Source organism: Yoonia vestfoldensis DSM 16212, assembly GCF_000382265.1.
Taxonomy (GTDB): domain Bacteria; phylum Pseudomonadota; class Alphaproteobacteria; order Rhodobacterales; family Rhodobacteraceae; genus Yoonia; species Yoonia vestfoldensis.
The window spans coordinates 1-55,312 of record NZ_KB907983.1; the positions used below are offsets into that span (position 1 = coordinate 1).

At 62.6% G+C, this 55,312-nt stretch carries 54 protein-coding genes and 2 tRNA genes (1 of these 56 cut by a window edge); 34 read left to right on the forward strand and 22 right to left on the reverse strand.

Annotation, left to right across the window (positions count from 1 at the left end):
• Positions 1–220, forward strand: a 220-nt coding sequence (locus H147_RS19670) for an ATP-binding protein (protein ID WP_019955610.1), incomplete at its 5' end; no start/stop codon positions are given.
• A 110-nt stretch (positions 221–330) separates the two neighbouring features.
• Here H147_RS19670 and H147_RS0111990 read toward each other — a convergent pair.
• The 5 genes from H147_RS0111990 to H147_RS0112010 all read right to left on the reverse strand — a co-directional run bounded on the left by H147_RS0111990 (position 331) and on the right by H147_RS0112010 (position 4,939).
• Positions 331–405, reverse strand: a tRNA-Glu gene (locus H147_RS0111990).
• Positions 406–480: 75 nt separating this feature from the next.
• Positions 481–2,241: a single-stranded-DNA-specific exonuclease RecJ gene (gene recJ, locus H147_RS0111995; protein ID WP_019955611.1), complete on the reverse strand. Its 1,761-nt coding sequence runs from the start codon at positions 2,239–2,241 to the stop codon at positions 481–483.
• A gap of 90 nt (positions 2,242–2,331) precedes the next feature.
• The gene (glpX, locus tag H147_RS0112000) at positions 2,332–3,297 is read right to left on the reverse strand and encodes a class II fructose-bisphosphatase (protein WP_019955612.1); all 966 of its coding nucleotides are present in this window, start codon (positions 3,295–3,297) and stop codon (positions 2,332–2,334) included.
• A 69-nt stretch (positions 3,298–3,366) separates the two neighbouring features.
• Positions 3,367–4,653, reverse strand: coding sequence for a homoserine dehydrogenase (locus H147_RS0112005; protein ID WP_026352462.1), 1,287 nt, complete (start codon positions 4,651–4,653; stop codon positions 3,367–3,369).
• Positions 4,654–4,708: 55 nt separating this feature from the next.
• The gene (locus H147_RS0112010; RefSeq protein WP_019955614.1) at positions 4,709–4,939 is read right to left on the reverse strand and encodes a hypothetical protein; all 231 of its coding nucleotides are present in this window, start codon (positions 4,937–4,939) and stop codon (positions 4,709–4,711) included.
• Between the two features lie 79 nt (positions 4,940–5,018).
• Here H147_RS0112010 and H147_RS0112015 point away from each other — a divergent pair, with 79 nt between their 5' ends.
• Both H147_RS0112015 and H147_RS0112020 read left to right on the forward strand, forming a co-directional pair.
• Positions 5,019–5,606 (forward strand): TetR/AcrR family transcriptional regulator, encoded by a 588-nt coding sequence (locus H147_RS0112015; protein ID WP_019955615.1) that lies wholly within the window; start codon positions 5,019–5,021, stop codon positions 5,604–5,606.
• A 15-nt stretch (positions 5,607–5,621) separates the two neighbouring features.
• Positions 5,622–6,107 carry a hypothetical protein gene (locus tag H147_RS0112020; RefSeq protein ID WP_019955616.1) on the forward strand — a complete coding sequence of 162 codons (486 nt, stop codon included), beginning with the start codon at positions 5,622–5,624 and terminating at the stop codon, positions 6,105–6,107.
• On the opposite strand, the gene H147_RS0112025 is transcribed toward H147_RS0112020, so the two are convergent.
• From H147_RS0112025 to H147_RS0112035, 3 genes are read right to left on the reverse strand one after another with little or no spacing between them, the layout of a single operon-like run.
• Positions 6,108–6,713, reverse strand: a complete 606-nt coding sequence (locus H147_RS0112025; RefSeq protein WP_019955617.1) for a TadE/TadG family type IV pilus assembly protein — start codon at positions 6,711–6,713, stop codon at positions 6,108–6,110.
• 5 nt (positions 6,714–6,718) lie between these two features.
• Positions 6,719–7,279 (reverse strand): TadE/TadG family type IV pilus assembly protein, encoded by a 561-nt coding sequence (locus tag H147_RS0112030; RefSeq protein ID WP_019955618.1) that lies wholly within the window; start codon positions 7,277–7,279, stop codon positions 6,719–6,721.
• On the reverse strand, positions 7,276–8,760 hold the full coding sequence (locus H147_RS0112035; RefSeq protein ID WP_019955619.1) for a TadE/TadG family type IV pilus assembly protein: 1,485 nt from the start codon (positions 8,758–8,760) through the stop codon (positions 7,276–7,278). Before H147_RS0112035 ends, H147_RS0112030 begins: the two co-directional genes overlap by 4 nt.
• 346 nt (positions 8,761–9,106) lie before the next feature.
• Here H147_RS0112035 and H147_RS0112045 point away from each other — a divergent pair, with 346 nt between their 5' ends.
• The 7 genes from H147_RS0112045 to rpoD all read left to right on the forward strand — a co-directional run bounded on the left by H147_RS0112045 (position 9,107) and on the right by rpoD (position 19,980).
• Positions 9,107–10,546: a Glu/Leu/Phe/Val family dehydrogenase gene (locus tag H147_RS0112045; protein WP_026352463.1), complete on the forward strand. Its 1,440-nt coding sequence runs from the start codon at positions 9,107–9,109 to the stop codon at positions 10,544–10,546.
• Positions 10,547–10,650: 104 nt separating this feature from the next.
• On the forward strand, positions 10,651–11,904 hold the full coding sequence (locus H147_RS0112050) for a sarcosine oxidase subunit beta family protein (protein WP_019955622.1): 1,254 nt from the start codon (positions 10,651–10,653) through the stop codon (positions 11,902–11,904).
• 44 nt (positions 11,905–11,948) lie between these two features.
• Positions 11,949–12,212, forward strand: coding sequence for a sarcosine oxidase subunit delta (locus H147_RS0112055; protein ID WP_019955623.1), 264 nt, complete (start codon positions 11,949–11,951; stop codon positions 12,210–12,212).
• On the forward strand, positions 12,209–15,106 hold the full coding sequence (locus H147_RS0112060) for a sarcosine oxidase subunit alpha family protein (protein WP_019955624.1): 2,898 nt from the start codon (positions 12,209–12,211) through the stop codon (positions 15,104–15,106). Before H147_RS0112055 ends, H147_RS0112060 begins: the two co-directional genes overlap by 4 nt.
• Positions 15,099–15,641, forward strand: coding sequence for a sarcosine oxidase subunit gamma (locus H147_RS0112065; protein ID WP_019955625.1), 543 nt, complete (start codon positions 15,099–15,101; stop codon positions 15,639–15,641). The genes H147_RS0112060 and H147_RS0112065 overlap by 8 nt, the downstream gene beginning before the upstream one ends.
• 141 nt (positions 15,642–15,782) lie before the next feature.
• Positions 15,783–17,732, forward strand: a complete 1,950-nt coding sequence (gene dnaG / locus H147_RS0112070) for a DNA primase (RefSeq protein WP_019955626.1) — start codon at positions 15,783–15,785, stop codon at positions 17,730–17,732.
• A gap of 268 nt (positions 17,733–18,000) precedes the next feature.
• On the forward strand, positions 18,001–19,980 hold the full coding sequence (gene rpoD / locus H147_RS0112080) for an RNA polymerase sigma factor RpoD (RefSeq protein ID WP_019955627.1): 1,980 nt from the start codon (positions 18,001–18,003) through the stop codon (positions 19,978–19,980).
• A gap of 39 nt (positions 19,981–20,019) precedes the next feature.
• Here the strand turns inward: rpoD and H147_RS0112085 are convergent, their stop codons facing one another.
• Positions 20,020–20,691: an SDR family oxidoreductase gene (locus H147_RS0112085; RefSeq protein WP_019955628.1), complete on the reverse strand. Its 672-nt coding sequence runs from the start codon at positions 20,689–20,691 to the stop codon at positions 20,020–20,022.
• A 201-nt stretch (positions 20,692–20,892) separates the two neighbouring features.
• Here H147_RS0112085 and nrdR point away from each other — a divergent pair, with 201 nt between their 5' ends.
• Positions 20,893–21,363 carry a transcriptional regulator NrdR gene (gene nrdR / locus H147_RS0112090; protein WP_019955629.1) on the forward strand — a complete coding sequence of 157 codons (471 nt, stop codon included), beginning with the start codon at positions 20,893–20,895 and terminating at the stop codon, positions 21,361–21,363.
• Entirely contained in the window at positions 21,360–22,439 is a 1,080-nt protein-coding gene (gene ribD / locus H147_RS0112095; protein WP_019955630.1) for a bifunctional diaminohydroxyphosphoribosylaminopyrimidine deaminase/5-amino-6-(5-phosphoribosylamino)uracil reductase RibD, read from the forward strand. The genes nrdR and ribD overlap by 4 nt, the downstream gene beginning before the upstream one ends.
• Before the next feature lie 51 nt (positions 22,440–22,490).
• Here the strand turns inward: ribD and H147_RS0112100 are convergent, their stop codons facing one another.
• Positions 22,491–24,485 carry a capsule polysaccharide biogenesis protein gene (locus H147_RS0112100; protein WP_019955631.1) on the reverse strand — a complete coding sequence of 665 codons (1,995 nt, stop codon included), beginning with the start codon at positions 24,483–24,485 and terminating at the stop codon, positions 22,491–22,493.
• Between the two features lie 40 nt (positions 24,486–24,525).
• A complete protein-coding gene (locus H147_RS0112105; RefSeq protein WP_019955632.1) occupies positions 24,526–25,800 on the reverse strand; it encodes a capsule polysaccharide biogenesis protein in 1,275 nt (424 codons plus the stop codon).
• A 136-nt stretch (positions 25,801–25,936) separates the two neighbouring features.
• Here H147_RS0112105 and H147_RS0112110 point away from each other — a divergent pair, with 136 nt between their 5' ends.
• The 6 genes from H147_RS0112110 to H147_RS0112135 all read left to right on the forward strand — a co-directional run bounded on the left by H147_RS0112110 (position 25,937) and on the right by H147_RS0112135 (position 29,718).
• The gene (locus H147_RS0112110) at positions 25,937–26,533 is read left to right on the forward strand and encodes a riboflavin synthase (RefSeq protein ID WP_026352464.1); all 597 of its coding nucleotides are present in this window, start codon (positions 25,937–25,939) and stop codon (positions 26,531–26,533) included.
• Positions 26,533–27,087, forward strand: a complete 555-nt coding sequence (locus tag H147_RS0112115; protein ID WP_019955634.1) for a hypothetical protein — start codon at positions 26,533–26,535, stop codon at positions 27,085–27,087. Before H147_RS0112110 ends, H147_RS0112115 begins: the two co-directional genes overlap by 1 nt.
• Positions 27,088–27,165: 78 nt before the next feature.
• Positions 27,166–28,296 (forward strand): 3,4-dihydroxy-2-butanone-4-phosphate synthase, encoded by a 1,131-nt coding sequence (gene ribB, locus H147_RS0112120; protein ID WP_026352465.1) that lies wholly within the window; start codon positions 27,166–27,168, stop codon positions 28,294–28,296.
• Positions 28,296–28,823, forward strand: a complete 528-nt coding sequence (locus H147_RS0112125) for a 6,7-dimethyl-8-ribityllumazine synthase (protein WP_019955636.1) — start codon at positions 28,296–28,298, stop codon at positions 28,821–28,823. The genes ribB and H147_RS0112125 overlap by 1 nt, the downstream gene beginning before the upstream one ends.
• Complete coding sequence (gene nusB / locus H147_RS0112130; RefSeq protein ID WP_019955637.1) at positions 28,820–29,287, forward strand: transcription antitermination factor NusB; 468 nt, start codon at positions 28,820–28,822, stop codon at positions 29,285–29,287. Before H147_RS0112125 ends, nusB begins: the two co-directional genes overlap by 4 nt.
• 122 nt (positions 29,288–29,409) lie before the next feature.
• The gene (locus H147_RS0112135; protein WP_019955638.1) at positions 29,410–29,718 is read left to right on the forward strand and encodes a hypothetical protein; all 309 of its coding nucleotides are present in this window, start codon (positions 29,410–29,412) and stop codon (positions 29,716–29,718) included.
• Positions 29,719–29,930: 212 nt separating this feature from the next.
• Here H147_RS0112135 and H147_RS21185 read toward each other — a convergent pair whose 3' ends face one another.
• On the reverse strand, positions 29,931–30,077 hold the full coding sequence (locus H147_RS21185) for a hypothetical protein (protein ID WP_169379863.1): 147 nt from the start codon (positions 30,075–30,077) through the stop codon (positions 29,931–29,933).
• A gap of 315 nt (positions 30,078–30,392) precedes the next feature.
• Between H147_RS21185 and H147_RS0112145 the strand changes: the two genes are divergently transcribed.
• Positions 30,393–30,851: an MmcB family DNA repair protein gene (locus tag H147_RS0112145; protein ID WP_019955640.1), complete on the forward strand. Its 459-nt coding sequence runs from the start codon at positions 30,393–30,395 to the stop codon at positions 30,849–30,851.
• On the opposite strand, the gene H147_RS0112150 is transcribed toward H147_RS0112145, so the two are convergent.
• Positions 30,838–31,029, reverse strand: a complete 192-nt coding sequence (locus H147_RS0112150) for a DUF6324 family protein (RefSeq protein WP_019955641.1) — start codon at positions 31,027–31,029, stop codon at positions 30,838–30,840. The genes H147_RS0112145 and H147_RS0112150 overlap by 14 nt on opposite strands.
• 124 nt (positions 31,030–31,153) lie before the next feature.
• Between H147_RS0112150 and H147_RS0112155 the strand changes: the two genes are divergently transcribed.
• The 4 genes from H147_RS0112155 (at position 31,154) to H147_RS0112170 (ending at position 34,464) form a co-directional block, all read left to right on the forward strand.
• Positions 31,154–31,230 (forward strand) — tRNA-His (locus tag H147_RS0112155).
• A 19-nt stretch (positions 31,231–31,249) separates the two neighbouring features.
• Positions 31,250–32,299, forward strand: coding sequence for an RluA family pseudouridine synthase (locus H147_RS0112160; RefSeq protein ID WP_019955642.1), 1,050 nt, complete (start codon positions 31,250–31,252; stop codon positions 32,297–32,299).
• A gap of 161 nt (positions 32,300–32,460) precedes the next feature.
• Positions 32,461–33,357 carry an RNA polymerase sigma factor RpoH gene (gene rpoH / locus H147_RS0112165; protein WP_019955643.1) on the forward strand — a complete coding sequence of 299 codons (897 nt, stop codon included), beginning with the start codon at positions 32,461–32,463 and terminating at the stop codon, positions 33,355–33,357.
• A 132-nt stretch (positions 33,358–33,489) separates the two neighbouring features.
• The gene (locus tag H147_RS0112170) at positions 33,490–34,464 is read left to right on the forward strand and encodes a Gfo/Idh/MocA family protein (protein WP_019955644.1); all 975 of its coding nucleotides are present in this window, start codon (positions 33,490–33,492) and stop codon (positions 34,462–34,464) included.
• Between the two features lie 58 nt (positions 34,465–34,522).
• On the opposite strand, the gene H147_RS0112175 is transcribed toward H147_RS0112170, so the two are convergent.
• From H147_RS0112175 to H147_RS0112195, 5 genes are all read right to left on the reverse strand, one after another.
• Positions 34,523–36,328: a M3 family oligoendopeptidase gene (locus H147_RS0112175; protein ID WP_026352467.1), complete on the reverse strand. Its 1,806-nt coding sequence runs from the start codon at positions 36,326–36,328 to the stop codon at positions 34,523–34,525.
• A gap of 63 nt (positions 36,329–36,391) precedes the next feature.
• Positions 36,392–37,981: an ATP-dependent DNA ligase gene (locus tag H147_RS0112180; RefSeq protein WP_019955646.1), complete on the reverse strand. Its 1,590-nt coding sequence runs from the start codon at positions 37,979–37,981 to the stop codon at positions 36,392–36,394.
• The gene (locus tag H147_RS0112185) at positions 37,978–38,988 is read right to left on the reverse strand and encodes a ligase-associated DNA damage response exonuclease (protein ID WP_019955647.1); all 1,011 of its coding nucleotides are present in this window, start codon (positions 38,986–38,988) and stop codon (positions 37,978–37,980) included. Before H147_RS0112185 ends, H147_RS0112180 begins: the two co-directional genes overlap by 4 nt.
• Positions 38,989–39,102: 114 nt before the next feature.
• The gene (locus H147_RS0112190) at positions 39,103–40,041 is read right to left on the reverse strand and encodes an alpha/beta hydrolase (protein ID WP_019955648.1); all 939 of its coding nucleotides are present in this window, start codon (positions 40,039–40,041) and stop codon (positions 39,103–39,105) included.
• Positions 40,041–40,331: an SCP2 sterol-binding domain-containing protein gene (locus H147_RS0112195; RefSeq protein WP_019955649.1), complete on the reverse strand. Its 291-nt coding sequence runs from the start codon at positions 40,329–40,331 to the stop codon at positions 40,041–40,043. The genes H147_RS0112190 and H147_RS0112195 overlap by 1 nt, the downstream gene beginning before the upstream one ends.
• A gap of 74 nt (positions 40,332–40,405) precedes the next feature.
• On the opposite strand from H147_RS0112195, the gene H147_RS0112200 reads away from it, so the two are divergent.
• The 5 genes from H147_RS0112200 to H147_RS0112225 all read left to right on the forward strand — a co-directional run bounded on the left by H147_RS0112200 (position 40,406) and on the right by H147_RS0112225 (position 45,222).
• The gene (locus tag H147_RS0112200; protein ID WP_019955650.1) at positions 40,406–40,966 is read left to right on the forward strand and encodes a tetratricopeptide repeat protein; all 561 of its coding nucleotides are present in this window, start codon (positions 40,406–40,408) and stop codon (positions 40,964–40,966) included.
• A 25-nt stretch (positions 40,967–40,991) separates the two neighbouring features.
• A complete protein-coding gene (locus tag H147_RS0112205) occupies positions 40,992–43,754 on the forward strand; it encodes a helicase-related protein (RefSeq protein WP_019955651.1) in 2,763 nt (920 codons plus the stop codon).
• A complete protein-coding gene (locus H147_RS0112210; RefSeq protein WP_019955652.1) occupies positions 43,751–44,140 on the forward strand; it encodes an Hsp15 family ribosome-associated heat shock protein in 390 nt (129 codons plus the stop codon). Before H147_RS0112205 ends, H147_RS0112210 begins: the two co-directional genes overlap by 4 nt.
• Before the next feature lie 47 nt (positions 44,141–44,187).
• Positions 44,188–44,523 carry a ferredoxin FdxA gene (gene fdxA, locus H147_RS0112215; protein WP_019955653.1) on the forward strand — a complete coding sequence of 112 codons (336 nt, stop codon included), beginning with the start codon at positions 44,188–44,190 and terminating at the stop codon, positions 44,521–44,523.
• A gap of 192 nt (positions 44,524–44,715) precedes the next feature.
• Positions 44,716–45,222, forward strand: a complete 507-nt coding sequence (locus tag H147_RS0112225; protein WP_019955655.1) for a CarD family transcriptional regulator — start codon at positions 44,716–44,718, stop codon at positions 45,220–45,222.
• Positions 45,223–45,466: 244 nt separating this feature from the next.
• Here H147_RS0112225 and H147_RS0112230 read toward each other — a convergent pair whose 3' ends face one another.
• Positions 45,467–46,009, reverse strand: a complete 543-nt coding sequence (locus H147_RS0112230) for a winged helix-turn-helix transcriptional regulator (RefSeq protein ID WP_019955656.1) — start codon at positions 46,007–46,009, stop codon at positions 45,467–45,469.
• Between the two features lie 39 nt (positions 46,010–46,048).
• On the opposite strand from H147_RS0112230, the gene H147_RS0112235 reads away from it, so the two are divergent.
• Positions 46,049–46,426 (forward strand): VOC family protein, encoded by a 378-nt coding sequence (locus tag H147_RS0112235; protein ID WP_019955657.1) that lies wholly within the window; start codon positions 46,049–46,051, stop codon positions 46,424–46,426.
• 204 nt (positions 46,427–46,630) lie between these two features.
• Here H147_RS0112235 and purD read toward each other — a convergent pair whose 3' ends face one another.
• Entirely contained in the window at positions 46,631–47,893 is a 1,263-nt protein-coding gene (gene purD, locus H147_RS0112240; protein ID WP_019955658.1) for a phosphoribosylamine--glycine ligase, read from the reverse strand.
• A gap of 126 nt (positions 47,894–48,019) precedes the next feature.
• Between purD and xseA the strand changes: the two genes are divergently transcribed.
• Positions 48,020–49,507 carry an exodeoxyribonuclease VII large subunit gene (gene xseA / locus H147_RS0112245; RefSeq protein ID WP_019955659.1) on the forward strand — a complete coding sequence of 496 codons (1,488 nt, stop codon included), beginning with the start codon at positions 48,020–48,022 and terminating at the stop codon, positions 49,505–49,507.
• On the opposite strand, the gene H147_RS0112250 is transcribed toward xseA, so the two are convergent.
• Both H147_RS0112250 and H147_RS0112255 read right to left on the reverse strand, forming a co-directional pair.
• Positions 49,496–49,879, reverse strand: a complete 384-nt coding sequence (locus tag H147_RS0112250) for a hypothetical protein (RefSeq protein ID WP_019955660.1) — start codon at positions 49,877–49,879, stop codon at positions 49,496–49,498. The genes xseA and H147_RS0112250 overlap by 12 nt on opposite strands.
• Positions 49,872–50,885, reverse strand: coding sequence for an alkane 1-monooxygenase (locus H147_RS0112255; protein WP_019955661.1), 1,014 nt, complete (start codon positions 50,883–50,885; stop codon positions 49,872–49,874). The genes H147_RS0112250 and H147_RS0112255 overlap by 8 nt, the downstream gene beginning before the upstream one ends.
• Positions 50,886–51,023: 138 nt before the next feature.
• Between H147_RS0112255 and H147_RS0112260 the strand changes: the two genes are divergently transcribed.
• The 4 genes from H147_RS0112260 to H147_RS0112275 all read left to right on the forward strand — a co-directional run.
• Positions 51,024–52,709 (forward strand): NAD(P)H-dependent oxidoreductase subunit E, encoded by a 1,686-nt coding sequence (locus tag H147_RS0112260; RefSeq protein WP_019955662.1) that lies wholly within the window; start codon positions 51,024–51,026, stop codon positions 52,707–52,709.
• A gap of 135 nt (positions 52,710–52,844) precedes the next feature.
• A complete protein-coding gene (ftsY, locus tag H147_RS0112265) occupies positions 52,845–53,816 on the forward strand; it encodes a signal recognition particle-docking protein FtsY (RefSeq protein WP_019955663.1) in 972 nt (323 codons plus the stop codon).
• A 6-nt stretch (positions 53,817–53,822) separates the two neighbouring features.
• Entirely contained in the window at positions 53,823–54,734 is a 912-nt protein-coding gene (locus H147_RS0112270; protein WP_019955664.1) for an EamA family transporter, read from the forward strand.
• A gap of 11 nt (positions 54,735–54,745) precedes the next feature.
• Positions 54,746–55,312, forward strand: the 5' portion of a protein-coding gene (locus H147_RS0112275) for an inner membrane-spanning protein YciB (RefSeq protein WP_019955665.1). It continues 45 nt past the right edge of the window; only the first 567 of its 612 coding nucleotides appear in the window; its start codon is at positions 54,746–54,748; the stop codon falls past the right edge of the window.

The following is a 55,312-nucleotide window of genomic DNA, read 5'->3' on the forward strand; positions in this document are numbered from 1 at the left end:
CAAGCTGTATGAACGCACCAGCGTCATCATCACCACCAACCTGAGCTTCAGCGAATGGGCCAGCGTCTTTGGCGATGCCAAAATGACCACGGCACTGCTCGACCGTCTCACCCATCGCTGCCACATCCTCGAAACCGGCAATGACAGCTACCGCTTCAAGGCCAGCTCCGAAACAGCCAAGAAAAAGCGAAAGGAGACACCACCATTGACGCCATCATAATACGCAGATCATAACGACTGGGTGGGTCAGATCTCGATGAAAATGCCGGGTCAGTTCTCAGTGACAATCAACACCGCAAGGGCTTGATAACAATGACGGTAAATAACCAATGGCAGTCCCTAGGGGAATCGAACCCCTCTTTCCAGGTTGAAAACCTGGCGTCCTAACCGATAGACGAAGGGACCGCAGTTGGTGTCGCGCTTTTAGGCAAAGCCCGCAGCGCGCGCAAGGGGGAATTTGCGCTTTTTTCGGACTTCATCTCAATGCGCCGGTGCCGCATCCTCAAGCCGCAATTGCACTGATTGGCGACCTTGCCAGACATGCACTTCGATGCGTCCGGCCAGGTGAAAACGGGTGCCGTTATGGTGCAACAGGGCGGGTCCCAAAGGGCCGTCCATTGCACCGAAACAGATCGAATCGACCCGCGCACCCAACCCGTCGCCAAAGCTGATTTTGAGGTGGTTCTCGCCCACCTGCTTGGCGAAAAGAATCTGGCAGTCGGGAAAGGCGAAACGCGGCGCAGGCGCACCCGCCCCGAACGGCCCCGCGTCATCCAGCAAGGTCACCAGATCGACCGTCGCCGCCCCCGGCATCAGGATCCCGTCCAGCCGCAGATCGGCAGGCCCCAGCGTACCCGCCCCCTGTTTGTCGAGCAATTCCGCCAGCCGCGCCATCGCAGGTTCCAGCTTGTCCTGCGCAACGCTCAGCCCTGCCGCCATCTTGTGCCCGCCACCCTTGAGCAACAGCCCCTCGCTGGCCAGCCTTTGGATTGCGGCTCCCAGATCGATACCCGACACAGACCGGCCCGATCCCTTGCCGACACCATCCTCGAAGCCGATCACGATGGCGGGGCGGTTCGTGGCCTCTTTCAGTCGCGCCGCGACGATGCCCACGACACCGGGATGCCAGCCGTCGCCCGCCGCCCAGGCCAGCGGGCCATCCGTGCCCCGCGCCTTGGCCTGTGCGATGGCCACATCGCGCACCGCCTGTTCCACGGCGCGCCGGTCGGTGTTCAGCTGGTCGAGCATATCGGCCAGATCGCGCGCCTCTGCCGGATCATCGGTGGCCAGCAACCGCGCCCCCAGATCAGCCTTGCCGATCCGCCCGCCCGCATTGACCCGTGGCCCCAGGAGAAACCCCAGATGATAGGATGTCGGTGCCGCATCCAGCCCCGCCACATCCGCCAGCGCCGTCAGACCCACGCGCGCACGCCGCGCCATCACCGTCAGCCCCTGCCGCACAAAGGCGCGGTTGACCCCAACGAGCGGCGCCACATCCGCAACCGTGGCCAGCGCGACAAGGTCCAGCATCGCCATCAGGTCAGGCCCTGCGGTGCCCGCGTCCCGCAACTGCCGGTTCGCCTCGACCAGCATCAGGAACACGACGCCCGCCGCACAGAGATGCGCCAGATCGCCGCTTTCGTCCTGCCGGTTCGGGTTCACGACGGCCAGAGCATCGGGCAGCGTTTCCCCGCCAAGGTGATGGTCCAGCACGATCACATCCGCACCGACAGCCGCCGCGATGGGGCCGTGTGACAGCGTCCCGCAATCCACGCAGACAATCAGGTCATGTGCTGCGGCCAGTTCGGCCATGGCGGGCTCATTAGGACCATAACCTTCGTCGATGCGGTCGGGGATATAAAGCGTCGCGCGCAGTCCCATCTGCCGCAGCCACACGATCAGCAGTGCAGCCGAAGCCCCGCCATCCACGTCATAATCGGCAAAAATCGCAATGCGCTCGCGCCCTGCCACGGCCTGCAAAAACCGTGCCGCCGCCTTTTCCATGTCGCGCAGGCTACGCGGATCAGGCAGCAGGTCGCGCAGGGTTGGGGCCAGAAACAGTGCCGCCTCCTGCGACGGCACACCGCGCCGCGCAAGCGTCCGACACAGCGCGGGCGGCAGGTTGGTGGCCTGCCCCATGGCTTCGGCCGCGCGATCCTCCTGCACCGAAGGGCCGACCCAGCGGCGCCCCGTCAGCGACGCAGTCACTCCCAGAAACGCATGATCTTGTGGTTTGTTCATACGCCCATACTAGCAGGGCCGCTGCCCCCGCGCCACGCCCTGACTTCTTATTTCCAAAAATACTCCCGCCGGAGGCGGCGCGCCAGCGCCTCAGCGCACGGGATTGCGATAGATCATCCGCCGGACCGATCCGGTCTTGGACCGCATCAGGATCGTCTCGGCCGTCACGAACCCGACTTCGCGCTTGATGCCGGGGACCAGCGATCCGTCCGTGACACCTGTCGCGGCGAAAATCACATCGCCCGTCACCATATCGTCGCGGGTATAGACGCGGTCGAAATTGGTGATGCCAGCCTTTGTCGCACGCCCGCGTTCATCATCGTTGCGAAACAAAAGCCGTCCGAAAATCTGCCCGCCCATGCATTTGAGCGCCGCCGCCGCCAGCACCCCTTCGGGCGCGCCGCCGGATCCCATATACATGTCGATGCCCGTCAGATCGGGCTCTGCGCAATGCATGACACCGGCCACATCGCCATCGGTAATGAGCCGGATCGCGGCCCCCGTGCTGCGGATTTCGGCAATCATGTCTTCGTGGCGGGGGCGTTCCAGCACGCAGACGGTGATGTCCTTGGTCGAACAGCCTTTGGCGGCGGCCAGCGCCGACACCCGTTCGGCAGGCGACATATCCAGCGTCACGACGCCTGTGCGAAACCCCGGACCGATGGCCAGCTTGTCCATATAGACATCGGGCGCATGCAGCATCGACCCGCGCGGCCCCATCGCGATCACGGCCAGCGCATTGGGCATGTCCTTGGCGGTCAGCGTCGTGCCTTCCAGCGGATCAAGCGCGATATCGACGCCCGGTCCATTGCCGGTGCCGACCTCTTCGCCGATGAACAGCATCGGCGCCTCGTCCCGTTCGCCTTCGCCGATCACCACGACGCCCGCGATATCAAGCTTGTTCAGCTGGGTGCGCATCGCATCCACCGCCGCCTGATCGGCGGCCTTTTCGTCACCGCGCCCGATCAGGGACGCACAGGCGATGGCGGCCGCCTCGGACACGCGGGCCAGACCCAGCGACAGGTTGCGGTCGTTGAAATCGGCGGGCAGGGGCATTGGCTTTTCCTTCGGGTGGGTGCGCTCCCCGTAAACCCTGCTTGTGTCACAGTCGCAAGACTGTTTGCGCTAAACTGCCTCGATCCGGATCGCGACAGGGTCGCCCGACACGACACCGGTGTCCTTGAACGCGGCCAAAGCCTCGTCCAGTGCGGTGCGGGTCGTCTTGTGGGTGACGATCAGCACGGGTGCTGTGGTGTCGGCGTGGTCGTATTGGCGCATCCTGTCGATGGAAATGCCCGCATCGCCCAAGGCGCGCGCGACTTTCGCCAGCGCGCCGGGTTTATCCAGCAACTTCATCCGCAGATAATAGGGGGCGGGTATCGCCGCGAGAGCCGGGCGGGCGCGCCGCAGGCTGGTTGCGGGTTGGCCAAAGGTGGAAATCCGCACGCCGCGTGCGATATCCATCACATCGCCCATCACCGCGCTGGCGGTCGGACCTTCGCCCGCGCCGGGACCGCGCAGCACGATCTGGCCCACGGAATCGCCTTCGAGAACGACCATATTGGTGCCGCCCTGCAACTGGCCCAAAGGCGAGGTGTCGGGAACAAGGCACGGCGACATGCGCTGTTCCAGCCCGCGCCCGGTCATCTGTGCGACACCCAAAAGCTTGATCTTGAACCCCATGTCAGCGGCCTGCCGGATATCTTCGATGCTGACCGCACCGATCCCTTCCAGCTGGACGGCGTCGAAATCGACCTGCGTGCCAAAAGCGATGGCCGACAACAGCGCGAGCTTGTGCCCCGCATCAATCCCGCCGACGTCCAGTTCGGGGTCGGCTTCCAGATAGCCAAGGGCGTTCGCCTCGTCGAACACCTCCTGATAGGTCAGGCCCGCGCTTTCCATGCGGGTCAGGATATAATTGCAGCTGCCGTTCATCACGCCCATGATCCGCGTGATGTCATTGGCGGCCAGCCCTTCGGTCAGTGCCTTGACGACGGGGATACCACCCGCGACCGCCGCTTCGAACCGGACCACGCGGCCTGCGGCCTCGGCGGCTTCGGCGATGGCCTGGCCATGCACGGCCAGCAGCGCCTTGTTGGCTGAAACGACATCCTTGCCAGCGGCGATCGCCGCTTCGGTCGCGTGTTTGGCGGGGCCGTCATGGCCGCCCATCACCTCGATGAACAGGTCCACATCGTCGCGGCGGGCAAGGGCTGCGGGATCGTCCTCCCAGGCGTAGCCCGACAGATCGACGCCGCGATCCTTGTCGCGGCTGCGCGCCGAGACCGCGCTGATCGTGATCGCGCGGCCTGACCGCGCCTGCAACAGGTCGGCATGTTTCTGCACGATCCGCACGATCCCCACGCCAACGGTGCCCAGTCCCGCAATGCCGAGCCTTAAGGGGTGTGTCATGCTGTCAAATCCATATCTGTCGCGGTTTCGGGTGCGGTGTAGCGAATAGAGGCCATTACTGCAACGCGCCCGGATCAATCGCGCGCAGGGCGGCAGCGCGGCGTTGCAACGCCGCAATCCGGTCGTCCATGCCATCCGTTTCGGTGGTGATCAGGGCGGGCTGATCCGCCAGCGGTGCCAGACGCGGATAGGGTGCGCTCCGCGCGGCCTCGGTCACGGTGCCCTCCAGTGCGGGAATATCCGCGCAGGCGGCAAGGATCAGCAGAAAGGGCAGGGTGTGGCGCATGTGGCAGACAATAGACAGGTGCGGGACTTCGCGGCAAGTCGGGCTTTTCATTTGAAAGGCTGTTCAGTTACATGGCGGCATGGCGCGCAAGCAAGGGTCTCATTCCGATATCACCGGCCCACGGGTGCAGGACACGGCCCTGCGGCTGATCGCGCGGCATGGCTATGCGGCTGTGTCGATGCGCCAGATCGCGGCCGAGGTCGGGGTGCAGGCGGGGGCGCTGTATAACTACACCCCCGACAAGCAGACCCTGCTGTTCGACCTGATGCGCGCGCATATGCAGGACGTGCTGGATGCGCTGGCCGCCGCCGATCTGCAGGGCGATCCGCCTGCGCGGCTGGACGGGTTCACGCGATTTCACATCCGGTTCCATCTGCCGCGATCCGATCAGGTGTTCGTCTCCTATATGGAGCTGCGCAACCTCGCGCCCGAAAACTTTGCCATCCTTGAAAAGATGCGCCGCGACTATGAAACCGCGCTCGAGGATATCTTGCGCGACGGGGTGGCGGCGGGCGTCTTTGCCGTGCCGGATACACGGATCGCGACGATGGCGATCATTGCCATGCTGACCGGGCTCAGCCATTGGTACCGCGAAGGCGGACGGCTGGGCATGGATGCGATCGAAGAAATATACTGCAATCTTGTCCAGAACTCGGTCAGGCGCTGACGCGAAAGGTCATCCATGTTCCATCCTGATCACACCGGCGGTCATGCCACGGTCCATGCCTCCGAGGGGCGGCGCTATTTTGCCTGCGGGGTGATCTATGGCCTGGGTGGATTGCTGATCTATACCGCGCTGGCCCGCCCGCCGGATTTGTTCTGGCTGATCTTCCTGCTGGGGTTCGGTGGCGCGATGCTGTGGCTGGGCGAAAGATTGCGCCGCGCGACCCGGCTTGGCATCGTGCTGACCGAAACCGACCTGCGCGACACGGACGGCACCGTGCTGGCGCGGATGGAGGATATCGTGCTGGTGGATCGCGGCGCGCTGGCGATGAAACCCGCCAACGGCTTTACGCTGGTGCTGAAAACGCGTCAGCCGCGGGGCTGGTCGCCCGGCATGTGGTGGCGGATCGGCAAACGCGTCGGCGTTGGCGGTGTGACGGCAGCAGGCCCGGCCAAGTTTATGGCCGAACAGATCGCGTTGCGGATCAAGGCGCGGGACGGCTGATCAGCACAATTCGTCGCCGCTGGTCGGGTTGGCGAGTGTCGGATCGTAGCAAACCGCTGGCATGAACCGTGGCGAAATGACTGTAAACGTGCGCAACGCAATCGGGTTGAGGTTGGTATCCGAGAACGGCCCGATCCCCATCGAGAATGGCGCGACATAGTCGACTTCTGTTTCAACCAGGATCGACCGCGCACCGTCTGCCATGATCGGGAGTTGGTTTACCAAAGGCAACAATTTCGCGGTGTCCAGATTGTCGCCAAAGCCGCGATTATGGGACCAGCGCACGACGTAACGCCCGCCTGGCTGATCCCAGCTATACGCCGTCACACGGATGCGCGGCATGGTGCTGGTTTCGGACAGAACCCGCAGCAAGGATTGCATGGCGGTGATATATGTCGCGTCGACGGAGGACTTTTCGCGGCTGATCATGTCAGCCACGGTCAGACCTGCGCGGTTGCTTTTCGCTTCGGCGCGATAGGCGTCGAAATACACGAACGTAGACAAGAGCGCCCAAATCATGATCGGAACCACCAGGCACAATTCGATCGGGCCGTTGCCGCTTTGGTTCGTCTTGAAATTGCGTAGGGCTGACAGAAGCTGTTTCATGTTATTTACCGGAAAGGCTCGACAACAAAGGCCGACGTCGCAACAAGAGCATACGACCCGCCAGCGGCGGCACTCGTGTTTCTTTCGACGACCGCTTTGCCGATACCCGATGTTGGGATCACAGGATCGAAGCGCGCGCACGCGCGCAGGAAGAGCAGCCTGTTGTTGTTCGTGTTTGTGAACGCCACAGGGGGCTGCACGGCCGCACCGCGGTCAACGCAGGCGACTGTCGGGCTAGGGTCGACCCATGCGCGCGGGTCCAATTGGACCATTTCGATCTGCAGCTGATTTTCGCAGTCTGGGATCAGCCCGGCAGACGCGCAGATGCGCGTGCGCAGTGTGTCCGGCGTCGGCGTCGGCATCATTCCGATCCGCACATCTCGCACGGCCAAATCGACACCGCGTTCAAGAGCAAAGTGCCGCAAGGACACCATCCCGCTCTCGAACGCCATCAGAAAGATGAACATGAAGACAGGGAAGGCGATCACGAACCCGACCGTCACAGCACCTTCCTCGTTTCCAAGGAAGTCCCTGACATTGTTCCGCGCGGCCTGCAAAAGCGTCATTGCAGCAGTCTCAGCTCGGACACCCGCTGCGCGATGGTTTGGAACGCGGCATTCATCCCGGCAGCGTTCGTCCTAAAGTACATCGACGGATTGGATGCGCAGTCTCTGACATCGGTGTTGTTGATTTCAACCGCGACCGTCCACACTTCAACCTCGCGGCTTGAAGCCTTGGCACGGTTGCAAATGTTTTCGAAGCGGGTCTCGTTGGTCGACTGCGACGACAACAGGTACCGTCGGGACGAATGTGCCTGGATATGTCCATTGCTGGTATTGAGGTTGCGAAGATCGATCGGGTTATTAGGTCGTTCTTGGATCGTCATGTTCCCATCGGTCATCAGGACGATGATCTTGCGCGTGTCCGCCTCTTTCCAGGCAGAAGGCCGGTTGCTGAATGCAGACGGCACGACGTTCAGCGCGCTCAGCGCCTGAAACGCTGGCTGTGACGAAGGATCGAGCAAAGCGAGCGCCCACTTCATTCCGTAATGCGTGCCGGTTCCGTCATGCATCCGAATATTGTTAAGGAAAGTACGAGCTACTGCAGGATCGGCAACAGCATATCGGATCGACGACCTGTCCTGCGGGCACCAGCCAAAATCCATATCGTTTTGATACGCATAATACATGAAGTGCGGGATTTGTGCGCGGCCTGTGCCTGGCAATCCAGCAGTCGTCCAGTCGCTGTTAGACATCTCGATGCAGGACGACACTTGCGGGAAACGCTCATCATCGGGTGAAGGCACAATTCCGTCGGGGCCAGGGCCGAGGAAAGTATTGATCCTGACGGCGTTCAGGTGGTTGAACATTTCAGGACCCGGATTTACCGCACCGGCGTAGGGGATAATATTCAGAGATACGATAGGGTCCTTGCCGACGTACAACAGGCCGGTCGCTGGATCGATATTTGGCGCCAGCACGGTTTCAGCGAAGCCGATGGCGGCCTCTTGCATCAATTCGAAACGGCTTCTGCCGCCCACACGTTCACGCATCGAACCTGAAATGTCGAGTACGAGCGATATTTCGGCCTGTGACACACCTTCGGCTGCTGCCGACGCGGCAGGCGCCTGAAGCTGGTCGATCCCGATCAGCCGCAAGTAAAATGTATTCACGTCTAAAGCGGATTCGACCGTGACCGAACGTGTGCTCGCGGTTGTTCTGACAACTGGCGCGCCGACGATTGCCCCATCGAAACCCGCCTTCCGGAAGTAATCAATCACGACCGTGGCCGGGTCGGCCCGCTGTTCGCGGTCGGAGGCGGCCAGCACCGCCCGGTCCGATACAGACTGCAATTGTGCGCGCCGCGATTCGAACCGCATAAAGTCAACGGCCATCCCGGCCATGACGAGCATTGTGATCAAAAGCACGAGCGCCAGGATGAGAATACTGCCATCTTCATCACGACCGAACGCGCGCAGGCATCTGACCCGCCAACCCAGCTTGTCTGTTTTGTTTCCGGCATCCGCATGTGTCTGTGGCATATCCATCCTCGCGGCAGGCGACCGTCGTCGCGCCTTGGTAAGTATTCGTTCACCCTGCATTTAACACATCCCCCTGCCGTCTGTGACAAAAAATTGCAAGATCACGGCATCGGCACCGTTATTTGCAATGAGTATCTGCATATTGTAGCAAAATAATGGCAATTGTTTTCAGCAGCGAAACAAAGTTCAGCAGTCATTTGGCCGGAGGAGGTGGCGAATTGTGGGCGAATCGCCTCAATTTGACGGACCGCCTCTTTTTTCATCCCTATTTGTCGAATCATACCTATGCTGGCCTCGGGCCGTGACGCGCCCGATCAGACCCGGCGCAGGACCGGGCAAGGAAGGAAAGACAATGAACGCCCAAGACCCCGCGCAGGAACCCAGTTTCCGCGAATCCGTCGACCTGATGTTCAACCGTGCCGTCGCCCTAATGGACCTCAGCCCCGGGCTGGAGGAAAAGATCAGGGTCTGCAACGCAACCTATACGGTGCGTTTCGGTGTGCGCCTGCGTGGTGCGCTGCATACGTTCACCGGCTATCGGTCTGTCCATTCCGAACATATGGAACCCGTCAAAGGCGGCATCCGCTTTGCCCCCAACGTCCATCAGGACGAGGTCGAGGCGCTGGCGGCACTGATGACCTACAAATGCGCATTGGTCGAGGCGCCGTTCGGCGGCTCCAAGGGTGGTTTGCGGATCAATCCGGCCGACTGGAACGAACATGAACTCGAACTGATCACCCGCCGTTTCGCCTATGAGCTGATCAAGCGCGACCTGATCAACCCCGCCCAGAACGTGCCCGCCCCCGACATGGGCACGGGCGAGCGGGAAATGGCGTGGATTGCCGACCAGTACCGCCGCATGAACACCACCGATATCAACGCCGCCGCCTGTGTGACAGGCAAACCCACGAATGCGGGCGGTATTGCGGGAAGGGTCGAGGCGACAGGGCGCGGCGTGCAATACGCCTTGCGCGAATTCTTCCGCTACCCCGAGGATGTGGCCAAGGCGAACCTGACCGGGACCCTGGAAGGCAAGCGCGTCATCGTGCAGGGGCTGGGCAACGTGGGCTATCACGCGGCGAAGTTCCTGTCCGAGGAAGACGGCGCGCTGATCACCGCGATCATCGAACGCGACGGCGCCCTGCATGACGAAAAAGGGCTGAACGTCGAAACCGTTCGCGCCTGGATTTCCAAGAACGGCGGTGTCGCCAATTACCCGCATGCCAAACACATCGCTGACGGGGGCAAAATGCTCGAGGCGGAATGTGACATCCTGATTCCGGCCGCACTCGAAGCGGTGATCAACCTGTCGAACGCAGACCGCATCCAGGCACCCTTGATCATCGAGGCGGCGAACGGACCTGTCACCGCCGGCGCTGACGAGATCCTGCGCGACAAGGGCTGCGTCATCATCCCCGATATGTATGCCAATGCGGGCGGTGTGACGGTGTCCTATTTCGAATGGGTCAAGAACCTGTCGCATATTCGTTTCGGCCGTATGCAGCGCCGTCAGGAAGAATCGCGCCACCAGCTTGTCGTCGATGAGTTGGAACGGCTGTCGGCGGACAAGGGCCTCGGCTGGACCTTGTCGCCCGATTTCAAGGACAAATACCTGCGCGGCGCGGACGAGCTGGAACTGGTGCGCTCGGGGCTCGATGACACGATGCGCGCGGCCTATCAGGCGATGCGCGCGGTCTGGCACGGCCGCGATGACGTGCACGACCTGCGCACGGCGGCCTATCTGGTGTCGATCCGCAAGGTCGCCGACAGCTATCGCGCCAAGGGGTTGTAAGGGCTGCGGTGTCAGGTGGATCATGATCCACCTTACACCCGCATTTGCCCTTTCGGTCCGCCGCCAATACGCTAGACTTTGCGTATCGCGGCAAGGGGCAGGGCATGGGCTATTCGGGCTTTGGCATCATCAAGGAAGGGTTGTTCGGCCAGAAAGGCTGGAAACCGCTCTGGCGTGATCCAGCACCCAAGGCGCGCTATGACGCGATCATCATCGGCGGTGGCGGCCACGGGCTTGCCACGGCCTATTACCTTGCCCGCGAACACGGGCTGACCAATATCGCCGTGCTCGAAAAGGGCCATATCGGCAGCGGCAACATCGGGCGCAACACGACGATCGTGCGCGCCAATTACTTTCTGCCGGGCAACCAGGAATTCTATTCCCACTCGCTCAAGCTTTGGGAAGGGATGGAGCGCGAGTTGAACTACAACGTGATGCATTCGCAGCGCGGGCTGATCAACCTGTTCCATTCCGACGGCCAGCGCGACGCCTTCGTGCGGCGCGGCAATGCGATGATCAATCAGGGCGATGATGCGATCCTGCTGGACCGCGACGGCGTGCGCAGCCATCTGCCCTATCTCGATTTCGACAACGCGCGCTTCCCGATCTACGGCGGCCTGTATCACCCGCGCGGCGGCACGGCGCGGCATGATGCGGTGGCCTGGGGCTATGCGCGCGGGGCCGATCAGCGCGGCGTCGATCTGATCCAGAATTGCGAAGTCACCGGAATCGACATTGAAAATGGTGTCGTCACAGGCGTCCAGACCACGCGGGGCCCGATCAAGGCGCGCAAGGTCGGCATCGTCACGGCAGGCCGGTCGGGGCAGGTGGCGGCGATGGCGGGGATGCGCCTGCCCATCGAAAGCCATGTCTTGCAGGCTTTTGTCACCGAAGGGCTGAAGCCTGTGATCGACCATGTCGTCAGTTTCGGCATGGGGCATTTCTATATCAGCCAGTCCGACAAGGGCGGGCTGGTGTTCGGCGGTGATTTGGATTTCTACGCCTCTTACGCCGCGCGCGGCAACCTACCGATGAAAGAACACGTGATGGAGGCCGCGATGACCCTGATGCCGATGATCGGCAAGGCCCGCGTGTTGCGGTCATGGGGCGGGATCATGGACATGACGCCCGACGGCAGCCCGATCATCGACACGACACCCACCAAGGGTTTGTTCATCGATTGCGGCTGGTGCTATGGCGGATTCAAGGCCGTACCCGCGTCGGGCTTTGCTTTTGCGCATCTGATGGCGACTGGCCAACCCCATGCGACGGCTGCGAAATTCCGGCTGGACCGGTTCCGCACCGGCGTGGGGCTGATGGACGAAGAAGGCACCGGATCGCAGCACAACCTGCATTGAGCGTGGGATACGAGTATTTGAAGAAATGAGAATGAAGGCGGATCATGCGGATTGAATGCCCCCATTGCGGCGAACGCGACCGGCGCGAGTTCTATTATGTCGGCGATGCTGTCGCGCTCGCCCGGCCCGCACCCGATGCGGGGCCTGACGCCTGGGACGATTATCTGCACAACCGCGACAACCCCGCAGGCGACACAAACGATCTGTGGTATCACGAAGGCGGTTGCGGCGCGTGGATCGTGGTTTCGCGCAACACCGTGACCCATGCGGTCCACCGCACCAAACTTGCGCAAAAGGCCGCATCATGAGGCTGCGCAACCCCGGCCAGACCGTGACCTTCACCTTCGACGGCAAACCCGTGCAGGGCGTGCCCGGCGAACCTGTGGCTGCCGCTTTGCTGGCCAACGGGATCAGGCTGATGGGCCGGTCGTTCAAATACCACCGCCCGCGCGGCGTGATGACCGCAGGGTCAGAGGAACCCAACGCGCTGGTCACCGTGGGGCGCGGTGCGGCGCAGGACCCCAATATCCGCGCCACCGTGCTGGAGGTGTCCGACGGGCTGGAGGTTTTCAGCCAGAACGCCTGGCCCAGCCTGCGCCATGATGCGCTGGCGGTGAACGACCTGTTGTCGCCGTTTCTGGGCGCAGGGTTCTATTACAAGACCTTCATGTGGCCCGCATCGTTCTGGGAAAAGCTCTATGAGCCGGTGATCCGCCGCGCGGCCGGTCTGGGCCGGTTGAGCGGGCAGGCCAGCGCCGACTGCTATGAAAAGGCCTTTGCCTTTTGTGATCTTCTGGTGATCGGGGCGGGGCCTGCGGGGCTGATGGCCGCACTGACCGCAGGGCGGGCAGGTGTGGACGTGATCCTTGCCGATGAGGACAGCGCCATGGGCGGCCGTCTCTTGCGCGAGGTCGAGGATGTGGATGGCCGGCCCGCCGCGGCCTGGGTCGCGGACGTGCTGGCGCAATTGCGCGCCTTGCCCAATGTGCGGCTGATGCCGCGCACCACGGTGACCGGCGCATATGACCAAGGCACTTACGGCGCGCTGGAACGGGTTGCGGCGGCGGGAGCGCCGGTTGAGTGTTTCTGGCGGATCGTGGCCAAACGGTCGGTACTTTGCGCAGGCGCGCTGGAGCGGCCCATCGCGTTTCCTGACAACGACCGGCCCGGCATCATGCTGGCGGGGGCGGTGCGGGCTTATGTCAACCGTTGGGGTGTGGCACCCGGCCGGTCTGTCACGGTCTTTGGAAACAACGACGACGCGCACCGGACCGCGCGCGATCTCGCGGCGGCAGGGATCAAGATCGCGGGGTTGATCGATGCCCGCCCCGATGTGCAGGTGACGGCGGATTATCCCGTTTTCACCGGCGGCAGCGTGACAGCGACCGCCGGACGGCGCGGGCTGTCCAGCATCACGGTCGCGCATCAGGGCGGCACGCGGGTGATCCAGACGGATTGTCTGGCGATCTCGGGCGGCTGGAACCCGTCCGTTCATCTGACCTGTCACATGAACGGGCGGCCCCGGTGGCGCGACGATATCGCGGCCTTTGTGCCGACCCCTGATGCCATCCCCGGCATGGCGGTCGCGGGGGCCTGCAACGGCGTTTTCGAGACCGCCGGCTGTCTGCGCGAAGGGGCCGAGGTGGCCGCCGCCATCGCCCGCGACCTCGGGTTCACAGCCGAAGTGACGCTGCCCGTCGCCGAGGCCCGCGCCTATGCCATCGCGCCGCTGTGGGAAATCCCCGGAAAGGGGCGCAAATGGGTCGATTTCCAGAATGACGTGACGACCAAGGATATCGCGTTGTCGGCGCAGGAAAACATGCGCAGCGTCGAACATATGAAACGCTACACGACCCAAGGCATGGCCCCCGATCAGGGCAAATCGTCCAACGTGCTGGCGCTGGCGGTGCTGGCTGACCTTACGGGGCGCGGCATCCCCGAGACGGGGACGACGACGTTCCGCCCGCCTTTCGTGCCGGTCGGCATCGCCGCGATGGGGGCAGGCGGGCAGGGCAAGGGGTTCGCCCCCACCCGCCTGATGACCTCGCATCACGCGACCGTCGCTGCCCGCGCGCCGATGATCGAGGCGGGGCTCTGGTATCGCCCCAGCTATTTCCCGCTGGAGGGCGAGGTCAGCTGGCGGCAATCCTGCGACCGCGAAGTGGGCTATGCGCGCAACGCGGTCGGTGTCTGCGACGTGTCCACTTTGGGCAAGATCGACGTGCAGGGGCCGGATGCGGCTGCACTATTGGATTTTGTCTATACCAACCGCATGTCCACGCTGAAGATGGGCCGGGTGCGTTACGGGCTGATGCTGCGTGAGGACGGGTTCGTCATGGATGACGGCACCGCTGCGCGTCTGGGGCCGGATCATTTCGTCATCACCACCACCACGGCGGCGGCGGGGCAAGTGATGCGGCATATGGAATTCGCAAGCCAAGTGCTGCGCCCCGATCTGGATGCGCGCGTCCTGTCTGTCACCGACCATTGGGCGCAATTCGCCGTGGCGGGGCCGCGTGCGCAGGTCCTGCTCAACACCGTGCTCGATGACCAGATCAGCAACGAGGATTGGCCTTTCATGGCCTGCGGGACCGTGGGCATCGGCGGTGTCACTGGGCGGTTGTTCCGGATTTCGTTTTCGGGCGAGACCGCGTTCGAGATCGCGGTGCCCGCGCGGTACGGCGAAAGCCTGTTTCGGCAATTGGTGGCGCAGGCACGCACTTTGGGCGGTGGCCCCTACGGGATGGAGGCGCTGAACGTGCTACGGATCGAAAAGGGCCTCTTGACCCACGCCGAACTGCATGGGCGCACCACGGCCTTTGATCTGGGGCTGGCAGGGATGGTCAGCGCCCAGAAGGATTGCATCGGGCAGGCTGCTGCCAGCCGTCCCGGCCTGGTTGATCCCGCCCGCGAACGGCTGGTGGGCTTGCGCGCAGTGGAAGAGGGGCGGCGCCTGACCGCAGGCGCGCATCTGTTTGCCAAGGACGCCAAGGCCGTGACCGCCAATGATCAGGGCTATGTCACATCCGCGTGCTATTCGCCGACGCTGGATTGCTATCTGGGTCTGGCCTTTCTGAAGAACGGCCCCGACCGGCATGGCGAGGTGATCCGCATGGTCGACCATTTGCGCGGTGTGGATACATTGGCCGAGGTCTGCCATCCGGTGTTTTTCGACCCCGAAGGAGGACGCGCCCGTGGCTAGACTGATCGCACTAGGCGCTTTTGGCGATCTGTTGCCTCTGCAGGTGGGCGATGTGACCTGCACGGAAGTGGTGCGCGAGACGCTGTTTTCGGTCGCGCCCTATCGCGGCCAGCAAAAGGCGGTGTCGGCCGGGTTGAAAACGCAGCTTGGCCTGACCCTGCCTGCCGTCGGGCGGCGCAGGGCCGCGGGTGACGTGATCTGCCAGTGGATCGGGCATGACGCGTGGATCGTCAGTGCGCCAGTGACGCTCGACGGGTTGGCGGCAGTCACGGATCAATCCGACGGTTATGCCACGCTGGAGATCACGGGGGCATCGGTCGAGGCGGTGCTGGCGCGGCTCGTCCCGCTTGATCTGCGCAGCGCGACGTTCAAGGTCAATCACACCGCCCGCAGCCTGCTGGGCCATCTGCCGGTCAGCATCACCCGCACAGGGCCGCAGGCCTTCGAGGTGATGGTGATGCGGTCCATGGCGGCGTCTTTGGTGCATGATCTGCAAGAGGCGATGACAGGCGTGGCGGCGCGCGGATCGGCCTGACGCTGCGCGCCAGACCGAGGCCTCCGGCGGGGATTACGTCAAATCGCGTTTCACGCGAATTGACGGGCTCGGAAGATGCAAAGGCCTTTTCGGTTGATAGTAGCCCTTGGAAAGCAGGGGCAAAAGGCGGATACTGCGCGCATGAGCCTGCCACCCGGATTTCTGGACGAATTGCGCAACCGGCTGTCACTTGGACAGGTCGTCGGGCGCAAAGTCATGTGGGATACCCGCAAATCGAACCCCGGCAAAGGCGATCTCTGGGCGCCGTGCCCGTTCCATCAGGAGAAAAGCGCCAGTTTCCACGTCGATGACCGCAAGGGGTTCTATTATTGCTTTGGCTGCCACGCCAAAGGTGATGCGATTTCCTTTGTCCGTGAAACCGAGAACGTCGATTTCATGGGGGCGGTGAAGATTCTGGCGGGCGAAGCGGGCATGCCGATGCCCGAACGCGACCCGCAGGCGCAGCAAAAGGCTGATCTGCGCGGCCAGCTGGTCGAGGTGATGGAAAAGGTCATTAAATGGCACCGCCTGCAATTGCAGACGGGGGCTGCGGCCGAGGCGCGCGATTACCTTGCCCGACGTGGTCTATCGCCCGAAGCGCAGGCGCGCTGGGATATCGGATTCGCGCCCGCACATGGCGGCGCGCTGGCGTATCTGACCGCACAGGGGGTGGACCCCAAGCTAGTGATTGCAGCAGGGATCGCCGCCGAAAGCGACCGGGGTGGCGCGCCTTACGACAGATTCCGCGGGCGGATCATCTTTCCGATCCGTGATGCGCGGGGGCGGGCCATCGGCATGGGGGGCCGCGCGATGGACCCCAACGCGCCTGCGAAATACTACAATTCACCCGAAACGCCGCTGTTCGACAAAGGCCGCAGCCTGTTCAACCACGGCCCTGCGCGCGAGGCGGCGGGAAAGGGCAAGCCATTGGTCGTGGCCGAAGGCTATATGGATGTGATCGCTTTGTCCGAGGCGGGGTTCACCGCCACGGTGGCCCCCCTTGGCACCGCGATCACCGAGGATCAGCTGCGCCTCTTGTGGCGGATCGCACCCGAGCCGATCATCGCCCTTGATGGTGATACCGCCGGTCTGCGCGCGGCGATGCGGTTGATCGACATCGCGCTGCCGCTGCTTGAGGCGGGGCAGAGTTTGCGTTTCGCGCTGATGCCGCCAGGGCTGGACCCTGACGACGTGATAAAGACGCAAGGCGCGGGGGCGATGCAGAAACTGCTGGATGCCGCGATCCCGATGGTGCGTATGCTCTGGGAGCGCGAACTTAAGGCAGCGCCGACCGAGACGCCAGAGCAGAAGGCGGCCTTGAACCAACGGATCAGGGCGTCAATCAGCAAAATAAAGGATAAGGAACTTCGCCACTACTATGGCGAGGCAATGAAAGAGTTTCGACGCATCACGTTTCAGACAAACTGGGCGCCGGAGTACAGGCCAAAGGGCAAGAGGCTTGGCGGTGGTGCTACAGTTGAAGCGAAGAGATCGGTACTTGCTGCTGATCTTGATCGTCGGGGCCTGGAGAGGATCAGGGAAAGGATTGTCCTGGCAGTTTGCATCAAGAAGACGGAAATGATTGCCGTTTTCGAGCAGGGCTTGGATACATTTGAATTTCTGGAAGGAAGACACCAGGAACTCGCCCTTGCTCTCGTCAGTTTGGGTCTATCCAACAATGATGTCGATGTTCTGTTGTCGTTGGGAGCAATGGGCTTCGCCGACGAAGTGGCCAACATACTTGCCGATCCGATGGTAAGGATTAACCCGTCTATGAAGGCAAACTGCAAAGCAGAGGTCGCCAAGATGACGGTTGCAGAGCAGTTGGCGATCTTGAGCGCGGATCGAGGGCATCGCCGTGAAATGCGCGATGCGGAGGAGGATATGGATGGTCTGGTCGATGAGGGGCTTACTTGGCGGCTTATGCAGGCGAATCGTGCTAGATTTGACGCTTCGGGCGTGTCGCTGGACGAGTCTGTCGAATTTGAGAGAGGTTCAAACGGTCTAGCACTCAGCAAAGATGAGCGCAGCAACCTTGAAAATCTAATCGCAGCTATCAACTTCAGTCCTATAAAGAAGCGGAACCCATGACACGGTCGAGCAATTCAGCTGCATTTAAGCGCGAGCTGAAAGCAACGGGGCACGGATGAAAAAGGACGAGCGCAGTGCATTCGATCAATTGCTCGACCAGATCAATTTTGCCAAGGGGCAGGGCCGGCCTAGGTCATGACATGGCAACAGAACTGAAAAACACGCGGTCGACTGCTTGCGGTTCACGCCGATGCAGGGTTGATTCGGATCAGACCGAATCAGCCGAATCACCCTGGCTGCGTAACGACGACTTGGAAGGGTCCCTTTGATGGCTGCGAAAGACACCGATGATCGCAAGGACAACGACCAGGATGGGGATATCAGCCTTGATATGAGCCAGGCCGCGGTCAAGAAGATGATCGCGGATGCGCGTGAACGGGGCTACATCACTTATGACCAGCTGAACGCGGTCCTGCCGCCGGAACAGGTGTCCTCTGACCAGATCGAAGACGTGATGTCGATGCTGTCCGAAATGGGCATCCAGGTCACCGAGGAAGAAGAATCAGAAGAAAGCGACGATGGCACCGGCGGCACCGATATCGCCACCGTGTCGGGATCGCGCGATGTGGCCATCGGCGGGGCCGAGGCTGAAAAGCTGGACCGCACCGATGACCCTGTCCGCATGTATCTGCGCGAAATGGGATCGGTCGAGCTGTTGTCCCGCGAAGGCGAGATCGCCATCGCCAAGCGGATTGAGGCCGGACGCAACACGATGATTCTGGGGCTGTGCGAAAGCCCGCTGACATTCCAGGCGATCACGATCTGGCGCGACGAATTGCTGTCAGAGGACATCCTGCTGCGCGACGTGATCGACCTCGAAACTACCTTTGGCAACCAGTTGGGCGAAGAAGGCGATGTCGAACCTGTCGTGGGCGCCGCCCCTGTGTCCGAGGACAAGGGCGACAGCGGCACCGAACTGGACGCCGACGGCAACCCGATCAGCAAGGACGACGACGACGAGGACGACGATCAGGTCAACATGTCGCTTGCTGCGATGGAAGCCGCGCTGAAACCGCGCGTGCTGGAAACGCTTGAAATCATCGCACGCGGCTTTGCCGAACTGTCCGACATGCAGGATGCGCGGATGTCCGCGACACTGAACGAGGATTCGTCGTTTTCGACCCGTGACGAGGAACGCTATCAGACATTGCGGTCCGAAATCGTGGTGCTGGTGAATTCGCTGCACCTGCACAACAACCGGATCGAAGCCTTGATCGACCAGTTGTACGGCATCAACCGCCGGATCATGTCGATCGACAGCGCGATGGTGAAACTTGCCGATCAGGCCCGGATCAACCGCCGTGAATTCATCGACGAATATCGCGGGCGCGAGCTTGACCCCAACTGGCTGGAACAGATGGCCGACAAATCGGGGCGTGGCTGGCAGGCGCTGGTCGAAAAATCCACCGACAAGATCGAGGAATTGCGCAACGATATGGCGCAGGTCGGTCAGTATGTCGGGGTCGACATCACCGAATTCCGTCGCATCGTCCAGCAGGTGCAAAAGGGCGAAAAAGAAGCGCGGCAGGCGAAGAAGGAAATGGTCGAGGCGAACCTGCGTCTGGTCATCTCGATCGCCAAGAAATACACCAACCGGGGCCTTCAATTCCTTGATCTTATTCAGGAAGGCAACATCGGCCTGATGAAGGCCGTCGACAAATTCGAATACCGCCGCGGGTATAAATTCTCGACCTACGCGACATGGTGGATCCGCCAGGCGATCACACGGTCCATCGCGGATCAGGCGCGCACGATCCGTATTCCGGTCCATATGATCGAGACGATCAACAAACTCGTGCGCACCGGCCGCCAGATGCTGCATGAAATCGGCCGCGAACCCACGCCAGAGGAATTGGCCGAAAAGCTGCAAATGCCGCTGGAAAAGGTCCGCAAGGTGATGAAGATCGCCAAGGAACCTATTTCGCTCGAAACGCCGATCGGCGACGAGGAAGACAGCCAGCTTGGCGATTTCATCGAGGACAAGAACGCGATCCTGCCGCTGGACAGCGCCATTCAGGAAAACCTGAAAGAAACCACGACCCGCGTGCTGGCCTCCCTGACCCCGCGTGAAGAACGCGTGCTGCGGATGCGGTTCGGGATCGGGATGAACACCGACCACACGCTGGAAGAGGTCGGCCAGCAGTTCAGCGTGACCCGCGAACGCATCCGCCAGATCGAGGCCAAGGCGCTGCGGAAGTTGAAGCATCCCAGCCGCAGCAGGAAATTGCGGTCGTTCCTGGATCAGTAAAACAAAAACCCCCGGACCAAGGTCCGGGGGGTTTTTCTTTCAGTTCCGCGGCATCAGGAAAATCTCGCGCACGGCGGCCTGTTCCGATGCGGTCAGCGCGTGCATCACGGCGGCGGCCACATCCTCGGGCTGGAGCTTGTCGGGTTTTTCCTCGTCAAAAAACGGCGTGTTGACCATGCCGGGGGCAACCACGGTGCAGCGGCCACCCCAGTCCTTCATCTCCTCGGCCAGATTGCCGGCAAAACCGTGGACGAACCATTTGGTCGCGCCGTAAACCGACCCCGGCAAATGCACGCGGCCTGCCGCGGAACCCGTCAGAACCATATGCCCCTTGCTGGCGTGCAGATGCGGCAGTGCCGCCTTGACTGTGCGCAACAGGCCTTTGATATTCAGATCGACGATGGCATCCCATTCATCCAGATCGCCGTCTTCGGCCCCGAAAGTGCTCGTGCCGCGCCCGGCATTGGCAAAGGCCGCGTCAAGCCCGCCGAACCGGTCGATCAGCGCGGCGATGGCCTTGGTCTGGGCGTCGATGTCCAGCACATCGCCGGGCAGGGCCATGGCCTGATCGCCGATTTCGGCGGCCAGTGCGTCAAGCTTGTCCGCGCTGCGGGCAAAGAGGCCCACATTCCAGCCGCTTGCGGCGGCGGCGCGGGCGGTTGCGGCGCCGATCCCGCTCGAGGCGCCAGTGATGAAAACTGTCTTTGGCATTGGGTTTCCTTTCTATTGCTGCTGGCCCAACGCCCGAGACAGCAATTCGTTGCCGACCTGCGCAGGCCGCGACGGCATTGTCGCAAGATGGCTACTGTATCTGGGGGGATGAAATCCCCCCTACCCAAAACCAAGGCGGGTTCTTATAGTGGCTGTGGATAAGTGGGGTCAGGCCCCAACAGATAGCCCAAAGGACCTCATATGCGCTGCCCTTTTTGCGGAAACGTCGATACTCAGGTCAAGGATTCCCGCCCCGCAGAAGACCATGTCGCGATCCGGCGCAGGCGGTTCTGTCCGGCCTGCGGCGGGCGGTTCACCACCTATGAGCGCGTGCAATTGCGTGATCTGGTCGTGATCAAATCCAATGGCCGGCGCGAGGATTTCGACCGCCAGAAGCTCGAACGCTCCATCCGTATCGCGCTGCAAAAGCGCCCGGTGGAACCCGAACGCATGGACCAGATGATCAGCGGCATCGTGCGCCGGCTGGAAAGTCTGGGCGATACCGATATTCCGTCAGGCACCATCGGCGAGATCGTGATGGAAAGCCTGGCAAGGATCGACACGGTCGCCTATGTGCGGTTCGCCAGCGTCTACAAGAACTTTCAGGCGGCGGATGATTTCGACAAATTCGTCAGCGAATTGCGCCCGATCGCAGCCAAAGAAGACGAGTGACCGACGCCCGTTACATGGCTCTTGCGCTGCAACTGGGGCGGCGCGGGATGGGGCGTGTCTGGCCCAATCCGGCGGTGGGTTGCGTGATCGTCAACCATGGCCGGATCGTCGGGCGCGGCTGGACACAGGATGGCGGACGCCCTCATGCCGAGGCCGTGGCACTGGCACAAGCCGGTGCGGAGTCGCGGGGGGCGACGGTTTATGTCACGCTGGAACCCTGCGCCCATCATGGCAAGACCCCGCCCTGCACCGAGGCGCTGATCGCCGCTGGTGTGGCGCGTGTGGTGATTGCGGTCGGTGATCCTGATCCGCGCGTCGCGGGGCGTGGGATCGCGATGCTGCAACAGGCCGGGATGGCGGTGGATGTCGGGCTGCTGGCTGATCAGGCCCGCGCGGATCATGCTGGCTTTCTGTCGCGCATCATGGGGGGGCGTCCTTTTGTGACGCTCAAGCTGGCAGGCACGCTCGATGGCCGGATCGCCACGGCAAGCGGCGAAAGCCAGTGGATCACAGGACCAGAGGCGCGCCGTGCTGTGCATATGATGCGTGCACGCCATGACGCCGTGATGGTCGGTGCAGGCACGGTGCGTGCGGATGATCCGGCGCTGACGGTGCGCGGCCTTGGCAGCCTGCGCCAGCCCGTGCGCGTCGTCGTCTCGCGCGCGATGAAGCTGCCGGTGACCAGCCAATTGGCGCAAACGGCGACACAATCCCCGGTCTGGTTCTGCCATGGGGCCGAGGCGGATGTGGCGGCCTGGGTGGACCTTGGGGCGGTCAGCCTGCCCTGTGCGGTACGCGCGGGCCAGGTCGACCCCGAGGCGATGATGCAGGCGCTGGCGGGCGCCGGGATCACGCGGGTGTTCTGCGAGGGGGGCGGTATGCTCGCGGCCTCCTTGCTCAATGCGGGGCTGGTCGATGATCTGGTGGTGATGACCGCAGGCCGCGCGATCGGCGCCGAGGGTACGCCCGCGCTAGCGGCGATGGGGATCGGGCGGTTGGCGGACGCGCCGCGCTTTGTGCTGGCGGATCTGGCGCGTCTGGGCGAGGATGTCATGACGCGCTGGCGGCGGGTCTAGGGTTTCACGGGGCGCAGCCCCGTACCCCGGAGTATTTTTGGAAAAAAGAAGTCAACGCCACAAGGGGGCGAAGCTGGCGAAGAGGCCCTGCAGTTTCGCCGCTGCGCGGTTGAAGCGCGGGGCGGGCGGGATGTCGTCATGTTCGAGCCGGTCGACGATCACTTCGACCGGGCAGGGCAGGCCGCTGACCGGATCGCGGTAGCGCGGATAGGCGATCAGCGCGGCATGGACGAGGGCGGTCAGGTCCACTGCCGCATTGCGCCGTGCCAGCGGCATCGCGCGGTCATCGGTCAGCCCCCAGCCTGCGTAGAATGGCATGCCCAGACAGGTGACGGGACGGTCGTGCAGCAATGCCTCGAACCCCAGAAGCGATGTCATGGTCCAGACTTCATCGCAGGCCCTGATGGCGGCGATCGGATCGGCATCGTCCAGCACCAGATCGGCCCAGTCGCGCGGGTTGGGGACATGGCCGGGGCGCAGTTTCGCGCGCACGTCGGGGTGCGGTTTGTAGAGGATGACGGCGGCGGGGTTGGCGGCGCGCACCGCTTGCAAGAGCGCCGCGTTGGTGCGCACCTCGCCTGCGCCAAGCCGGATGCTGGCGTCATCCTCGACCTGGCCGGGGACGAGGATGCGTCGCCCTTTGGGCAGGTCGGGCAGCGGGGAGCTTTGCAGGTTGTATTTCGACAGGCCCGCCGTGGTGATCCGCGCGATCAGCGCCTGTGCCCGGTCGCGCGCAGCAGGGTCGAGCGTGTCCGACCCTGCGATCAGCGCCTCAAGCCCGCTGGGGCGGGTCGCGTCGTAGTAGATCCCCAGATCGTCCAGCACCAGGGACAGCGGGGCAATCAGATCCGCGCCCAGACCGCGCGAGCGCAGGAAGCCATCCTCGACCAGCGCGGCGTCGCCGCCAGCCTTGCTGGCCCAGCGCATCAGGCGGCGGTTTGACTGTTTGGCCAGCGTCACGGCCTTGGTGCCGCGCGCGAACCGCACCCTTTCGGGCTGGCCGAAGAAGTGCTGCAATGGCTTGCGTTTCCACAGCCGCATGTCGGCGGCGACCCAGCCGCGATGATCGTCCCGCCAGGCGCGGGTCAGCGCGGACAGGGTGGCGGTCGCTTCCTCGAAGCTGCACAGCCGGTCGTTATAGGGGTCGTACCATGTGGGATAGAGGATCATCGCGCCTGCGAACAATTGCGCCCGGGTCAGACGGCGCTGCCGGCGCTGGACCGGCTTGCGGTCGTCTGTCAGCCCCCAGCCCACATAGAAAGGCTGGCCGAAGACGACGGGTTTGTGACCGGCAAGGACCGCCTCGAACCCCAGTTGCGATGTGACTGTATAGACCGCAACCGCCCCCGCCAACAGCGCCCAAGGCGAGACGGGTCCGTCACACAGGCTGATCCGGTCGCTGGCATCGGCGGCGGTGAAATAGCCCGCCTTGTCGCCTGCCATCGTTTCGGGATGGGTTTTGATCACGATCCGCTGGCCGGGGTGTTCGGTCTGGGCGAAGAACAGCATCTCGCGGAAGGTGTTGCTGTCCGCACCGCTCGCGGTGATGCTGGCATCCTTGCGGGTCTGGTCGACGACCAGCACATAGCCTGCCTCTGGCACGGGGGCGGTGGGATCGAAACAGGTGTATTTCGACAGATCGTCCGCCTGAAGTGCTGCAATCCCGGCCTTGGCGCGGTTCAGCAGGGCGGTGTCATCAAGCGGATCCTCGGTGAGGATCGTTTCCAGATCGGACACGGTCGTTGGGTCGAAATGCACACCGCGCCGGTCGATGTTCAGCCCGATGGGCAGATCACCCGACCGCCCCGGCCGGACAGAGCGCAGGAAACTGTCCTCGACCCGGACAAGGCCCGCGCCTTTGTGGCGTGCCACAGCCTCGCCCCGCGGGGCGGTGGGGCTGTGGCCCCAGACGCCGATCAGGTCGTCCGGTCCGGGCGCGCCGAGCCGGATGTCATAGCCCGCCAGCGTCAGGATGCGCCGGATTCGGGGCTGGGTCAGGAAACCGCCCGAATAGACATAGAGGTTCTGACGCTTTTCAACCGGCATTGCGGCACGTTATGCCAGCGGCGACCCCTTGACCAGCGCGCTAGGAGGCGAGGCGCAGGTCGTGAACGTCGTCATCGTGTTGCTTGCCAGCATATGGATCGCTCTCCGCCAGCATCAGGGGGACAAGCTTTGTGATCAGGTTGCGGCGGCCTTTGGTGGAATAGAATCCGCCCGGCACTTGGCTTGTTTCAAGCAGAAACTGCCGGAAATCGCGGTACGCCCGCGTGTCTGGTCTGCGCGCGGCAGTGAAAAACGCAGGGAGTGGCTGGTCGGACACGAAGTCCGGCTTGTCGTAGACGGCCGTCCCGAAAATCCGCAAAGGGATGCCGCGCCAAAGCACCTGCTGGCCAGCGGTCGAATTGATCGTGACCGCCGAACGCGCGGAATCGAGCAGATGCGCCAGCTTTCCACCGCGCACGTAATGCACGCGGTCAGCAATACCGCGGGCGATTGCGGCCTGCCGGATCAGGCGGCGCAGGGGTTTGCGCCCGTTTTCCAGCGGATGCGCCTTGAGCACGAGGTGATGCGCGCGGGGTGCGCCTTTGGCGAACCCCGCGACAACGACGTCGATGAATGTCTCCATGTCGCGGAACGGCGAATGCATCTGAAAGCTCGAATCATGTTCGAGTTGCAGCAGCGCCAGATGATAGGGGCGGCCGCGCACCTTGATCCGCAGCGTGGCCAAACCCCGCAGCAACGCGTGAAACGGCATCATCATCAGGCGGCGGGAATAAAGCCGCGCCTCTGTCCGCACGGGCAGGGCGCGGTGTGGGCGGAACTGCGGATAGCGCGCGTTACGGAACATCACGAACCAATGATACAGAGCGCCGTAAAAGATATGCTGGCGCATGTCGCCCCAATGGGCGGGTGGCGTCGGCATGTCGCGCCCATCCCGGGCCAGATGTGCGCGCATGTCCGCAACGGTCAGATCGCGCAAGCGGGAATGGCCGTTGCTGCCGTCGCGTTCATAGGTGATCCAGTAGGGGCGCAGATAGCCTTCCTCGAAGACATGGATGCGCAGGCCTGCGGCGCGGGCCTGGCGGACCGCCTCGGCATGGACGGGGCGGGTGTCGCCGTAAAGCACGATGTCGGTGATTCCTTTGTCGCGCAGGATCGTGGCAAGTGTTGCGGGCCATGCTGCAAGGCTATCGCGGAACGGCAGATATCCCGGTGCCCCCCACCAGAAGGCCGCGTCGCCAGCATTGAACCCCACGCGCCACACTTCCGCACCAGATTTGCGCAAGGCCGCAGCCATCTGGCGAAAGAATGGCCCATGCGGCCCTTGCAGGAAAAGAAAGCGGCGCTGGATACTCATACCATCCTACTGACACACGAAAAACAACCACGTGTTAACACCGCAATCTGACTGGAATGCGGCATCGCGGCAAGCGGCTTGTCTTGCCTGCCCTGCGACAAGCCGCTACGTCAGGACCAAGCGGAAAGGAAAGCCCATGTTTACAGGAATTGTCACCGATATCGGCCACGTGCTGGAACTCGAACAGCGCGGTGATCTGCGCGCGCGGATCGGTACGGGCTATGATGTGGCGGGCATCGATATCGGCGCGTCAATCGCCTGCAACGGGGTGTGCCTGACGGTGATCGCGCTGGGGCGCGACCCGCAAAACTGGTTCGACGTGCAGATTTCGGCGGAAACCGTGGGGGCCACGAATGTCGGCGGCTGGACAGTCGGCAAACGGCTGAACCTTGAACGCGCGCTGAAGGTCGGGGACGAGTTGGGCGGACATATCGTGTCGGGCCATGTCGATGGCGTGGCCGAGGTGGTGGCCATGCGCGATGAGGGCGACAGCACCCGCGTGACGTTTCGCGCGCCCGAACCGCTGGCAAAGTTCATCGCGCCCAAGGGGTCGGTCGCGCTGGACGGCACGTCGTTGACCGTGAACGAGGTCGCGGGCCGCGATTTCGGGATCAATTTCATCCCCCATACCAAAACCGCCACGACGTGGGGCGAGGTTGCGGTGGGTGATCTGATCAATATCGAGATCGACACGATGGCCCGCTATGTCGCGCGGTTGCAGGACTACGCCTGATGGCGGGGATCGGGCATAACTCCGGCCTCTCGCAGGAGCCGGGGCACAGCTGGCGCAAATTCGCATGGACCAAGGCACGGCAGGATTTGCTGCCTGTTCTGCCGATCGAGGTGGTGCGCCTGCGCGTCAAACGCGCCGCCGAACTGGGCCTGCCATACAAGACTTATGCCGGGATCCGCGCCAGCAACGGCCATGACCTGATCGGGTTTTTGTTTTCTAGCAATGCCTTGCGGGTGCCTAGCTGTGGGCAGGCAATGCCGGGGGACCGCGCGGCGCGGCTGGAAACGTTGGTCAATACCGCCCGCCACGGCCTTGCACACCGGCCTGTCACACCCACGCATCTGGCGGGGCTGGCGGGCATCGACCGCGCCTTTGCCGCCCCACGCTTTGCCGACAGCTCGTCTGCCATGCGCCGCGATCTGGATCAGGTGACAGGCACGCTGCGCCAGCCTGCCGACCGTTTTGTGCTGGTGGGCGATACCGATTTCGAGCGGGAATGGGTCGCGGCGGCCCGTCTGGCAGGCTATGTCAGCGCCGAGGCTTTCTTTCCTTAAGCCACCCTGCGCCCTGCGCCCCTTTTCAAACGGTGGATGCTGGGCTATCTGGCAGGCAACCAAGCTGCGGGGTCGCCTATGTCCATCACTTTCGAAACGCCGGGTCCGGTCGAACTGGACTGGTCCGATGCGATCAGCAAGATCGAGGACATCATCGACGATGCCCGCAACGGGCGGATGTTCATCCTTGTCGATCACGAGGACCGCGAGAACGAAGGCGATCTGGTCATCCCCGCCCAGATGGCGACCCCCGACGCGATCAACTTCATGGCCAAACACGGGCGCGGGCTGATCTGTCTGTCGCTGCCCGGCAGCCGCATCGACGCGCTGGGCCTGCCGCTGATGGCGTCCAACAATTCCTCGCGCCACGAAACCGCGTTCACCGTCAGCATCGAGGCGCGCGAAGGCGTGAGCACTGGTATTTCCGCCGCCGACCGCGCGCGCACCGTATCGGTGGCGATTGACGCGTCCAAGGGTGCTGCCGATATCGCGACACCGGGCCATGTGTTCCCGCTGCGCGCGCGCGAAGGTGGCGTGCTGGTCCGCGCGGGCCATACCGAGGCTGCGGTCGATATCGCGCGGCTGGCGGGGCTGAACCCGTCGGGCGTGATCTGCGAGATCATGAAGGAAGACGGCGAAATGGCGCGTTTGCCGGACCTGATCGCCTTTGCGCAGATGCATGGGCTGAAGATCGGCACGATCAGCGACCTGATCGCCTATCGCCGCCGCCACGACAATCTGGTCGTGCTGCGCGACAGCCAGACCATCACGTCGGAATTCGGCGGCGACTGGGAAATGCGGATTTTCGTCGATGAAACCCAAGGGGCCGAACATATCGCGCTGATCAAGGGTGATATCACCACGCCGGATCCGGTGCTGGTGCGGATGCATGCGATGGACCCGATGCTGGACGTCGTCGGTGTCGGTCCCAAGGGGCGGCGCAACGAATTCGGCGATGCGATGCAACTGATCGCCGACGAAGGGCGCGGCGCGCTGGTGCTGCTTCGTGACCTGCATATGAAACTGGACGCGAGCGAAGAAGCCTCGCCCCACACCCTGCGGCAATACGGGCTGGGCGCGCAGATCCTGTCGGCGCTGGGCCTGCATGCAATCACCCTGCTGACCAATTCGCCCAAGCCAAAGGTCGTCGGCCTCGACGCTTACGGTCTTGAGATCGTCGGCACGCGCAAAATCTCGGAGATTGGCTGATGGCCGGACCCACACACCATATCCTGCCGCTGCCGGAATTCGACAAGCCGGTGAAAATCCTGATCGTCGCCTCGCCCTATTACAAGGACATCAGCGACCACCAGATCGCCGGTGCCGTGGCCGAGATCGAAAAGGCCGGTGCCACGCACGAGATTGTGCATGTGCCGGGCGCGCTGGAAATCCCCACCGCCATCGGGATTGCCGCGCGGATGAGCAATTTTGACGGCTATGTCGCCCTTGGCTGCGTGATCCGGGGCGAGACGACGCATTACGATACCGTCTGCAACGACAGTAGCCGCGCGCTGCAACTTTTGGGGTTGCAGGGGCTGTGCATCGGCAACGGTATCCTGACCGTGGAAAACCACGCGCAGGCGGCGGTGCGTGCAGACCCCGCGCAGATGAACAAAGGCGGCGGGGCGGCGGCGGCGGCGCTGCATCTGGTGGCGCTGGCGCGCAAATGGGGCCGCGCTGAAAAAGGCGTGGGCTTTACCCGCGACATCCTGATGGCAGGTAATACAACCGCATGACGATCTCCAACAACCAGCGCCGCAAGATGAAATCAGCCGCACGGTTTTATGCCGTGCAGGCCCTGTTCCAGATGGAAGCCACCGGACAGACCGTCGAAGGGATCGTGCGCGAATTCGAGGATCACCGCTTTGGCGAGATCATCGACGATGTCGAACTGGTGGAAGGCGATGTCGATACCTTCCGGCGTATGATGGACCGCGCTGTCGATCTGCAGGCCAGCATCGACCAGATGACCGACCGTGCGCTGGTCGCCAAATGGCCCATCGCGCGGATCGACCCCACATGGCGCGCGCTGTTCCGCGCCGCTGGGGCCGAACTTTTGGACAAGGACACGCCGCCCAAGGTCGTGATCAGCGAATTCGTGGCCGTGGCCGAGGCGTTTTCGCATGACGGCAAAGAGCCGAAATTCGTCAATGCCGTGCTGGACCATATGGCGCGCGAGGCGCAGCCAGAGGCGTTCTGATCCGCAGCGAGCGTCGCGCTAAAAAGGTCGGGGCCTCCGGCGGGGATAACTGGGCTCGGAAGATGGTGGCACTTGTTTTCCCTGATGCATGGCTTAGCTCTTGTTCATAGGGAGACGCTGCCATGACACATGATCACGAACCGGACCTGATGCGGCTTTACCTGCGCCATTGCGCCGTGGGCTTTGTGATCGCGGCGGGGTTTGTCGCGATGCTGCTCTGGTACGATGTGGCGCGGCTGGGCAGTCTGGTGGCCAATTCCGATATCGGCTGGCTTGCCGTATTCCTGCTGTGGTTCTTTCACGGAACCGTCTTTGGCGGCGTGCAATTTGCCATTTCAATCATGCTGAATGCCGAGGATGATGACGACGACCAGTCCGGTGGGCAACTGATCCCGATCCGTGTGACCGCGCAGTCGCGGCGCGGGCGTTAAGCGACGGGCACCACATCTGCCGTAGCGGTAGCTAATCCCGAGGACCTGTTTTTACAGGTGGGCGCCAGATAGACTGACCAGGGCCAGAACAGAGCCAGCTCCCTCGGAGTTGCTTAAGGCCACTGGATTTGTACCGATGGTATACATGCAGCGCAGAAACCCGTCTGACCCACAGTTAGGGCGCGGCGCGCGGTTGCACAAGTGGGGCGAAATTATTCTTCGATTTCACCGCGGATCAGCCAACCATTGCGACCGACCATTGTGGCTGGCGCGTAGCCCAGCAGGATCCGTTCGGCCAGTCCGATGGTGAGCAGCGCCATGCAGACTTCGAAAAATGAGATACCGACAATCAGCGACATTTTCTGCATTCCTTCCGTAACGCGATCTGTATCGCAACCAAACCAGACCAAAACGTGACGTTGGCAAGGTATTCGGCGGACAAAGACCGCCTTGCTGACCCAATCACGCCACAATCCCCCTGTGCACCTGACCGGTGTTCGACAGGCAGGTTTCTGAAAATAAAAGAAAAACTGTGGTCCATTCCAGAGCGTGCGGCGTTGGTACGCAAAATGCGCCGCATTTGATGAAAGCTTTTTTCACAGCGGGAAGAATCACATCCCCCTCGCCACCTCACCGGGATTGCAATGTGTTCACCTATTGTTCAGTATGTCGCCATGCCATCCGTGTCGACATCCCCCGCATTGCAGCCCGGTCAAAGTCTGGCCCGTGGCGTCTGCCGCCATCTGCGCGGCCACAATTTCGTCAGTGTCGAGGAATTGGTGCCAGCCCCCGGTTTGCGCGTCGATGTCATGGCGCTGGGGCCGAAAGGCGAAATCTGGGTGATCGAGTGTAAATCAAGTCGCGCCGATTTCCAGACCGACCGCAAATGGCAGGGCTATCTGGATTGGTGCGACCGTTTTTTCTGGGCGGTGGGCAGCGATTTTCCGTTGGACCTGCTGCCCGACGACACCGGGCTGATCATGGCCGACAGCTATGATGCTGAAATCCTGCGGATCGGGCCGGACCGGCCTTTGCCCCCCGCGCGGCGCAAGATGGTGACGCGGAAATTCGCGCGCCATGCCGCAATCCGTGCGCAGATGGCGCGTGATCCGGGGTTTGTCAGCGCTTTTTGACGGCGCGCGCGGCCTGGGCTGCGGCGCGGATCTCGTCGGCGATTTCTTCGGCTTCCTCGGGTTCGAAATCCATCGGAATCTCTATGTCGCCCGCCTCGACGAAGATGCGCACCATGCCCAGTTCGGTTGGGCCGATCTGCATGTTGGCCTCGATATCGCGTTCGTTGTTGATACCCATGATCTGTTCCTTGATGACTTTCGCCTGCCTACAGCGCCGCGTAATCGCTTGGCAAGGGCCGCGCGCGAAAAGCCGCGACTAGCCCTTGCAATCACACGGTCATGCCGCTAAATCCGGCGCCAGTGCCGCCTTAGCTCAGTTGGTTAGAGCGCTTGATTGTGGATCAAGAGGTCGCTGGTTCGAGACCAGCAGGTGGTACCACCCCCTTTTCAGGCCGCAGATGTCGACGGAGAACCAGATGGGGCCGACCCTGATCACCTTTACCATCGCTGCCAACCCGCCGCCGCGGCTGGACAAGGCGCTTGGCCGGGATGTACCGGATGATGCCGCCCTCAGCCGGTCGCGTCTGGCGCGGCTGATCGCGGATGGCGCTGTGGCGGTGGATGGTGTGGTCGTGACCGACCCGCGTTTCCGCATCAGCGAAGGCGCGCAGGTCGCCGTCACCATCGAGCAAGCGGTTGAAAGCCATATCGGGGCGGAGGATATCACGCTCGAGGTGGTGTTCGAGGACGAGGACCTGATCGTCATCAACAAACCCGCCGGTATGGTCGTGCATCCCGCCCCCGGCACACCCGAAGGCACGCTGGTCAATGCGCTGATCCACCATTGCGGTGACAGCCTGTCGGGTGTGGGCGGCCTCAAACGCCCCGGCATCGTGCACCGGATCGACAAGGACACATCCGGCCTGCTGGTCGTCGCGAAATCCGACCGCGCGCATCATCATCTGGCCGACCAATTCGCCGACCATACGGTCGAACGCCGCTATATCGCGGTCTGCTATGGCGTCCCCGAAGCGAACGATCCGCGCCTGCGCGGGATCAAGGGCACCAGTTTCGAGCCCGGCAATATCCTGAAAATCCAGACCCGGCTGGGGCGGCACCGCACGGACCGCCAGCGGCAGGCGGTGTCCTTTACCGCCGGACGCCATGCCGTGACGCGCACGCGAATCCTCGCCCCTTTGGGCACGCCGCCGGTTGCGGCCCTGATCGAATGCTGGCTCGAGACAGGCCGCACCCACCAGATCCGCGTGCATCTGGCCCATTGCGGCCATGCGCTGATCGGCGATCCGACCTACGGCAGCCGGCGCAAGATGTCGCCCAAAGCACTGGGCGAGGCAGGGGTGGATGCCGTTGCCGCTTTTCCGCGTCAGGCGCTGCATGCGGCGACCTTGGGTTTCGTGCATCCGGTGACCGAGGAATTCCTTGAATTCGAGGCCCCTTTGCCCGCCGATATGCAGGCTCTGCTGACCGCGATGAGTGCTGCGGTCTGAAATACCGGATCGCATGTGCGTGAGCGCACCGAAAGATGGCTCGCAAAAGTGAACTGATTGGTTCATATTGAGTTGACCACAAGTAAAGACCGACACTTGAAAATTGGCCGCAGCGCGACCACATCCATGTTAAGCCTTTATACATAACGGAGGGCACGACAGTGAGCGACTATAAAAATCTTCCCGCACCAACCCCGGAAGGCGGCCTGAACCGCTATATGCAGGAAATCCGCAAGTTCCCGATGCTGGAACCCGAAGAAGAATACATGCTGGCCAAACGCTGGGTGGACCACGAAGACACAGAAGCCGCGCATAAGATGGTCACATCGCACCTGCGTCTGGCTGCAAAGATCGCCATGGGCTATCGCGGCTATGGCCTGCCGCAGGCCGAGGTGATTTCCGAGGCGAACGTGGGCCTGATGCAGGCGGTCAAACGGTTTGACCCCGAAAAAGGGTTTCGCCTTGCGACCTATGCGATGTGGTGGATTCGCGCCTCGATCCAGGAATATATCCTGCGGTCCTGGTCGCTGGTGAAGATGGGTACAACATCGGCCCAGAAAAAGCTGTTCTTCAACCTGCGCAAGGCGAAAAACCGCATCGGTGCGCTGGAAGAAGGCGATTTGCGCCCAGAGAACGTCAAACAGATCGCGAACGATCTGGGCGTGACCGAGGATGAGGTGATCTCGATGAACCGGCGCCTGTCGGGGGGCGACGCCTCGCTCAACGCGCAGATCGGGTCGGATGGTGAAGGGTCGATGCAATGGCAGGACTGGCTCGAAGACGACAGCGCCAATACCGCCGCCGATTACGAGGAACATGACGAACTTGACGCGCGTCGCGCCTTGCTGGCCGAAGCAATGACCGTGCTGAATGACCGCGAAAAGGACATTCTGGTGCAGCGCCGCCTTGCCGACGAAACTGTCACGCTCGAAGATCTCAGCGCGCGCTATGACGTCAGCCGCGAACGGATCCGCCAGATCGAAGTGCGGGCGTTTGAAAAGCTGCAGTCGCGCATGACGCAGCTTGCGCGCGAAAAAGGCATGCTGGAAAGCGCCTGAGCTTTCCCGCGACCTGTCGTCCGTATGATCCCCGTCGGAGCCTCCGGCGGGGATATTTTTTGCTCGGAAGATGGGAAAGGGGCGTGGCACCAGCCGGATGATAGCGCTACCATTCCCAAAAGGGAGACTGATATGACACCAATCCGCTGGGGCATCCTGGGTGCCGCCGATTTCGCCCGCCGTTTCATGGGCCCCGCCATCCATGCCGCCAAAGGGGCCGAGCTGTCCGCGCTGGCCACATCCAGCCCCGACAAGGCGGCGGGTTTCGCCGCCTTCGCCCCCGGCATCACGGTGCATGACAGCTATGACGCGCTCTTGGCCGATCCGGCGGTGGATGCGGTCTATATCCCGCTGCCCAACCACCTGCATGTGGACTGGTCGCTCAAGGCGCTGGCGGCGGGCAAACACGTCTTGTGCGAAAAACCCATGGGGCTGGCGGCGGCTGATTATGACCGGCTGATCGCCGCGCGCGATGCGGCCGGGCTGCTGGCGGCCGAGGCTTTCATGATCGTGCATCATCCCCAATTCATCCGCGCGCGCGACCTTTACGCCCAGGGGGCGATCGGCAAGCTGATGCATGTCGACGCGACCTTTACCTATAACAACGCGGGTGATATGACCAATATCCGCAACCGCCCCGAAACCGGCGGTGGCGCGCTGCGCGATATCGGCGTCTATACCTTCGGGGCGGCGCGGTTCGTCAGCGGGCAGGAACCCGATGCCATCACCCACGCCGAGCTACGGCTGGAAAACGACGTCGACGTCTTCGCCCAAGTCGCCGTGACATTCCCCGACTTCGCCTATTCCGCGCTCGTCTCGATGCGGATGCACCCGCGTCAGCAGGTCACCTTTCACGGCGACAAGGGCGTCATGCGCCTGACCTGTCCGTTCAACGCCAATGTCTTCGATATCGCACAACTGACGCTGGAAACTGATGGCAGCAGCATCATCACCGAACGCTGGCCGGGGGTGAACCATTACATCCTGCAAGTCGAAAACTTCGGAAATGCGCTGCGCGGCGAGGCGGATTACCCGTGCCCGCTGGAATTCTCACGTGGCACGCAAGCCATGATGGACATGGTCTTTGCGGCGGGCGCGCCGCGCTGATCGCGCGCCCTTCCGACTTCTTTTTTCCAAAAATACTCCCCCGCCGGAGGCGCTGGCGTTACAGCACCTCTAGCTCGTCGATCATGCTTTCGATCAGCGCCAGCCCTTTGTCCCAGAAGGCGGGGTCGGAAGCATCGAGCCCGAACGGCGCCAGCAATTCCTTGTGGTGCTTGGATCCGCCCGCGCGCAGCATGGCGAAATACTTGTCGCGGAAATCGGCGTCGCCTTCTTCGAACACGGCATAAAGCGCGTTCACCAGACCGTCGCCAAAAGCATAGGCATAGACGTAAAACGGCGAATGCACAAAATGAGGGATATAGGCCCAGAACGTTTCGTAGCCTTCGGCAAAATCGAACACGGGGCCAAGGCTTTCGGCCTGCACCGACATCCAGAGCGCGTTGATATCATCGGGCGTCAATTCGCCTTCTGCCCGTGCAGCATGCAGCTTGCATTCGAAATCATAGAACGCGATCTGGCGCACCACGGTGTTGATCATATCCTCGACCTTGCCCGCCAGCAGCACCTTGCGGTCCTGCGGCGTCTTGGCATTGTCGAGCAATTGCCGGAAGGTCAGCATCTCGCCAAACACCGACGCCGTTTCGGCCAGCGTCAGCGGGGTGGAGGACAAAAGCTCGCCCTGTTCGGCGGCCAGCACCTGATGCACGCCGTGCCCCAGCTCATGCGCCAGCGTCATCACATCGCGCGGTTTGCCGAGGTAGTTCAGCATCACATAGGGATGCACCGGCGTCACCGTCGGATGCGCGAAAGCGCCCGGTGCCTTACCGGGTTTGGTGGCGGCATCGATCCAGCCCTTGTCGAAAAACCGGCCCGCGATGTCGGCCATGCGCGGATCAAAGCCAGCGTAGGCGGTCATCACCGTGTCGCGCGCCTCGTCCCAGCCGATCACGCGGGTCTGCTCCATCGGCAAAGGTGCGTTGCGGTCCCAGACTTGCATCCGGTCCAGCCCCATCCATTTTGCCTTCAGCGCATAATAGCGATGCGACAGGCGCGGATAGGCTTTGACGACGGCGTCGCGCAATGCCTCGACCACCTCGGGTTCGACATGGTTGGCAAGATGGCGCGCGGCCTGCGGACTGGGCATCTTGCGCCAGCGGTCGCTGATTTCCTTTTCCTTGGCCAGCGTGTTGTGCACGCGCGAGAAAATCTTGATGTTCTCGCGGAAAACGGCGGTCAAGGCATGGGTCGCCGCCTCGCGTTTCGTGCGGTCCTGTTCGGTCAGCAGGTTCAGCGTGCTCTCGAGGTTCAGCACCTCGCCATCCACGACGAATTCCAGCCCCGCCATCGTTTCGTCGAAAAGACGGTTCCATGCGGCGGCACCCACGGTCGATTGGTCGTGCAGAAACTTTTCCAGTTCGTCCGACAATTGATGCGGCTTCATCGCGCGCATCCGGTCGAACACGGGCTTATAGCGCGCCAGATCGTCGTTGTCGGCCAGAAGGCCTGCAAGATGCGCGTCTTCCAGGCGGTTGAACTCCAGCCCGTAGAACACCAGAGGCGTGGTAAAGCGGGTGATCTTGTCCTGACAATCGGCCATGAATTTGGCGCGGTCGCTGTCGGTCGTGATCTGGTAGTAGCGCAGACCCGCAAACGACATGATCCGCCCCGCGATCACGTCGATCTGTTCATAGCGCCGCACTGCCTGTAGCAGCCCAGCCGCATTCAGCGTCGCAAGCTTGCCTTCGTAATCGGCGGCAAAGGCCGCGCATTCTGTTTCCAGCCACGCCAAGTCGCGCGTGATCTCGGGGCTGTCCGGGCCGGGATAAAGATCGGTCAGGTCCCATTCGGGCAAATCGCCAAAGGCCTTCTTTCCGGTGACATTGGCATCATAGACGGGGTTTTGCATGGCGCGGCTTTCGTTGCTGTTTGATGGCATACTTAGGGTGTCGCGCGGCGGCATGGAACCCTGTCAGCCGTAAAGCCGCAGCATTTCGCGCAGATCATCGAGCGTATTGGCCTCGGCCACGGGTTTGTCCTGCCGCCAGCGCAGCATCCGCGGAAACCGGAGCGCGACGCCCGATTTGTGCCGCGGGCTTTGATTGATGCCTTCAAAGGCGATTTCGAACACATGCACGGGCGGCACCTGCCGGACGGGGCCGAATTTTTGCAGCGTGTTCTTGCGCACCCAAGCCGTGATCTGGCGGAATTCGGCATCGGTCAGGCCGGAATAGGCTTTTGTGAAGGGCACCAGCGCATCGCCGTCGCGCACGGCGAATGTGTAATCGGTGAAAAGATTCGCCCGTCGTCCGCTGCCCGCTTGCGCATAGATCATCACGGCATCGATGGTCAGCGGATCGACCTTCCATTTCCACCAATCGCCTTTCTTGCGGCCTGAAAGATAAGGGCTGTCGTGGCGTTTGAGCATCAGCCCTTCGGCCCCCACGTCCCGCGACTGGCTGCGTGCGGCGGCCAGATCGTCCCACGTGCCGAACGGCACCTGCGGCGACAAGCGCAGGGGGGTGTGGGTTGAAACCTGCGCAACAAGCCCCGCCAACGCCGCGCGGCGGTCGGCAAAAGGCAGGTGCCGGATATCGCGGCCGTCCTGTTCCAGCAGATCATAGGCCATCAGGATCACGGGCGCCTCGGCCAGCAATTTGCGCGGCACGGTCTTGCGCCCGATGCGTTTTTGCAAGGCGGCAAAGGGCAGGGGGGCGCCGTCCGCAAAGGCCAGCACCTCGCCGTCAATCACGGTGCCGTCTGGCAGAGCATCGCAGAGCTGGGCGAGCTCGGGAAAGCGGTCGGTCATCAGGTCTTCGCCGCGTGACCACAGATAATGCGTGCCGCCGCGCAGGATGAACTGCCCCCTGATCCCGTCCCATTTGCGTTCCGCCGACCAATCGGCAGGCGGGCCGAGGGCCTCCAGATCCTCCAACCCGTAGGCCAGATAGAACGGATAGGGGCGCGACGCGTCGGTGCCGGGATCATCCGCCTCGATCAGGCTGGTCCAGGTGACGCTGTCGGGCGTCCAGTTGCCCATCAGTTTATGAGTCAGCTCCGGTTCGGGCTGGCCTGTCGCCTGTGCCAGCGCGCGGGTCATCAGTTTCGCGCTGACGCCGATGCGGAAACCGCCGGTCAAGAGCTTGGTGAACAAGAACCGTTCCGCAGGCGGCAGCCGGTCCCATGCGGCGATGATGCCGGCCTTGCGCGCGTCTTCGTCCTGCGTGCCCAAGGCGCGCAGATGCATGATCCAGTAGGTTAGGCTTTCGTCGCTGGTGGCGCGCGGCGGCGGCAGCACCAGCGCGATGGTTTCGGCCAGATCGCCCACGATGCTGTAGCTTTCCTCGAACAGCCAGTCGGGGAGGCCTGCCACCTCTGCCGCCCAGAGCCGCAATTTGGAGGCGGTGATCACCCGCTTCGGCCTGCGTCCGGTGAACAGGGCGGTGGTCCAGAGCTTGTCGCTGTCGGGTGCTGTGCGGAAATAATCGGCCAGTGCGGCGACCTTGACGCTGGTCTTGGTGCTTTCATCAAGCTGGGCGAAAAGGGCGGCAAAGGCTTTCATGCCGCATCCTCGGCGGCATCAAACCCTTCGCCTTGATAATCCGTGCTGACGACATGCGCGTCATGGCCCTGATCGCGCAGCCATTGCTGAAAGGCAGTGGTATAGCCATGGGTGACAAAGATTTTCTCTGCCCCCGTTGCGGTGATCGCCGCGTTCAGGCCTGCCCAATCGGCATGGTCGGACACGATGAACCCCCGGTCCGCCGCGCGTCTGCGCCGCACACCGCGCAGGGCCATCCAGCCGCTGGCAAAGGCGGTCGAGGCAGGCCCGAACCGCCGTGCCCAGGGCGTGCCAAGCGCGGAAGGCATGGCCAGCACCAAAGCGCCGGGGTGGGTTTTGGCGGTGACATTCGCATCGACGCGGGTCGTGGCGGGCAGGGGGATACCCTGCGCGCGCAGGACCTCGTTCGTGTTTTCCACCGCGCCATGCGTCAGAATCGGGCCGATGGCAGGGTCAAGCAGGCGCAAGAGCCTTTGCGCCTTGCCCAAGGCATAGGCCCCCAGGATCGCGGTCTTGCCTGCGGCCGCACACTCGGCCCACCAGCGGTTGATCTGGCCCTGCAAGATATCCTGCGGCGTCCAGTTGAAAATGGGCAGCCCGAAGGTGCATTCGGTGATGAAGGCGTGGCAGGGGACGGGGACGAAAGGTTCCGACAACCCGTCATCCACCGTCTTGTAATCGCCCGAGACGACCCAGACCTGCCCTTTGACCGCGATGCGGATCTGCGCCGATCCCGGCACATGGCCTGCGGGGTGGAACGACACTGTGGCATCCCCGATTTGCTGTGCGGTGTCATAGGCAATCGTCTGCACCGCGATATCGCCCAAGCGATGCCGCATGACGGCGGCGGTCCGGGGCGTGGCCAGATAGCTGTCCATCCCCCAGCGGGCGTGATCGCTGTGCGCATGGGTGATGAGCGCCCGTGGCACGGGGCGCCAGGGGTCGATGTAGAAATCCCCCGCAGGGCAGTAGATGCCGCGGTCGGTGAAGGTGAGCACATCCGTCATGAGTGACAGATAGGGTTTGTGGCCGCCCTGCCAATGGCATGCTTACGTGGCGGCGGCGAGACCTGAGCCTCCGGCGGGAGTATTTCTGGAAAAAAGAAGATGTGGACGGTGTGGCTAGTGATGCGCGTCGAAATGGGCGATGATTTTCGTGGTGACGCTGTCGCGCATCTCGGGCGTGTCCATCAGCATTTCGTGTTGGCCGCCCTTGATCTCGTGCAGCACACCGCCCGGCCAGCGGGCCATGCGGGTGCGGATGGCGGCGGGGTCGACGATGGATTCCTTGCTGCCCAGAAAGGTGATGCATGGCGTGGCGGGCGAAGGCAGGCGGGCCAGAGCGCGCATCTCTTGCAATGATTTGTTCAGCCAGCGCAGGGTGGGCCCGCCGAGGCCGAGCTCCGGATGGGCTTTGATCTGGCCGCCCAACGCGGCATAGATTTCGGGGTCGTTGGTCAGCATGTTGCCGGCAAAGGGCTGTTGCAGCGGATAGCTGGTGGCGGATTGGCCGGGGACGACCTTTTCGTCGAATTTCAACGTCAGGCTGAGTGTCGAGAGGCCCCATGCAAAGCTGCGCGTCGCGCGCGGCATCTGGATGCCCCACATCGGGGCGGAAAACATCACTGCCGCGACGTCGAGGCCATTGGTCAGTGACCGCAGCCCGATGCAGCCACCCATCGAATGCGCGATCATGAACCACGGACGCGGCAGGCCAAGGTCGGCGGCATGGGCAAGCAAGGCCTGCACATCCTGCTGATAATCCGCAAAATCGCCGATATGGCCCAGATCGGTGTCAGCGATCAGCCTATCGGCCAGTCCCTGCCCGCGCCAGTCCACCGCGAGCGTGGCATATCCTGCTGAAGTCAGCGCCTGCGCGGTGATTCCATATTTTTCGATGTATTCGGTGCGGCCCGGAAAGATCAGCACGGTGCCCCGTGCGTTGTCCACCGGCCAGTGACCTGCGCGGATGCGCCTGTTGTCGCCAGTGGTCAGCCAATGCGCGGCCCCGTGCGCGGGGCCGTTCGCGATATCATCGAAAAACGGGGCCGCAGGTGACATCAGGACAAAACGCTCGTCAGTTTCATCGCCATGCCCATGTCGCCGTCAACGCTCAGCTTGCCTGTCATGAAGGCGGTTGTCGGGTTCAATTCGTCGTCAAGGATCGCCTTGAACACATCCGCGGTGGCGGTCAGCGTGACGTCGGCGTCATCATCGGCGGCGCGTGCACCGCTTTGGTCGATGATGATCGTGCCTTCGTTTTCAATGACGAATTTGGCGCTGCCGTCAAAACCGTTGCCGTCCATCTTGGCGTTCAACTGGGTGACGGCTTCGTTCACTACATCGCTCATGATTTTGATCCTCTCGTGATGATTTGCGGCAGGCAGGCTCTGGCGTCCGCCGCATGATGCGCTACACTCATGCTATGATGGTTCATCTCTTTCGCTTCAAATGTATCGTTGCGGCACTTGTGCTGGGCTTGGGTCTTTCGCTGCCTGTGGTGGCACAAACCGACCGGCTCGACCAGCTTTTCGCGGAATTGTCGCAGACCGATGAAGAAGGATCGTTGCGGATCGAACAGCAGATCATCTCCGAATGGAGCAAGAGCGGGTCGGCGTCGATCGACCTGCTGTTGCGGCGTGGGCAGGATGCGCTGGATGATGGCGCGCCTGATGCAGCCCTCGATCATTTCTCGGCGCTGGTCGATCATGCGCCTGAGTTTGCCGAAGGCTATTACCTGCGCGCCACGTCTTTTTATCTGCTCGATGAAATCGGTCCCGCCATGGCCGACCTTGAAGAGGTCCTGACCCGCAATCCGCGCCATTTCGAGGCGATGCGCGGGCTGGCGGTCATGATGGAAGAAACTGGCAGACCCGAAGGTGCGCTTGAACTTTACGACATGATCCTTGATATCGTGCCACATTCCGCGCAGGCCCGCGACGAACGCGCGCGCCTGCAACAACAGTTAGAGGGCCAGGCGATCTGACCGCCCGGCCCTGACGGGGACGAAAATGCAAGGTTCCCGGATCACGGCCGTTCTCGGGCCGACCAATACAGGCAAGACGCATTACGCGATCCAGCGGATGCTGTCGTACCGGACCGGCGTGATCGGTCTGCCGCTGCGCCTGCTCGCGCGCGAGGTTTATGACCGCATCGTCGCGATCAAGGGGCCGGGGGTTGTGGCCCTTGTCACCGGCGAGGAACGGATCGTTCCACCGCGTGCCGCCTATTGGGTTTGTACGGTCGAGGCGATGCCCGACGGCATGGGATGCGATTTTCTGGCTGTCGATGAAATCCAGCTCTGCGCCGATCCCGAACGCGGGCATGTGTTCACCGACCGGCTGCTGCATGCGCGGGGCTTACATGAAACCCTGTTTCTGGGGGCCGAGACCATGCGCGGCGCAATTGCCGCCCTTGTGCCCGGCGTGCAATTCATGGTCCGCGACCGGATGTCCGAGCTGACCTATACCGGATCGAAAAAGATCAGCCGGATGCCCGCACGGTCCGCCATCGTCGGGTTTTCGGTCGACAACGTCTATGCCATTGCCGAACTTTTGCGCCGCACCAAGGGGGGTGCCGCCGTCGTCATGGGCGCGCTGAGCCCCCGCACCCGCAATGCGCAGGTGGAAATGTACCAGAACGGCGATGTCGATTATCTTGTCGCGACCGATGCCATCGGGATGGGGCTGAACCTTGATATCAGCCATGTCGCGTTTTCGTCGCTGACCAAATATGACGGCCGCCGGATGCGGCATCTCGAACCGCAGGAACTCGCGCAGATCGCGGGCCGTGCGGGGCGGCATATCGAGAATGGCACGTTTGGCGTGACAGGCGAGGCACCGCCCTTGGACGCTGCCGTGGCCGAGGCGATCTGCAACCACCAGTTCCGGCCGGTCGCCAAATTGCAATGGCGCAACAGCCGGTTGCAGTTCGGATCGGTCAAGCGGCTGATCGGATCATTGGAAGACCGGACCGATAACCCGTGGCTGACGCGGGTGCGCGAAAGCGACGATCTGGCCGCGCTGAAGGCGCTGGCGCTTGATGCAGAGGTCGCGGCGCGCGCCACGGACGGGCCTTCGGTGAAACTGCTGTGGGATGTCTGCCGCATCCCCGATTTTCGGGGCATTTCGGCGGGCGAACATGCGGGATTGCTGACGCAGATCTACAACGATCTGCATCAGCTTGGGCATGTCTCGGCCAATTGGTTCGCCTTGCAGGTGCGCCGGATTGACCGCACCGACGGGGACATTGATACTCTGTCCAAGCGGCTGGCCTATATCCGCACGTGGACCTATGTGGCCCAACGCAACGGCTGGCTGCTTGACGATTCCCATTGGCGCGATGAAACCCGCGCTGTAGAAGACCGTTTATCAGATGCGCTGCATGGCGCATTGACGCAAAGATTTGTGGACCGGCGGACCAGCATCCTGCTTCGCCGGCTCAAACAAAAGGAGAGCCTGTTGGCCGAGGTGAATGAAAAAGGTGAGGTGACCGTCGAAGGCGAATTCGTCGGTCGTCTGGAAGGGTTCCGTTTCCGCATGGACAAGGCGGGCAGCCCCGACGAGGCGAAAACCCTGCGGCAGGCGTCGCAGCAGGCGATTGCGCCGCATCTGCATCTGCGCGCGGACCGTTTCTATAACGCGCCCGATACAGAGATCGATTTCACCGAACAGGGCGGCCTCATGTGGGGCGATCAGGCCGTGGGCAAGCTGGTGTCGGGGTCGGACCCGCTGAAACCCGGTGTCGCGGTTTTCGTCGATGACGAGGCAGGCCCCGATGTCGCAGCCAAGGTGCAGCGCCGTTTGCAGCATTTTATCGACCGCAAGATCGCGACAGGATTCGAGCCTTTGCTCGCGCTGAAAAATGACGACACGCTGACAGGGGCGGCCAAAGGCTTTGCCTACCGGATGGCCGAACATTTCGGCATCATCCCGCGCGGCGATATCGCCGACGAGGTCAAGGCGCTGGAACAGGACGCGCGGTCTGCCTTGCGCAAGCATGGCGTGCGGTTCGGCCAGTTCACGATTTTCCAGCCTTTGCTGCTGAAACCGGCACCCACCCGCCTGCGCCTTGTGCTATGGTCGCTGGCCCGTGACCTGTCGGAATTCCCGCAAAGCCCGCCGCCCGGTCTGGTGACGGTGCCGGCCGCCAAGGATGCCGTGCCCGGCTATTACGCGATGGCAGGCTACCGTGCCGCGGGCGAACGGGCGATCCGCATCGACATGCTGGAACGTCTGGCTGATATGCTGCGCGACAAGGACAGCCGTGGCGGTTTCGAGGCGAACCCCGACATGCTGTCGATCACTGGCATGACGCTGGACCAGTTTGCCGATTTGATGGCCGGTCTGGGCTACAAGGCGGAAAAAGCGGAACGCGTTAAGGTCAAGGCCACGCGCGCTGATGTGGCGGGTGATCCGCCGACCGAAGTTCCCGTCGAAACCCCTGATCAGCCCGCCGATGCGCCCGCAGAGCTGCCTGACGATACGCCGCAGGAAATGCCTGCCGACGCACCTGTCGAAACGCCCGACGCCCCCGAGATGGAGGTGTTTTATACCTTCACCTGGGGCGGTCGCCCCGCCCGTGCGGCGCGGCCCGAGAACGCGCGCGCCAACGACCGCCCGCGCAGCAATGGCAAGCCGAAAGGCAAACCCAAAGGCAAGCCGCAGGCATCTGCGCATAAACCTGAGCGGTTTCAGGCGAAGCCCAAATATGAAAAGCCGATCGATCCCGACAACCCCTTTGCCGCCGCTCTGGCCGGGTTCAAGAAAGATTGACCGATGCGGCGCGGGTCACGATCCGGCTGGATAAATGGCTGTGGCATGCGCGGTTCTTCAAATCGCGCAGCATCGCCGCCGGGATCGTGACCGCGGGCAAGGTGCGCGTCGGTGGCACGCCTGTCAGCAAACCCGCCCGCGCCGTCGGGGCGGGCGATGTGCTGACCTTCGTGCAGGCCGATGTCACGCGGGTGATCCGCATCCTTGACTGCGGCACGCGCCGTGGTCCGGCGCCCGAGGCGCAGGCGCTTTACGAGGATTTGACGCCCGTCACGGTGGCGGCACCCCAGACCCCAGGCAGCGACCGCAAGGGGCGCCCCACCAAGAAGGACCGCAGGGATATGATGACGCAGCGCGGGATGGATGACCCTTTCACGCTTGAATGACCGCGCGATCCGTTTTAGCAAGCCTGCGAAGAATTACGGATGACCCCATGACCTATATCGTCAACGACAGTTGTATCGCCTGCAAATACACCGACTGCGTCGAGGTGTGCCCGGTGGATTGTTTCTACGAGGGCGAGAACATGCTGGTCATCCACCCCGACGAATGTATCGATTGCGGCGTATGCGAACCCGAATGCCCTGCCGACGCGATCCGCCCCGATACCGAACCCGACATGGAAAAATGGGTCGAGTTCAACCGCAAGTATTCGGAAATGTGGCCGGTCATCATCACCAAGAAAGACCCGCTGCCCGGTGCCGCCGAGATGGATGGCCAGCCCGACAAGATGCGGCTGTTTTCCGAAGCCCCCGGCGAAGGCGGCTGACGCTAACTCTCTGATCCCAAAGGATTGCTGTGCGCTACGAAGGGACGCTTTCGAAGGACGCGTTTTTGTGGTATGATTCTGTCAATGACGCGAACGATTTGATCCTGCCAAACGTACCAAACCCGTTGGTGACCCTTTGTTACCGACGGTTTTTTGTCGCCTGATGTGCCGGATTGCCATGAAAGGACAATCATGACCAAGAAGAAAAGCGAATTCAGCCCCGACCAGTTTGTCGTCTATCCGGCGCATGGCGTGGGCAAGATCGTCTCTGTCGAAACGCAGGAAGTCGCGGGCTTCGAGCTTGAGATGTTCGTGATCGCCTTCGAGAAGGACAAGATGACCCTGCGCGTGCCGACGCACAAGGCATCCGATGTGGGCATGCGCGCACTGGCGACGCCCGATGTGGTGAACCACGCGCTCAAAACGCTCAAGGGCAAGGCCAAGGTCAAAAAAGCCATGTGGTCGCGCCGTGCGCAGGAATACGAGCAAAAGATCAATTCCGGCGACCTGATCGCCATCGCCGAAGTCGTGCGCGACCTGCACCGTCAGGACGACCAGCGCGAGCAAAGCTATTCCGAGCGGCAGCTGTACGAAGCGGCCTTGGAACGCCTGACCCGCGAATTCGCCGCTGTGGCTGGCGATGACGGGAATGCGGCAGCCGCGCAGATCGGGTCTGTGCTGGTGGGGCGTGCGGCTTAAGCGTCTGTGAGATGAAGAAAAAGCCGCGCGAGAGAGCGCGGCTTTTTTTATGGCGTTTTCGCGCGTGGCGTCGCGATGACGCACTAGGATGGACGCGGATTTTGACGTTGCCGGTCGTTCTGTAAATTCAGTCTGACACCCAAGCAGTTCTGGCCCAAAGCGGACCATCGGCACAATGTGGATGAAGGTCAGGTGTGCGGGGCATTGCTGCCGTTCGCTTTTTCTCGATGAACGGCTGGTTCTGCTAGACAAAGCTTATTTCAGTCGCCGCGACACTGCTTATCAATCCGCCAGTGTTCACAGCACTATAGATCGATCTTGGCGGGCGGGCAGCCTTGTCAACGTTGCGCTGCACCCAGTTTCTGACTTCCAACGTCTTCAACGACTGCGACAGGGCGCGATCCGTGATTGTTGGCAGGTTTCGTTTGATATCATTGAAGTGACTTGGCCTATGGATCGTTGTGAGCACAGGCAACGTCCATGAGCGGCGCAGCAAATCCTGATCTTCGTCAGCAGTAATACTCTGAATTCTATGGGCGATGGCAGCGGCGGAAATGCCAAGCTTTGTCAATCTAAACTCCGGCCGCAGCGGGTGGCCGTATCCGGGGTTTCGTTCCAACAGTCCGATTGAGATCAAGTGCTCCATGCTTTGCGCGAAAGCCGTCCTGCTCGCGCCCGTTGCGGCCAACAGCGGCGCCTGACGCCCGGCAGTGCCTGCATGCAGGTTCGCCAAAATAGGAATGGCCCAAGCTCTTGATGTAGTGTTGACAAACGTCTCTATGTCCATAAAGTATAGTTAATACATTTTCAGTCAAAAGGAAAGACAATGTCACTCATTTCGTTGAATGAAACCATCACGATTTCGATTTCTGTCAAAGACCGCCATTCAAGTGCTGATTGGTATAAAAGCATGCTCGGGTTTGACACGATCTACCATTCAGATGAGGCGGGGTGGTCAGAGCTTCAGACCAATACAAAAGGGGTGACGCTTGGACTGGGCGAGCATACCAAGCCTGCCCCCGGCAACTGCGTTCCCGTTTTCGGTGTCGCTGATCTGGATACGGCGCGGCAAAAGCTGGAACAGGCCAAAGTGAGATTTGATGGCGAAACAGATATCGTTGAAGGCATGGTCAAGACAGCAACTTTCTATGATCCAGATGGCAACGCAATGATGCTCGCTGAAGATTTGACGGGAGGGTCATGATCAGATTTCTGGCCCAATAGCAGCCCTTCAGACAATCTACAGTATCCGACACTATGGCCTCATTCCTGCCCTTCGCTGCAATCAGCGCCAAGGACCCTCCATTCAAATCAGGTGATTTCTTGACGCGATAGTTAAAACAACTGTCTAGCCGTCACGCGGCGGGGTCGGTTCTGAAACCAAGTCAAACGCCAACCCCGTCCCCATTCACAATGCCCGCCAGCCGATATCCGACCGGTAAAACCCGCCCGGCCAGTCGATGCCTTGCGCCATTGCATAGGCCTTTTCATGTGCCTCGGCGAGGGACGCACCGCGCGCGGTGACGTTCAGCACGCGCCCGCCATGCGCCTCATATTGGCCCTCCGCGCGCTTGGTGCCTGCATGGAACACCATGTGGAAACTGTCCTCGGGCAGCAGGTCCAGCCCGCCGATCACGCTGCCTTTGGCGTAATCGCCCGGATAGCCGTTGGCCGCCATCACGATGGTCAGCGCGTGGTCATCGGCCCAGTTCACGCTGACCTCGTGCAGGCGTTCTTCGGCGCAGGCTTGCAGCAAATCAAGGATCTGGCCCCCCAGACGCATCATCAGCACCTGACATTCGGGATCGCCGAAACGCACATTGTATTCCACCAGCCGTGGCTGGCCGTTCTGAATCATAAGGCCGCAGAACAGCACGCCCTGAAACGGGGTGCCGCGCCGGGCCATTTCATCCATCGTGGGCTGGATGATTTCCTTCAGTGCCTTTTGCGTGACGGCGTCCGTCATCGCGGGGGCGGGCGAATAGGCGCCCATGCCGCCCGTATTCGGCCCCTGATCGCCGTCGAAGGCGCGTTTGTGGTCCTGCGCTGTGCCCACCGGCAGGATCGTCGTGCCGTCGCAGAGCACGAAGAACGACGCTTCTTCGCCCTCCATGAATTCCTCGATCACGACAGCGGTGCCAGCGGGGCCGAAACTGCCGTCGAACATATGGTCAAGGGCGGCCAGCGCCTCGTCCAGCGTCATGGCGACGACGACGCCTTTGCCTGCGGCCAGACCGTCGGCCTTGATGACGATGGGCGCGCCTTGCGCCTGCACGTAGGCGCGGGCAGGGTCTGCTTCGGTGAACCGCGCATAGGCGGCGGTGGGCGCACCTGCCGCATCGCAGATTGCTTTGGTGAATGATTTCGACGCCTCCAGCTGCGCTGCCGCCTGCGACGGGCCGAACACAAGCGTGCCTGTGCGGCGCAAGCGGTCCGCGACACCGGCGGCCAGCGGGCCTTCGGGGCCGATGATGACGAAATCGACAGTGTTTTCTTCGACGAAATTGGCGACAGCATCGCCATCGAGGATATTCAGATCGGCGCAATCCGCAATCTGCGCGATGCCCGCATTGCCCGGTGCCACGATCAGCCGGTCGCATTTGGGGTTCTGCTTGATCGCCCATGCGAGGCTATGCTCGCGCCCGCCGCTGCCCAGAATGAGGATGTTCATGGGGTCTCTCCGCCGTTGAAAACTTGGGGCGGTCTTAGTCACGGACGGCGCAGATCACAAGGCCGGGCTTGGCCTTTGGGCGGCGGCACCTTAGGGTTCGGCCCAAACTGCCCAAGGATCACTCCGATGATGGATTTGTTCGAAGACGGCCCCGCCGACAACACGCCCGAATATTCCGTGTCCGAGATTTCGGGGGCTGTCAAAAAGACCATCGAAGGAGGCTTTGCCCATATCCGCGTGCGCGGCGAGTTGGGCCGGATTTCGCGGCCGTCGTCGGGTCATATCTATCTGGACCTCAAGGACGACAGGTCCGTGCTGTCCGCCGTCATCTGGAAAGGCCGGGCCAGCGCCCTGACGCACCGCCCCGAGGAAGGGATGGAGGTCATCGCCACCGGCAAGCTGACGACCTTTCCGGGCCAGTCGAAATACCAGATGATCATCGAGGATATCGCGCCTGCGGGAGCCGGTGCCTTGATGGCGATGCTGGAAAAGCGGCGCGCGATGCTGGCGGGTGAAGGGTTGTTCGATACGGCCCGCAAGAAACCGCTGCCCTATCTGCCCGAGATCATCGGCGTCGTCACATCGCCATCGGGGGCCGTGATCCGCGACATCCTGCACCGCCTGCGCGACCGTTTCCCGCGCAAGGTGCTGGTCTGGCCGGTCGCCGTGCAGGGGCAGAAATGCGCCGCCGAAGTCGCCGCCGCCATCGACGGGTTCAACCGCCTGACACCGGGCGGTGCGTTGCCACGGCCCGATCTGATCATCGTGGCGCGCGGCGGCGGGTCGTTGGAGGATCTCTGGGGCTTCAACGAAGAAATCGTGGTGCGTGCGGCGGCGGCATCGGACATTCCGCTGATTTCCGCCGTGGGGCATGAAACCGACACCACGCTGATCGACTTTGCCGCCGACATGCGCGCGCCCACGCCGACGGCGGCGGCGGAACTGGCGGTGCCAGTGCGGATCGAACTCCTCGCCTTTGTCGACCAGCAAGGCGCGCGGCTGGTGCGGGCCTTGTCCAATGGCGTGCAGACCCGCCGCCAGCGCCTGCGTGATCTGGCGCGTGCCTTGCCGCAGGTGGACACGCTGGTCGATGGCCCACGCCAGCGGCTTGATTACCTGTCCGACCGGCTGCCTGCGGCCTTGCGGCAGGCGGCAGCGAAAAAACGGCTGCAACTGAGCGATGCCGCCCTGCGCCCCGCGATCCTGCACCGCCGACTGGCCGAGGATCGCAGGCGGCTGGCCACCTTGTCCGACCGCCTCGCCCCCGCCTTGCAACGCCGGACCCGTGATGCGGCGACAACGCTGGAACGGGCGGGGCGCGGTTTGCGGTCTGATCTGCTGCGATCGCGTCTGGACCGGCAGGCCGACCGGCTGGGTATTGCTCTGCAACGGCTGTCGGACCGGGCGACGCGCCAACAGGCGGAACGGTCGGCACGGCTTGCCGCGCTGGACCGGCTGCGCGAAACGCTGGGCTATATGGAAACGCTCAAGCGCGGCTATGCCGTGGTGCGCGGGGACGGGGCGCTGGTCACGGATACGGTCGGTGCGGCCAAGGCCGGCAATCTGGAAATCCAGTTCGCGGATGGCCGGATCGACGTGCGTTCAGGACGATAGATCGTTGCAGATCAAGGGTTCATCCGCATCGGTTTCAAAGATGATGGTGCCGAAGGGCACATTGGTAAATTCTGCCCTGATCCTGCCGTTTTCCAGATAGGTCGCCCAGCACTGGGGTTCGGGATTGTCCTCGTAGCGAAAGCAGATATCGCCCTTGCTTTCGTACCAGACGCCGTATTTGCAGGTGCCGTCGAAGGCCGACCACATCACGCGGCGGCCTTGCAGATAGGCTTCGATCCCGTAAAGCGGGTTGATGTCGGTGTGGAATGTGATTGTGCGGCCAGTGACATGGGCGTCGAATTCCTCGGCCGACATCTTGTCCTGTGCGGCGGCGGGTGTCGCCAGCAGCAAAAGCAAAAGAAAACTACGCATCGCGCCACCTGTCGGCCAAAGGGTCCATGATCCGCCGCCACAAAGGCGGCACCAAAGCGATGCTGGCCATCAGCGGCAAAGGTCGCGGCAGTATCGGCGCATCGGCAGGCAGGTCAAGGGCGGGATAGGCGCGGGCAGGGTGCGCGTGATGGTCCGAATGGCGCGTCGCGTTCAACAGCATCGCGGAGGAATATTGATGCGGGCTGTTCCAGCTATGGTGTGCGGCGACAGGCTCGGGTTTGCCCGCAGGGCTGGTCTTGCGCAGCAGGCCATAGTGCTGGACGTAATCCGACAACAGCAGTTGCGTCTGCGCATGGCCCGCAAGTGCCACGTAAAGCAGCAGGCCCTTGGTGCCACCCAACAGATAGGTAACAGCGATGAAAACCGCGCCGCCGCCCAGATAAACCCAGTAAGGATTGCGCCACGCGGGTCGCCCGATGCGCGCCAGCCGTGCTTTCTCGGCCGCATAGCCGCCTTTGAACGACCCGACCCACGCGCGGATCATGTAGCGGTAGAACCCTTCGCCCCTGCGCGATGTATTGGGGTCGCGGCGGGTGGCAACATGGCGATGATGCACCAGCAAATGCGCCGATGTGTGATGGCCGAACAGCAGCGAGATATAGACCCACATCCCCAGCCGGTGCAGCGCGCGTTGGGGGCGGTGGATCAGTTCATGCGCGTTGGCATTGCTGACCTGTCCGAGATAAAGGCCCACGGCAAAGAACAGGGCGATCTTTTCGCCGCGGTCCAGCAGATCGCCAGCGAGGGCCACAACGACCAGCGGCAGCAAGGCCAGATGCACCAGTGCGAGCAAGACCGACAGCGCTGTGCCCGTTGCATCGGCGCTGCTCCTGTCCTCGGGCAAGAGCCTGTCGGCCAGCGCGGTCACACCCGTCAATACCACAAGCGCCATCAGCGGCCAGACCCCGCCGTTGAGGGCTGCAAACGCGATCCCCCCCGCAGGCAGCAGGCTGGCAAAGGCGAAAAGGGCGGTCTGGCGGGTCATAACCGCGCTGTAGCACGGCTGGCGCGTGCGATTAAGCGAAACCGCACCGCTGCGCGCTTTGGCCCCGCAGGTGTCGCTTTTGCGTGGTTCACGGGGGGGCCGCGGGCTATGCTGCGCCAAAAGCGGAGGACTGCGGACATGGCCAAGGACAACCAAGACGGCATCTGGAAATCCGGCAAAGGCAAGGGGCGGCACACGCCCAAAGGCCGCCAGTTGGACGATACGGCTTGGGCAGAGGTGCGCGCGTTGCTGGGGGACCGCCCGCGCCGCCGCGATCTGCTGATCGAATTCCTGCATCTGATCCAGGACGACTATGGGCATCTGTCCGCCGCCCATCTGCGGGCGCTGGCCGAGGAGATGCGCCTGTCACAGGCCGAGGTCTACGAGGTCGCGACCTTTTACGCCCATTTCGACGTGGTGAAAGAAGGCGAGACACCGCCCCCCGCGCTGACAATCCGCGTTTGTGACAGCCTGTCCTGCGAACTGGCGGGCGCGCAGGCGCTGAAATCGGCACTGGAGGACGGGCTCGATCCTGCGCAGGTGCGCGTGCTGCGCGCGCCTTGCATGGGGCGCTGCGATACCGCCCCCGTGTTGGAAATCGGGCACAACCACATCGACCATGCGACCCCTGAAAAGGTGCAGGCCGCGATTGCGGCGGGTGACACCCATGCGCATCTGCCCGACTACCAGACCCTGGCGTCCTACCGCGCCGATGGTGGCTATACCGTGCTGGAACGCTTGCGCGCGGAAGGTGACTGGCAGGCGGTGCAGGAACTGGTGCTGGCCTCGGGCCTGCGCGGATTGGGCGGTGCGGGCTTTCCGGCGGGCAAGAAATGGGGCTTTGTGCGTGCCCATGCTGGCCCGCGCTATCTGGCCGTGAACGGGGACGAAGGCGAACCCGGTACGTTCAAGGACCGCTATTACCTCGAACGCACGCCGCATGTGTTTCTGGAAGGCATGCTGATCGCCGCCTGGGCGGTCGCGGCGGAGACCTGTTTCATCTACATGCGCGACGAATATCCCGCCGTGCTGGAGATCCTGCGCCGCGAGATCGCGGCACTGGAAGCAGCGGGCATCGTCGCTCCGGGTTTTATCGACCTGCGGCGTGGCGCGGGGGCCTATATCTGCGGCGAGGAATCCGCGATGATCGAAAGCATCGAAGGCAAGCGCGGCATCCCCCGCCACCGCCCGCCCTTCGTCGCCGAGGTCGGCATCTTTGACCGCCCGACGCTGGTGCATAACGTGGAAACGCTGCTTTGGGTGGCGCGGATCTGCCGCGAGGGGCCGGAGATCCTGAGCGGCGTGGAAAAGAACGGGCGCAAGGGGTTGCGGTCCTACTCCGTCTCTGGCCGCGTGGCGCGGCCTGGCATGTATGTTCTGCCAGCGGGGTCGACGATCACCGATATCATCGCGGCGGCGGGCGGCATGGCGTCGGGCCATGTCTTCAAGGCCTACCAGCCCGGTGGTCCGTCCTCGGGGCTGTTGCCTGCAACGCTGGATGACATCCCGCTCGATTTCGACACGTTGCAGCCGCATGACACCTTTATCGGGTCGGCCGCCGTTGTTGTGCTGTCGCAGCAGGACCGTGCGCGGGATGCCGCGCTGAACATGCTGCGGTTTTTCGAGGATGAAAGCTGCGGGCAATGCACGCCCTGCCGTGTCGGGTGCCAGAAGGCGGTGCAGCTGATGCAGGCCGACCAATGGGACCGCGCCTTGCTGGGCGATCTCTGCACGGCGATGGCGGATGCGTCGATCTGCGGGCTGGGGCAGGCCGCACCCAACCCGATCCGGCTGGTGATGCGCCATTTCGCGGACGAAATCTGAGGCTGCCTGCGGCTTTGCCGCAGTTGCGGCGCTCCGCGCAGGGATATTTATGCTCGGAAGATGGGGGCGCGTGGTCTTTTCAATTCCGGGCGGAGTGGCTAGGTCTTTCCCCAGAAGTCATGAAAGGCTGTTCCGATGGCGTTCTTCAGCAAGCTCAAAGAGAGGATGTTCAAATCCTCAGCCAGGATCGACGCAGGTCTCGATGCGATCGTCGCAGAGCCTGCGCCGAAGCCCGGCCTGATCGGGCGGCTGTTTGCGGATACGAATGTCCAGCGCCGGAACCTTGACGATGCCATGCTCGAAGAGCTCGAGGATTTGCTGATCGCGGCCGACATGGGGGTCGAGACCGCGCAGCGCGTCACCGCCAATATCGCCGAAGGGCATCTGGGCAAACGTGTCTCGGTCGAGGAGGTCAAGCGCCTGCTGATGGCTGAAGTGGTGCGGATCATGGAACCCGTGGCGCGGCCACTGCCGATCTATGCCAAGACCCCGCAGGTCGTGCTGGTTGTGGGCGTCAACGGATCGGGCAAGACGACGACGATCGGCAAGTTGGCCAGCCAGTTTCGCGCAGCGGGCAAGAATGTGGTGATCGCGGCGGGCGATACGTTCCGCGCCGCGGCGGTCGAACAATTGCAGGTCTGGGGGCAGCGCGCGGGCGTGCCCGTGCTGACCGCGCCCGAAGGGTCTGACCCCGCCAGCCTGGCCTATGATGCGATGACCAAGGCGCAGGCCGATGGGGCCGATCTTCTGATGATCGACACCGCCGGGCGGCTGCAAAACCGTGCTGATTTGATGGAAGAGCTGTCCAAGATCGTGCGCGTGATCCGCAAGAAAGACCCCGATGCGCCCCATAACGTGCTGTTGGTGCTGGATGCGACGACCGGGCAAAACGCGCTGCAGCAGGTCAAGGTGTTCCAAGACTTGGCCGCCGTGTCGGGGCTGGTGATGACCAAGCTCGATGGCACGGCCAAAGGCGGTGTGCTGGTGTCGCTGGCTGACAGGTTCGGCCTGCCGATCCATGCCATCGGCGTGGGCGAGCAGATCGACGATCTGGCGCCGTTCGACCCCGAGGAATTCGCAGCCGCCCTTGTCGGTCTGGACCTTTAGGCCGCGTTGGACACGCTCGCCGCCTATCTGATTGCCGTCGCCGGCACGCCGGAAGGCGCGCGGCTGGCCACGATCCTTGCGCTTGTGTCGGCGCTGGCGCATGCGGTGTTCGGGGCTTTGCAGAAAGGCCGTCACGACCCGTGGCTCACACGCGGAGCGATCGATTTCTGGCTGGTGGTGTTTTCGGCGCCTGTGGCGCTGTTTGTCGTGCCTTGGCCCAATGCCGCGACGGCGCTGATCCTTGTCGGCGCGGTCGGCATCCATTTTGCCTATAAGGTCGCGATGGCGCGGGCCTATGAAAAGGCGGCCTTCACGGTGGTCTATCCGGTCGTGCGCGGCACGGGGCCGCTGGTCACAGTGATCGCGGCAACTGTGTTTTTCGGCGAGCGGTTCACGGGCATGCAATGGGTGGGGGTCGCCTGTTTGTCGGGGGGCATCCTGCTTTTGGCGCTGCGCAATCTGAGCGAGGAAAAGCTGGATCCCGCCGCCCTGCGGGCGGGGCTGGCCTGGGCCGTGGCGGGTGGGTTGCTGGTGGCGATCTATACGACCTATGACGCGTTCGGTATCCGGCAGGCCCCCGATCCTTTCACCTTTCTGGCGTGGTTCTTCTTTGTGACGGCACTTGATTTCCCGCTGTTGGCCCTGCGCCGTTACCGGCTCATGGCGGCGCCGCCTGTGCTGGCCCCGCTGATGTGGCGCGGGGCGATCGGCGCGCTGGTGGCTTGGGTCAGCTTCGGGGGCGTCATGGTCGCCACCATGGTCGGCAAGGTCGGCGAGGCCGCGGTCCTGCGCGAGACGTCCACCGTTTTTGCCGCCTTGATCGGCTGGTTCATCCTGCGCGAAAAAGTAGGTCCACGCCGCCTGTTTCTGATGACACTGGTTGCCTTGGGCGCGGTGATCGTGGAAATGGGTGGCTGAAGGAGATCAAGATGGCCGCAAGACAGATCAATCCGGTGTTGAAACAGGTTCTGGAACTGGGGCCGACGCTGGCGTTTTTCCTGATCTACCTGCGCATCAAGGATGAAACCTATACGATCGGAGGCACGGATTACACGGGGTTCATTATCGCGGCGCTGGTTTTCGTGCCGATCCTGCTGGTGGGCATGGGCATCCTGTGGATGCTGACCGGCAAGCTGAGCCGGATGCAGATCTTCACCGCCTTCATGGTCATTTTCTTTGGTGGGCTGACAGCCTGGTTCAACGACGAGCGGTTCTTCAAGATGAAGACCACCATCGTCTATGGCGCGATGGCGGGACTTTTGGGGATCGGGCTTTTGCGCGGACAAAGCTATCTGCAATATGTGATGGAGGAATTCCTGCCGATGCGCCGTGAAGGCTGGATGATCTTCACCAAGCGGCTGGCGTTGATCTTTGGCGTGCTCGCGGTCGCGAATGAAATCATCTGGCGCACCCAATCGACCGAAACCTGGGTCAAGCTGGAAACATTCGCCTTTCCTGCCGTGCTGTTCGTCTATCTGTGGATCCAGATCGTCGGG

Excerpts from the sequence above, each read along its gene's own strand:
- recJ (WP_019955611.1), bottom strand. The coding sequence starts at position 2,241 with ATGAACAAACCACAAGATCATGCGTTTCTGGGAGTGACTGCGTCGCTG.
- glpX (WP_019955612.1), bottom strand. The coding sequence starts at position 3,297 with ATGCCCCTGCCCGCCGATTTCAACGACCGCAACCTGTCGCTGGGTCTG.
- H147_RS0112005 (WP_026352462.1), bottom strand. The coding sequence starts at position 4,653 with ATGACACACCCCTTAAGGCTCGGCATTGCGGGACTGGGCACCGTTGGC.
- H147_RS0112010 (WP_019955614.1), bottom strand. The coding sequence starts at position 4,939 with ATGCGCCACACCCTGCCCTTTCTGCTGATCCTTGCCGCCTGCGCGGAT.
- H147_RS0112015 (WP_019955615.1), top strand. The coding sequence starts at position 5,019 with ATGGCGCGCAAGCAAGGGTCTCATTCCGATATCACCGGCCCACGGGTG.
- H147_RS0112020 (WP_019955616.1), top strand. The coding sequence starts at position 5,622 with ATGTTCCATCCTGATCACACCGGCGGTCATGCCACGGTCCATGCCTCC.
- H147_RS0112025 (WP_019955617.1), bottom strand. The coding sequence starts at position 6,713 with ATGAAACAGCTTCTGTCAGCCCTACGCAATTTCAAGACGAACCAAAGC.
- H147_RS0112030 (WP_019955618.1), bottom strand. The coding sequence starts at position 7,279 with ATGACGCTTTTGCAGGCCGCGCGGAACAATGTCAGGGACTTCCTTGGA.
- H147_RS0112035 (WP_019955619.1), bottom strand. The coding sequence starts at position 8,760 with ATGGATATGCCACAGACACATGCGGATGCCGGAAACAAAACAGACAAG.
- H147_RS0112045 (WP_026352463.1), top strand. The coding sequence starts at position 9,107 with ATGAACGCCCAAGACCCCGCGCAGGAACCCAGTTTCCGCGAATCCGTC.
- H147_RS0112050 (WP_019955622.1), top strand. The coding sequence starts at position 10,651 with ATGGGCTATTCGGGCTTTGGCATCATCAAGGAAGGGTTGTTCGGCCAG.
- H147_RS0112055 (WP_019955623.1), top strand. The coding sequence starts at position 11,949 with ATGCGGATTGAATGCCCCCATTGCGGCGAACGCGACCGGCGCGAGTTC.
- H147_RS0112060 (WP_019955624.1), top strand. The coding sequence starts at position 12,209 with ATGAGGCTGCGCAACCCCGGCCAGACCGTGACCTTCACCTTCGACGGC.
- dnaG (WP_019955626.1), top strand. The coding sequence starts at position 15,783 with ATGAGCCTGCCACCCGGATTTCTGGACGAATTGCGCAACCGGCTGTCA.
- rpoD (WP_019955627.1), top strand. The coding sequence starts at position 18,001 with ATGGCTGCGAAAGACACCGATGATCGCAAGGACAACGACCAGGATGGG.
- H147_RS0112085 (WP_019955628.1), bottom strand. The coding sequence starts at position 20,691 with ATGCCAAAGACAGTTTTCATCACTGGCGCCTCGAGCGGGATCGGCGCC.
- nrdR (WP_019955629.1), top strand. The coding sequence starts at position 20,893 with ATGCGCTGCCCTTTTTGCGGAAACGTCGATACTCAGGTCAAGGATTCC.
- H147_RS0112100 (WP_019955631.1), bottom strand. The coding sequence starts at position 24,485 with ATGCCGGTTGAAAAGCGTCAGAACCTCTATGTCTATTCGGGCGGTTTC.
- H147_RS0112105 (WP_019955632.1), bottom strand. The coding sequence starts at position 25,800 with ATGAGTATCCAGCGCCGCTTTCTTTTCCTGCAAGGGCCGCATGGGCCA.
- H147_RS0112110 (WP_026352464.1), top strand. The coding sequence starts at position 25,937 with ATGTTTACAGGAATTGTCACCGATATCGGCCACGTGCTGGAACTCGAA.
- H147_RS0112115 (WP_019955634.1), top strand. The coding sequence starts at position 26,533 with ATGGCGGGGATCGGGCATAACTCCGGCCTCTCGCAGGAGCCGGGGCAC.
- ribB (WP_026352465.1), top strand. The coding sequence starts at position 27,166 with ATGTCCATCACTTTCGAAACGCCGGGTCCGGTCGAACTGGACTGGTCC.
- H147_RS0112125 (WP_019955636.1), top strand. The coding sequence starts at position 28,296 with ATGGCCGGACCCACACACCATATCCTGCCGCTGCCGGAATTCGACAAG.
- nusB (WP_019955637.1), top strand. The coding sequence starts at position 28,820 with ATGACGATCTCCAACAACCAGCGCCGCAAGATGAAATCAGCCGCACGG.
- H147_RS0112135 (WP_019955638.1), top strand. The coding sequence starts at position 29,410 with ATGACACATGATCACGAACCGGACCTGATGCGGCTTTACCTGCGCCAT.
- H147_RS21185 (WP_169379863.1), bottom strand. The coding sequence starts at position 30,077 with ATGTCGCTGATTGTCGGTATCTCATTTTTCGAAGTCTGCATGGCGCTG.
- H147_RS0112145 (WP_019955640.1), top strand. The coding sequence starts at position 30,393 with ATGCCATCCGTGTCGACATCCCCCGCATTGCAGCCCGGTCAAAGTCTG.
- H147_RS0112150 (WP_019955641.1), bottom strand. The coding sequence starts at position 31,029 with ATGGGTATCAACAACGAACGCGATATCGAGGCCAACATGCAGATCGGC.
- H147_RS0112160 (WP_019955642.1), top strand. The coding sequence starts at position 31,250 with ATGTCGACGGAGAACCAGATGGGGCCGACCCTGATCACCTTTACCATC.
- H147_RS0112170 (WP_019955644.1), top strand. The coding sequence starts at position 33,490 with ATGACACCAATCCGCTGGGGCATCCTGGGTGCCGCCGATTTCGCCCGC.
- H147_RS0112175 (WP_026352467.1), bottom strand. The coding sequence starts at position 36,328 with ATGCAAAACCCCGTCTATGATGCCAATGTCACCGGAAAGAAGGCCTTT.
- H147_RS0112180 (WP_019955646.1), bottom strand. The coding sequence starts at position 37,981 with ATGAAAGCCTTTGCCGCCCTTTTCGCCCAGCTTGATGAAAGCACCAAG.
- H147_RS0112185 (WP_019955647.1), bottom strand. The coding sequence starts at position 38,988 with ATGACGGATGTGCTCACCTTCACCGACCGCGGCATCTACTGCCCTGCG.
- H147_RS0112190 (WP_019955648.1), bottom strand. The coding sequence starts at position 40,041 with ATGTCACCTGCGGCCCCGTTTTTCGATGATATCGCGAACGGCCCCGCG.
- H147_RS0112195 (WP_019955649.1), bottom strand. The coding sequence starts at position 40,331 with ATGAGCGATGTAGTGAACGAAGCCGTCACCCAGTTGAACGCCAAGATG.
- H147_RS0112200 (WP_019955650.1), top strand. The coding sequence starts at position 40,406 with ATGATGGTTCATCTCTTTCGCTTCAAATGTATCGTTGCGGCACTTGTG.
- H147_RS0112205 (WP_019955651.1), top strand. The coding sequence starts at position 40,992 with ATGCAAGGTTCCCGGATCACGGCCGTTCTCGGGCCGACCAATACAGGC.
- fdxA (WP_019955653.1), top strand. The coding sequence starts at position 44,188 with ATGACCTATATCGTCAACGACAGTTGTATCGCCTGCAAATACACCGAC.
- H147_RS0112225 (WP_019955655.1), top strand. The coding sequence starts at position 44,716 with ATGACCAAGAAGAAAAGCGAATTCAGCCCCGACCAGTTTGTCGTCTAT.
- H147_RS0112230 (WP_019955656.1), bottom strand. The coding sequence starts at position 46,009 with ATGGACATAGAGACGTTTGTCAACACTACATCAAGAGCTTGGGCCATT.
- H147_RS0112235 (WP_019955657.1), top strand. The coding sequence starts at position 46,049 with ATGTCACTCATTTCGTTGAATGAAACCATCACGATTTCGATTTCTGTC.
- purD (WP_019955658.1), bottom strand. The coding sequence starts at position 47,893 with ATGAACATCCTCATTCTGGGCAGCGGCGGGCGCGAGCATAGCCTCGCA.
- xseA (WP_019955659.1), top strand. The coding sequence starts at position 48,020 with ATGATGGATTTGTTCGAAGACGGCCCCGCCGACAACACGCCCGAATAT.
- H147_RS0112250 (WP_019955660.1), bottom strand. The coding sequence starts at position 49,879 with ATGCGTAGTTTTCTTTTGCTTTTGCTGCTGGCGACACCCGCCGCCGCA.
- H147_RS0112255 (WP_019955661.1), bottom strand. The coding sequence starts at position 50,885 with ATGACCCGCCAGACCGCCCTTTTCGCCTTTGCCAGCCTGCTGCCTGCG.
- H147_RS0112260 (WP_019955662.1), top strand. The coding sequence starts at position 51,024 with ATGGCCAAGGACAACCAAGACGGCATCTGGAAATCCGGCAAAGGCAAG.
- ftsY (WP_019955663.1), top strand. The coding sequence starts at position 52,845 with ATGGCGTTCTTCAGCAAGCTCAAAGAGAGGATGTTCAAATCCTCAGCC.